Source organism: Neobacillus rhizosphaerae (genome assembly GCF_050477885.1).
GTDB lineage: Bacteria > Bacillota > Bacilli > Bacillales > Cytobacillaceae > Neobacillus > Neobacillus rhizosphaerae_A.
In genome coordinates this window covers 1-57,671 of sequence record NZ_JBCNAC010000011.1, presented here as the reverse complement: position 1 = coordinate 57,671, position 57,671 = coordinate 1, and the positions used below count along the sequence as shown (strand labels likewise).

Annotated in this window: 54 protein-coding genes, 1 riboswitch and 1 other annotated feature; of the genes, 19 read left to right on the top strand and 35 right to left on the bottom strand. The window is 39.2% G+C overall.

The features are described from left to right. Positions 1-9 precede the first annotated feature (9 nt). Positions 10-1,284 carry an NAD(P)/FAD-dependent oxidoreductase gene (locus ABES03_RS01455; protein WP_430114574.1) on the top strand — a complete coding sequence of 425 codons (1,275 nt, stop codon included), beginning with the start codon at positions 10-12 and terminating at the stop codon, positions 1,282-1,284. Between the two features lie 71 nt (positions 1,285-1,355). Here the strand turns inward: ABES03_RS01455 and ABES03_RS01450 are convergent, their stop codons facing one another. From ABES03_RS01450 to ABES03_RS01435, 4 genes are all read right to left on the bottom strand, one after another. Continuing rightward, entirely contained in the window at positions 1,356-2,471 is a 1,116-nt protein-coding gene (locus ABES03_RS01450) for a GerAB/ArcD/ProY family transporter (protein ID WP_430114523.1), read from the bottom strand. Beyond that, positions 2,472-3,677 (bottom strand): Ger(x)C family spore germination protein, encoded by a 1,206-nt coding sequence (locus tag ABES03_RS01445; RefSeq protein WP_430114521.1) that lies wholly within the window; start codon positions 3,675-3,677, stop codon positions 2,472-2,474. It lies immediately after the preceding gene. Between the two features lie 34 nt (positions 3,678-3,711). Then, entirely contained in the window at positions 3,712-5,265 is a 1,554-nt protein-coding gene (locus ABES03_RS01440) for a spore germination protein (protein WP_430114520.1), read from the bottom strand. A gap of 354 nt (positions 5,266-5,619) precedes the next feature. Continuing rightward, positions 5,620-5,805: a sporulation protein Cse60 gene (locus ABES03_RS01435; RefSeq protein WP_430114519.1), complete on the bottom strand. Its 186-nt coding sequence runs from the start codon at positions 5,803-5,805 to the stop codon at positions 5,620-5,622. 147 nt (positions 5,806-5,952) lie between these two features. Between ABES03_RS01435 and ABES03_RS01430 the strand changes: the two genes are divergently transcribed. From ABES03_RS01430 to ABES03_RS01420, 3 genes are read left to right on the top strand one after another with little or no spacing between them, the layout of a single operon-like run. Further along, positions 5,953-6,360 (top strand): hypothetical protein, encoded by a 408-nt coding sequence (locus ABES03_RS01430; protein ID WP_430114517.1) that lies wholly within the window; start codon positions 5,953-5,955, stop codon positions 6,358-6,360. Further along, positions 6,360-7,253, top strand: coding sequence for an FAD:protein FMN transferase (locus ABES03_RS01425; protein ID WP_430114515.1), 894 nt, complete (start codon positions 6,360-6,362; stop codon positions 7,251-7,253). The genes ABES03_RS01430 and ABES03_RS01425 overlap by 1 nt, the downstream gene beginning before the upstream one ends. Beyond that, positions 7,240-7,767 carry a ferric reductase-like transmembrane domain-containing protein gene (locus ABES03_RS01420; RefSeq protein ID WP_430114514.1) on the top strand — a complete coding sequence of 176 codons (528 nt, stop codon included), beginning with the start codon at positions 7,240-7,242 and terminating at the stop codon, positions 7,765-7,767. Before ABES03_RS01425 ends, ABES03_RS01420 begins: the two co-directional genes overlap by 14 nt. Positions 7,768-7,815: 48 nt before the next feature. Here ABES03_RS01420 and ABES03_RS01415 read toward each other — a convergent pair whose 3' ends face one another. From ABES03_RS01415 to ABES03_RS01380, 8 genes are all read right to left on the bottom strand, one after another. Beyond that, positions 7,816-8,121: a rhodanese-like domain-containing protein gene (locus ABES03_RS01415; protein WP_335529979.1), complete on the bottom strand. Its 306-nt coding sequence runs from the start codon at positions 8,119-8,121 to the stop codon at positions 7,816-7,818. 70 nt (positions 8,122-8,191) lie between these two features. Further along, on the bottom strand, positions 8,192-10,612 hold the full coding sequence (gene leuS / locus ABES03_RS01410; RefSeq protein ID WP_430114513.1) for a leucine--tRNA ligase: 2,421 nt from the start codon (positions 10,610-10,612) through the stop codon (positions 8,192-8,194). Positions 10,613-10,654: 42 nt separating this feature from the next. Then, positions 10,655-10,875 (bottom strand) — a binding site (T-box leader). 165 nt (positions 10,876-11,040) lie between these two features. Further along, the gene (locus tag ABES03_RS01405; protein ID WP_430114511.1) at positions 11,041-12,234 is read right to left on the bottom strand and encodes an MDR family MFS transporter; all 1,194 of its coding nucleotides are present in this window, start codon (positions 12,232-12,234) and stop codon (positions 11,041-11,043) included. A gap of 429 nt (positions 12,235-12,663) precedes the next feature. Next, the gene (locus tag ABES03_RS01400) at positions 12,664-14,112 is read right to left on the bottom strand and encodes an ammonia-forming cytochrome c nitrite reductase subunit c552 (RefSeq protein WP_430114509.1); all 1,449 of its coding nucleotides are present in this window, start codon (positions 14,110-14,112) and stop codon (positions 12,664-12,666) included. 2 nt (positions 14,113-14,114) lie between these two features. Next, positions 14,115-14,627 carry a NapC/NirT family cytochrome c gene (locus tag ABES03_RS01395; protein ID WP_430114508.1) on the bottom strand — a complete coding sequence of 171 codons (513 nt, stop codon included), beginning with the start codon at positions 14,625-14,627 and terminating at the stop codon, positions 14,115-14,117. 61 nt (positions 14,628-14,688) lie between these two features. After that, a complete protein-coding gene (locus ABES03_RS01390) occupies positions 14,689-15,510 on the bottom strand; it encodes a hypothetical protein (protein WP_430114506.1) in 822 nt (273 codons plus the stop codon). A 347-nt stretch (positions 15,511-15,857) separates the two neighbouring features. Further along, positions 15,858-16,037 carry a glycogen biosynthesis protein GlgD gene (locus tag ABES03_RS01385; RefSeq protein WP_430114504.1) on the bottom strand — a complete coding sequence of 60 codons (180 nt, stop codon included), beginning with the start codon at positions 16,035-16,037 and terminating at the stop codon, positions 15,858-15,860. Positions 16,038-16,052: 15 nt separating this feature from the next. Further along, positions 16,053-16,316, bottom strand: a complete 264-nt coding sequence (locus ABES03_RS01380) for a YtzC family protein (RefSeq protein ID WP_430114503.1) — start codon at positions 16,314-16,316, stop codon at positions 16,053-16,055. 211 nt (positions 16,317-16,527) lie between these two features. Here ABES03_RS01380 and ABES03_RS01375 point away from each other — a divergent pair, with 211 nt between their 5' ends. Both ABES03_RS01375 and ABES03_RS01370 read left to right on the top strand, forming a co-directional pair. Next, positions 16,528-17,487, top strand: a complete 960-nt coding sequence (locus tag ABES03_RS01375; RefSeq protein WP_430114501.1) for a TIGR01212 family radical SAM protein — start codon at positions 16,528-16,530, stop codon at positions 17,485-17,487. 3 nt (positions 17,488-17,490) lie between these two features. Next, a complete protein-coding gene (locus tag ABES03_RS01370; protein ID WP_430114499.1) occupies positions 17,491-18,063 on the top strand; it encodes a class I SAM-dependent methyltransferase in 573 nt (190 codons plus the stop codon). Positions 18,064-18,089: 26 nt separating this feature from the next. Here the strand turns inward: ABES03_RS01370 and ABES03_RS01365 are convergent, their stop codons facing one another. Together ABES03_RS01365 and ABES03_RS01360 are read right to left on the bottom strand one after the other, a co-directional pair. Further along, complete coding sequence (locus ABES03_RS01365) at positions 18,090-19,172, bottom strand: tetraprenyl-beta-curcumene synthase family protein (protein WP_430114497.1); 1,083 nt, start codon at positions 19,170-19,172, stop codon at positions 18,090-18,092. A 17-nt stretch (positions 19,173-19,189) separates the two neighbouring features. Continuing rightward, a complete protein-coding gene (locus tag ABES03_RS01360; RefSeq protein WP_430114495.1) occupies positions 19,190-19,993 on the bottom strand; it encodes a lysophospholipase in 804 nt (267 codons plus the stop codon). Positions 19,994-20,132: 139 nt separating this feature from the next. Here ABES03_RS01360 and ABES03_RS01355 point away from each other — a divergent pair, with 139 nt between their 5' ends. Further along, entirely contained in the window at positions 20,133-20,645 is a 513-nt protein-coding gene (locus ABES03_RS01355) for a gamma carbonic anhydrase (RefSeq protein ID WP_430114493.1), read from the top strand. 661 nt (positions 20,646-21,306) lie between these two features. Here ABES03_RS01355 and asnB read toward each other — a convergent pair. Both asnB and metK read right to left on the bottom strand, forming a co-directional pair. Next, positions 21,307-23,211: an asparagine synthase (glutamine-hydrolyzing) gene (gene asnB / locus ABES03_RS01350; protein WP_430114491.1), complete on the bottom strand. Its 1,905-nt coding sequence runs from the start codon at positions 23,209-23,211 to the stop codon at positions 21,307-21,309. 259 nt (positions 23,212-23,470) lie between these two features. Next, the gene (metK, locus tag ABES03_RS01345) at positions 23,471-24,673 is read right to left on the bottom strand and encodes a methionine adenosyltransferase (RefSeq protein ID WP_430114489.1); all 1,203 of its coding nucleotides are present in this window, start codon (positions 24,671-24,673) and stop codon (positions 23,471-23,473) included. Between the two features lie 276 nt (positions 24,674-24,949). After that, a riboswitch (SAM riboswitch) is annotated at positions 24,950-25,095 on the bottom strand. Between the two features lie 294 nt (positions 25,096-25,389). Here metK and pckA point away from each other — a divergent pair. Beyond that, positions 25,390-26,976 carry a phosphoenolpyruvate carboxykinase (ATP) gene (gene pckA / locus ABES03_RS01340; protein ID WP_430114486.1) on the top strand — a complete coding sequence of 529 codons (1,587 nt, stop codon included), beginning with the start codon at positions 25,390-25,392 and terminating at the stop codon, positions 26,974-26,976. Positions 26,977-26,991: 15 nt separating this feature from the next. On the opposite strand, the gene ABES03_RS01335 is transcribed toward pckA, so the two are convergent. The 4 genes from ABES03_RS01335 to ABES03_RS01320 form a co-directional block, all read right to left on the bottom strand. Next, positions 26,992-27,951 (bottom strand): hypothetical protein, encoded by a 960-nt coding sequence (locus ABES03_RS01335; RefSeq protein WP_430114484.1) that lies wholly within the window; start codon positions 27,949-27,951, stop codon positions 26,992-26,994. Continuing rightward, a complete protein-coding gene (locus ABES03_RS01330) occupies positions 27,932-28,456 on the bottom strand; it encodes an RNA polymerase sigma factor (RefSeq protein WP_430114482.1) in 525 nt (174 codons plus the stop codon). The genes ABES03_RS01335 and ABES03_RS01330 overlap by 20 nt, the downstream gene beginning before the upstream one ends. Before the next feature lie 111 nt (positions 28,457-28,567). Further along, complete coding sequence (locus tag ABES03_RS01325) at positions 28,568-28,810, bottom strand: DUF2584 domain-containing protein (protein ID WP_430114479.1); 243 nt, start codon at positions 28,808-28,810, stop codon at positions 28,568-28,570. Between the two features lie 37 nt (positions 28,811-28,847). Then, entirely contained in the window at positions 28,848-29,642 is a 795-nt protein-coding gene (locus ABES03_RS01320; RefSeq protein WP_430114477.1) for an alpha/beta hydrolase family protein, read from the bottom strand. Between the two features lie 126 nt (positions 29,643-29,768). On the opposite strand from ABES03_RS01320, the gene ABES03_RS01315 reads away from it, so the two are divergent. The 3 genes from ABES03_RS01315 to ABES03_RS01305 are packed head-to-tail and all read left to right on the top strand — an operon-like array spanning position 29,769 to position 32,370. Next, positions 29,769-30,785, top strand: coding sequence for an ABC transporter substrate-binding protein (locus tag ABES03_RS01315; RefSeq protein WP_430114474.1), 1,017 nt, complete (start codon positions 29,769-29,771; stop codon positions 30,783-30,785). A gap of 21 nt (positions 30,786-30,806) precedes the next feature. Beyond that, complete coding sequence (locus tag ABES03_RS01310; protein ID WP_430114472.1) at positions 30,807-31,583, top strand: ABC transporter ATP-binding protein; 777 nt, start codon at positions 30,807-30,809, stop codon at positions 31,581-31,583. Next, positions 31,564-32,370, top strand: coding sequence for an ABC transporter permease (locus ABES03_RS01305; RefSeq protein WP_430114470.1), 807 nt, complete (start codon positions 31,564-31,566; stop codon positions 32,368-32,370). The genes ABES03_RS01310 and ABES03_RS01305 overlap by 20 nt, the downstream gene beginning before the upstream one ends. A 21-nt stretch (positions 32,371-32,391) precedes the next feature. Here the strand turns inward: ABES03_RS01305 and ytkD are convergent, their stop codons facing one another. Together ytkD and ABES03_RS01295 are read right to left on the bottom strand one after the other, a co-directional pair. After that, on the bottom strand, positions 32,392-32,865 hold the full coding sequence (gene ytkD / locus ABES03_RS01300; RefSeq protein WP_430114467.1) for an RNA deprotection pyrophosphohydrolase: 474 nt from the start codon (positions 32,863-32,865) through the stop codon (positions 32,392-32,394). 91 nt (positions 32,866-32,956) lie between these two features. Further along, positions 32,957-33,283, bottom strand: a complete 327-nt coding sequence (locus ABES03_RS01295; protein WP_430114465.1) for a hydrolase — start codon at positions 33,281-33,283, stop codon at positions 32,957-32,959. Between the two features lie 210 nt (positions 33,284-33,493). Between ABES03_RS01295 and ABES03_RS01290 the strand changes: the two genes are divergently transcribed. Then, positions 33,494-33,751 (top strand): DUF6154 family protein, encoded by a 258-nt coding sequence (locus ABES03_RS01290; RefSeq protein ID WP_308082813.1) that lies wholly within the window; start codon positions 33,494-33,496, stop codon positions 33,749-33,751. Positions 33,752-33,880: 129 nt separating this feature from the next. Beyond that, positions 33,881-34,054: a YtzI protein gene (ytzI, locus tag ABES03_RS01285; RefSeq protein ID WP_430114463.1), complete on the top strand. Its 174-nt coding sequence runs from the start codon at positions 33,881-33,883 to the stop codon at positions 34,052-34,054. A gap of 31 nt (positions 34,055-34,085) precedes the next feature. On the opposite strand, the gene ABES03_RS01280 is transcribed toward ytzI, so the two are convergent. After that, positions 34,086-34,559: an S-ribosylhomocysteine lyase gene (locus ABES03_RS01280; protein WP_308082811.1), complete on the bottom strand. Its 474-nt coding sequence runs from the start codon at positions 34,557-34,559 to the stop codon at positions 34,086-34,088. A 144-nt stretch (positions 34,560-34,703) separates the two neighbouring features. On the opposite strand from ABES03_RS01280, the gene yidD reads away from it, so the two are divergent. Beyond that, the gene (yidD, locus tag ABES03_RS01275) at positions 34,704-34,928 is read left to right on the top strand and encodes a membrane protein insertion efficiency factor YidD (protein ID WP_430114572.1); all 225 of its coding nucleotides are present in this window, start codon (positions 34,704-34,706) and stop codon (positions 34,926-34,928) included. Here yidD and ABES03_RS01270 read toward each other — a convergent pair. Continuing rightward, the gene (locus tag ABES03_RS01270; RefSeq protein WP_430114461.1) at positions 34,925-35,497 is read right to left on the bottom strand and encodes a beta-class carbonic anhydrase; all 573 of its coding nucleotides are present in this window, start codon (positions 35,495-35,497) and stop codon (positions 34,925-34,927) included. The two genes, yidD and ABES03_RS01270, sit on opposite strands and share 4 nt — an antisense overlap. A 210-nt stretch (positions 35,498-35,707) precedes the next feature. On the opposite strand from ABES03_RS01270, the gene ABES03_RS01265 reads away from it, so the two are divergent. The 4 genes from ABES03_RS01265 to ABES03_RS01250 all read left to right on the top strand — a co-directional run bounded on the left by ABES03_RS01265 (position 35,708) and on the right by ABES03_RS01250 (position 39,444). Beyond that, complete coding sequence (locus ABES03_RS01265) at positions 35,708-36,652, top strand: metal ABC transporter solute-binding protein, Zn/Mn family (RefSeq protein ID WP_430114459.1); 945 nt, start codon at positions 35,708-35,710, stop codon at positions 36,650-36,652. Positions 36,653-36,770: 118 nt separating this feature from the next. Continuing rightward, entirely contained in the window at positions 36,771-38,132 is a 1,362-nt protein-coding gene (locus tag ABES03_RS01260) for a cytochrome ubiquinol oxidase subunit I (RefSeq protein WP_430114457.1), read from the top strand. Between the two features lie 15 nt (positions 38,133-38,147). Then, positions 38,148-39,197, top strand: coding sequence for a cytochrome d ubiquinol oxidase subunit II (locus ABES03_RS01255; protein ID WP_430114455.1), 1,050 nt, complete (start codon positions 38,148-38,150; stop codon positions 39,195-39,197). Positions 39,198-39,282: 85 nt separating this feature from the next. After that, a complete protein-coding gene (locus tag ABES03_RS01250; protein ID WP_430114453.1) occupies positions 39,283-39,444 on the top strand; it encodes a DUF1540 domain-containing protein in 162 nt (53 codons plus the stop codon). 48 nt (positions 39,445-39,492) lie between these two features. Here the strand turns inward: ABES03_RS01250 and menC are convergent, their stop codons facing one another. The 6 genes from menC to ABES03_RS01220 form a co-directional block, all read right to left on the bottom strand. Continuing rightward, on the bottom strand, positions 39,493-40,599 hold the full coding sequence (gene menC, locus ABES03_RS01245) for an o-succinylbenzoate synthase (RefSeq protein ID WP_430114570.1): 1,107 nt from the start codon (positions 40,597-40,599) through the stop codon (positions 39,493-39,495). Next, positions 40,599-42,095 (bottom strand): o-succinylbenzoate--CoA ligase, encoded by a 1,497-nt coding sequence (locus ABES03_RS01240; protein ID WP_430114451.1) that lies wholly within the window; start codon positions 42,093-42,095, stop codon positions 40,599-40,601. Before ABES03_RS01240 ends, menC begins: the two co-directional genes overlap by 1 nt. 263 nt (positions 42,096-42,358) lie before the next feature. Next, the gene (menB, locus tag ABES03_RS01235) at positions 42,359-43,177 is read right to left on the bottom strand and encodes a 1,4-dihydroxy-2-naphthoyl-CoA synthase (RefSeq protein ID WP_430114449.1); all 819 of its coding nucleotides are present in this window, start codon (positions 43,175-43,177) and stop codon (positions 42,359-42,361) included. A 17-nt stretch (positions 43,178-43,194) separates the two neighbouring features. Continuing rightward, the gene (menH, locus tag ABES03_RS01230; protein ID WP_430114446.1) at positions 43,195-44,001 is read right to left on the bottom strand and encodes a 2-succinyl-6-hydroxy-2,4-cyclohexadiene-1-carboxylate synthase; all 807 of its coding nucleotides are present in this window, start codon (positions 43,999-44,001) and stop codon (positions 43,195-43,197) included. Then, positions 44,001-45,749, bottom strand: coding sequence for a 2-succinyl-5-enolpyruvyl-6-hydroxy-3-cyclohexene-1-carboxylic-acid synthase (gene menD, locus ABES03_RS01225; protein WP_430114444.1), 1,749 nt, complete (start codon positions 45,747-45,749; stop codon positions 44,001-44,003). Before menD ends, menH begins: the two co-directional genes overlap by 1 nt. 1 nt (position 45,750) lies before the next feature. Then, complete coding sequence (locus ABES03_RS01220; RefSeq protein ID WP_430114442.1) at positions 45,751-47,151, bottom strand: isochorismate synthase; 1,401 nt, start codon at positions 47,149-47,151, stop codon at positions 45,751-45,753. Positions 47,152-47,503: 352 nt separating this feature from the next. On the opposite strand from ABES03_RS01220, the gene ABES03_RS01215 reads away from it, so the two are divergent. After that, a complete protein-coding gene (locus tag ABES03_RS01215; RefSeq protein ID WP_430114440.1) occupies positions 47,504-48,439 on the top strand; it encodes a 1,4-dihydroxy-2-naphthoate polyprenyltransferase in 936 nt (311 codons plus the stop codon). Positions 48,440-48,484: 45 nt separating this feature from the next. On the opposite strand, the gene ABES03_RS01210 is transcribed toward ABES03_RS01215, so the two are convergent. The 5 genes from ABES03_RS01210 to glgB all read right to left on the bottom strand — a co-directional run bounded on the left by ABES03_RS01210 (position 48,485) and on the right by glgB (position 56,453). Beyond that, on the bottom strand, positions 48,485-50,878 hold the full coding sequence (locus ABES03_RS01210; protein WP_430114438.1) for a glycogen/starch/alpha-glucan phosphorylase: 2,394 nt from the start codon (positions 50,876-50,878) through the stop codon (positions 48,485-48,487). After that, entirely contained in the window at positions 50,868-52,319 is a 1,452-nt protein-coding gene (gene glgA / locus ABES03_RS01205; protein ID WP_430114435.1) for a glycogen synthase GlgA, read from the bottom strand. Before glgA ends, ABES03_RS01210 begins: the two co-directional genes overlap by 11 nt. Further along, positions 52,316-53,347, bottom strand: coding sequence for a sugar phosphate nucleotidyltransferase (locus ABES03_RS01200; RefSeq protein ID WP_430114433.1), 1,032 nt, complete (start codon positions 53,345-53,347; stop codon positions 52,316-52,318). Before ABES03_RS01200 ends, glgA begins: the two co-directional genes overlap by 4 nt. Positions 53,348-53,416: 69 nt before the next feature. Further along, a complete protein-coding gene (locus ABES03_RS01195) occupies positions 53,417-54,562 on the bottom strand; it encodes a glucose-1-phosphate adenylyltransferase (RefSeq protein ID WP_430114430.1) in 1,146 nt (381 codons plus the stop codon). Then, on the bottom strand, positions 54,513-56,453 hold the full coding sequence (gene glgB / locus ABES03_RS01190; protein WP_430114428.1) for a 1,4-alpha-glucan branching protein GlgB: 1,941 nt from the start codon (positions 56,451-56,453) through the stop codon (positions 54,513-54,515). The genes ABES03_RS01195 and glgB overlap by 50 nt, the downstream gene beginning before the upstream one ends. Positions 56,454-57,671 lie beyond the last annotated feature (1,218 nt).

The following is a 57,671-nucleotide window of genomic DNA, read 5'->3' as shown; positions in this document are numbered from 1 at the left end:
GGTGTAATTATGGAATATGATGTGATTGTCATCGGCGGGGGCCCATCCGGTTTAATGGCTGCCATTGCCGCTGGTGAAAAAGGCGCGAAAGTACTTTTAATAGATAAAGGCGACAAGCTTGGGCGAAAGCTTGCTATTTCTGGAGGCGGACGCTGTAATGTTACGAATCGCCTGCCTGTTGAAGAAATCATTAAGCACTTACCCGGAAATGGCAAGTTTTTATACAGTGCTTTTTCCATCTTCAGTAATGAAGATATCATTAGATTTTTTGAAAAGCTAGGAATCGAATTAAAGGAAGAAGACCATGGGCGTATGTTCCCTGTTTCCGACAAAGCACAATCGGTCGTGGAGGCACTTTTACATCAATTGGAAAAGCTCAATGTAAAAGTGTTCAAAAATAGCCCTGTAAAGGATCTCGTTTATGAAGATGGTCAGGTATCCGCTGTCTTGTTAAAGGATGGCCAACATCTTTCAGCCAAATCCGTTGTGATTGCTGTTGGCGGAAAGTCTGTTCCCCATACAGGTTCCACAGGCGATGGGTATGCTTGGGCGGAAAAAGCGGGGCATACCATTACAGAACTGTTTCCTACTGAGGTACCTGTTACGTCCAACGAACCTTTTATCAAAAATAAATCGCTGCAGGGTTTATCTTTACGGGACATTGACTTAAGCGTCTTAAATCCAAAAGGGAAACCGCTCATCTCTCATCGAATGGACATGCTGTTCACTCACTTTGGCGTTAGCGGCCCCGCTGTATTACGTTGCAGTCAATTTGTAGTAAAAGCGATGAAGAAATGGAACTTAAAAGAGGTTACCATGAGTCTAGATGCTCTACCCGATAAAAAGGAAGAAGAGATTTTTCAAGAAATCACTAAACTAGTAAAAAGCGAACCTAAAAAGAGTATTAAAAATACACTAAAAGGGTTGCTTCCTGAACGGTATTTACTATTTCTCTTAGAACAAAATAGCATCGACCCATCCGAGCAGGGTGGTACCATTTCTAATGAAAAAATCAGAAGTTTTTCTAAAAGCTGTAAGCAATTTCTCATTAAGGTAAATGGAACTCTTCCACTTGAAAAAGCCTTTGTAACCGGTGGTGGGGTCTCAGTCAAGGAAATTGAACCGCAAACCATGGGGTCAAGGCTAATGAACGGCTTATATTTTTGCGGGGAAATTCTTGATATTCACGGGTATACAGGTGGCTATAATATAACTTCAGCCCTCGTAACCGGAAGACTCGCTGGGACTAACGCCGCCCTCTTCGCAAAAACTAGTTATCATTGAATATAAGAGCAAAAGAATCCTATTAAGTAACTTTTCATTGCTTACTAATAGGGTTCTTTTTTTGGGATTACTTATGTACCCAGATTTTCAGCACTAGCGCTTTTCAGTTTCTTTTTAAATAGAAGCCCTAGTAATAACAAAATTATAGGCACACCAACGCTGATAGACATCGCGAGCATGACCCAGTAGGTCTCAATATAACTGATGGCCCGGTGGTGATCAAGTACCACCCAATACCCAAAAGCACTTAGTACAAAGCTCACGGGAATAATGGTTCGATTGAACTTTTTTATACCAAATATTTGTTGAACGGAAATCGTTGCACAATAAAAGGTCATAATGATTTGAGTAATAGACGAAAGAGCAAAGAAGGCAATCATAATCATTTCATACCGATGGATAAACAACCCGATCTCTGCACTTCTTGCCATTTGCATACAGGAAATAATGTACTGCCCAGCTACTTCTGCCGATAAAACACCTGACTCAAGAATCGGCCACAAGACAACGAAGGCTCCCCCTAAGAGAATGCCATATGCTCCCGATTTACTCCATGTTTTATTTTCTTTTACTTTCGGTAAAATAATCGCGGCCATCATGGTGGCCATTGCCCAGTCTGTATTATTATGCCGGCTTGCCCAAACATCTGGAATCACCCCAGCATCAAAAATAGGTAACAGTTCCTTGATATCGAAATCAGACATAGACCCAATAATTATTAAATTATTGAGCAGTAAAATGGAAAAAACACCGATAAGGGCCATTCTTCCGATGACCTCAATTCCATGATATAGAGCAAAAACAGCAATCACCATGCCTGCTAAAATAAATAAGAACGTGGGGGCTTCAGGCAAGAAATAATCTTTAAGATGGTAAACAAATGTGGTAAATACCGCCCCAGCTGCACCTACAAAAAAGAAGAAGAGAAGTAAACTAATTATTTTCCCAAACCATTTACCTAATAGTACTTCACTTTGTTCAATTATATTGAGGCTTGGAGTTTTGCGTATTAGATATACCGTTACTAGCATCATTAAACAACCCTGGAGGGTAGAAAATAATGTAGAAATCCACATATCCCCACCTACCTCTCGGGCAATCGATCCTTGTGTTAAACCAATGGCTTTTGCATATACCATATTAATTATGAGTGCCATAAAAATTCCATTTGAAATCTGTACTTTCATTTAGTTCTTCACACTTCCTGGCTTTGTCTGTTTTTTTAATAAAACAGTATCATTTATTGTTGCTTTCGTATGAACCTCAACTGCTACTGTCGGAAAAATCGTTTCCCAACTGGGCCCAATTTTCCGCCATTCTACCGGATATTTATTGTTAAACACTTTTCCAAGTTCAAGGAAATCAGATTTAAATTCAATCTGGGCTTTTTTTACAATCTTCTCGAACTCTTTTTTCTTTTCTTTCTCTATCATTTTTTCTAGTGCTTTTACCTTGTCTCTTTCCTCTAACGCAAAGGGACAAGCTGCCTCCACTACACTTCCCTTGGTTTGGTAAGATATCTTAAATGACGGATTATTATTTTGATAAGAAGGAGTCACACTGAATTTCTGGTTCTTTAATTCCACTGTCATTTTTTTACTTTTATCATCGGGGCAAGACAGGATATGTACACCTGTATCAATTGGTTCAATAAAAGGAATCATCCCTCTCACTTCCACAGGCTTTAACGTTCCTACAAGCTTATCTTCCCGAAAGATACCCGCCCCTGCTAATTCAACCTGATTGTAGGAACCGGCCTGCCCCGCCTTTTTATTGGATACACCCCGTTTTACAAAATGGACTCTTGCCAATATCGGTTGAGTACTTTCATTTAGATAGGCAGACTGCAAATCAATCATTTGTGTCCGTGGCGCTTGCACTGAAATAGGGGTATACCTAAATAACTTATCTAACGCTTCTCCTGGAACCACTTCTAATCCCGTCATTGTGCTCACTACTTGGTTTGCCGGATTTGGTGTGACAACAACCCAAGTTCTCATCCTAAGTTCTGGATTTCGTGTAAAGAAATCAATAATGTCACTTATTCCTTCCTTTGCCAGGTCTTCATTAATAACAATAATGAGATTATGAGCCCAGAATACCCTTCGACTGGAAAATGTGGATAAGTTTCGTATGGCTTGAAAAATCGTTTCACCTTCTGCGGAAGCAGACCAAATAGGATCTCCTGTTTGCCCTGAAGGAGCCCCTGTGGAACCTCTTGCATCTGCTGGTCTTGCAATCTGAGTGGTTACTTTTATAGTTCCTTCTTTCTCTCCTTTATCTAGACCTACTGCCATAACTAGTGCTAGATCGCTTAATTCTCTTTTTCCTGTTTTACAACCGCTCAATAGTAATAAACAAGATAAAAAGAGAATGATATATTTAGGAAACACTTATCGTTCACTCCTTTTTCGATAGGTTTTTCCGTTAACCTTCATTATTGTTGTTTTCTTGTGGATTTTTAGGTTTTTGACTATCACTAGCACGTTGTCTTTGCTTTGCCAGGTGTGGCAGTCTTTCCATTGACCACCACGGAAACCTTATAATCATATCCTTCTGATCAGAAGGCTGAAAAGGAGTGGCCGGAGCTAGATATGACTCCCCAAAGGACCTTAAAGATAACGCGTGAATAGCGATAAGAGAAAAAACAACTGAAAATCCTAACAAACCTAATGTTCCTGAAGCAATTAATAAAGGAAATCTGACTAGCCTTATGGAAAAGGAGGCTGCATAATTCGGCATAACAAATGAAGCAATACCAGTAATTGCAACGATAATAACCATAAAGGGAGAAACCAAACCGGCTTGTACGGCTGCTTGTCCAATGACTAGAGAACCAACGATACTCACGGCCTGACCTACAGGTTTAGGCATCCTTAGCCCTGCCTCCCGCATCAGTTCAAAACTTATTTCCATGATGAGCGCCTCTATTAAGACAGGGAATGGAACTACTTCTCTCCCAGACGCAATCGTTAACGCTAAAGCTGTTGGAATCATTTCTTGATGAAAGCTTACCAACATAACGTAAATAGACGTTAGGACAAGACTGATAATGAAAGCAAAATAACGAATGAGACGAAAGAATGAACCAGCCATGTACCTAGAATAATAATCATCACTTGCCTGTAAAAATTGCCAAAAATAAGTTGGGACGATTAACACAAAAGGGGAATTATCAACAAAGATCGCTACTCTACCCTCTAAAATAGACGCTGCCACCTTATCAGGGCGTTCCGTGCTCTGCACGGTAGTGAACGGAGAAAGTGGCGCATCCTCTATTAATTCCGATATATAGCCCGAGTCGATAATTCCATCAATATCAATATTTTCCAATCTCTTCATGACCTCTTCAACCAAGCCCTTTTTTACAGTCCCTCGATGGTAGGCAATGTTAAGGGTGGTCTTAGATGACTTTCCAACTACAGTCGATTTAATAGAAAGAAGAGGATCCTTTATTCTCCTTCTAACGAGAGCAGTATTTGTGCGCAAGTTTTCAGTAAAGCCATCTCTAGGACCAATAACTACTTGCTCTGTCTGTGGTTCGCTGACAGCTCTGTCCGCCCAACCTCTAGTCGAAACAAGGATGGCTTGATCACATCTTTCAATAATAAATACGGAATCACCCGATAAAATGGCATCAATTACATCTGCTACCTTTGAAATTAATTTAACACTGTGTGCATGAAGAATATGCTTATTGATTTTATCCGGAAGATTCGTATAAAGAGTATTTATATCCATGTCTCTTAATAATCGCGGTGCCTGATAAATAAAGGAATCAATGACGGAGCCAATGATATTGGTGTTTACTAAACCGTCAATATAAAAACAAACAATGGCTATGTTCTTTTTCTGATGAAAAAAAAATTCCCGTACAATTAAATCTCCATTATCAGTGAGAATCTTTTGGATTAATAATTTATTTTCCTCGTAATTTGCTGTTAATTCTTTTTTCAGATGCTGATCTAGATTATTTTCCATTACTTTACCCTCTCCGTGTAATGAACATTTGAATCTACTCTCTTTATATCCAAACCACTTAGAAAATAACCCCTACTAAGGTATGAATGATGTTTAGGCCGTCGACAATAACATTGAGGTGTTTGCAATGGATTTTTATCATTTTTGGCTATACCAATATGTGATAAACACGATATGGTTTTTATGGATAATTGTTGGTGTCGTGATAGTATTAAACTTTTCGGGGCCAGTGATTATTTGGCTAGTGATGACAGGCAAGGGAAAATCCAAAAAGAAACAAAAAGAAAAACCTAGTCTTAAACAATAAACTTGTTTAAGCTAGGTTTTACATTTCATATAAAGAGAGTTTCATGGTCACGAGCGATAGATAATCATCGCTGAAAAGCAATAAATTTGTTCTTCCTCTTCCTCTTCTGTCATCGCAGCCACATTATATTTAATATCGAGCAGACTTTGCTCATCAATCCCTCGTAAGAAATGATTCATTTCCTTTTCTAAATCCTTTTCATGCTCCCGGTCAAATAACTTTACCTGAATCACAGTACTCTCCCTCTCCTTTTTTACTATCATTATTACCATTTATCTGAATTTTTAAAATTAAGGTCTTTAAAAATTTAAGTTTATATTAAGGTTTAACTTGTAAACTCCTAAATGTAAGACATTTGAAAGAGGAAAGGAGCACTACAATTGGATAAAAAACAAAAAATCTCATGGAGTGTTAGCTTTGGTAGTTTAGCTTTAGTGGCAGGCATGGTGTCCTATCTGGGATTATCAAATGGAGATCAAGCAAACAATTCACTAGCATTAAATCAGGGGCAACCTTCTAACAATAATTCCAATCAGCAGTCAGAAGATAATTTTAATTCTCAAACGCCTGAGGAATCAAATCAAGGGTTTACTCATTCTTTTCACAGGGATCGTTCATCGCAATTTAATCAAAATGATCAAGATACTACTAATAGTTTTGATGATAGCAATCAAAACAATGATGACCAATTCTTCGATAATAGTAATCAGCAAGATCAATTCTCAAATGGTGGCAGTCCTGAGATAGGCCATCATGGCGGATTTGATACTACAACTGGTGGAACCTGATGTACTCCTATCGATTCAACTCTATGAGTACGATTGTTCAAATTTCTATCAATCATGAACTGTTTGCAAATGATATGATGCCCATCTATAAACTATTTGAATTAATAGAGTCGACGTGCAGCCGGTTTCGTGAAGATAGTGAACTTTGTCAGCTAAATCAGCAGGTAGGAAAAGAAGTCACGATTTCTAGTGAAATGTTGTCCATTCTTACCGATGCCTTTCGTTTCTATGAGGAAACAAAAGGCATCTTTAATCCTTGTGTATTAACGTCACTAGAGGACAATGGTTATGCTAGATCGATTGAATATATTAAAGGGCAGGTAGTCGTACCAAACCTCTCAGCTGTTGTAACTACACCTCGATCACCATTTTCTCTTAACAAAGAGCAGCAAACAGTCACACTTCATGCCAAAATTGATTTAGGCGGGATTGCTAAAGGCTGGGTCATCGATCGTGCCGCTGAACTCTTGGAAAAAATGGGCTATGGTTTTATTAATGTGGGTGGAGACATTCGGATTTTTGGAGAATTACCACGACCATTAAACATAGGAATTGAAAGTCCTTTTGAAGAAAAACAAATGATTTCCTCTATTCAGGTGACCAGTGGTGCGATAGCAACCTCCACCTCTATGAAAAGAAAGTGGATTGTAAATGGCGAGTGGAAACACCACCTGATTGATACACGAACGGGTCAGCCATCAGAGAGTAAGATTTTATCTGCGACTATTTCCGCTCCAACCGCTGTAGAAGCTGATGTATGGGCAAAAACCGTCCTCCTTTTAGGAGAAGCGCAAGGTAAAGAGTGGATTAAAGATAAAGGCACGCAAGCAGTTTTAATAAATAAGAAAAGTGAAATTTGGAAGGGAGGAAACGAATCATATGGAAATGTTTGAGTGGTATATGATTAGAGCGACTGGAACGGTGTCTTATTTGCTACTTTACCTTTCTGTCATTCTCGGACTGTATTCTCAGGTTCAAAAAAAGAGAAAACAAAAAGTTACCGTTTCCTTGTTTTTACATGAAGCGCTTTCCAATTGGGCAATGATTCTTGTCTTAGGCCATGTTGGTTTTTTACTCATTGACTCATATATTTCCTTTCAATGGATTGAAGTATTAACACCTTTTAATACAGACTATAAGCCTCTGTCAATGGCAATGGGGACAGTGTCATTGTATTTTTTAATTATGACAATCGTCACCTCAAAAGCACGAAAAAAGATTGGCTATCAAAAATGGCGCAAATTACACGCCTTGAATCCGATACTCTACATTTTTGTGACACTGCATGGACTATTCATCGGTACAGATTTCCAAGGGGTTGTCCTTTTAGTCATTAATATACTTCCAGCTCTTATAATAGGTAGCTTGGCTTTTAAAGATAAGCAAACTTTTGAAGGAACTCATTGAGACAATAAAAAAGCCGATTCTCAAAAGGACGAATCGGTTTTTTGTTTATTACTTTGTTTCGCCTGTCCAGTTAAGCATACCGCCAACCATGTTACGCACTTTATATCCTTGTTCATGCAAATAATGGCAGACATTCCCACTACGGGCACTAGAGCGGCAAATCATAATATATTCTTTATCCTTATCAAAGTAATCAAGGTTTGCAGGAATATCGCCCATACGAATATGCTTTGCCCCTGGGATCATTCCTCCTGCTACTTCCTCATCTTCTCTTACATCAACAAGTTCAACCTTTTCCCCTGCTTCCAGCTTCTTCTGTAATTCTTCAGGTGTAATGATTTTAATTTCTTCCATGTCATTCATCCCCTTTTTTAGAGTTAAGAGGCTTACTCCGTTCGCTTTGGAGGCAGCCTCTTTATTAAATTTAGTTTGCTACAATATTTACAAGTTTACCCGGAACGGTAATCACCTTGCGAATGGTTTTTCCTTCGATTTGCTCTTTCACTCGATCATCATCCATCGCAATTCCTTCCAATGCTTCCTTACTTGCATCAGTTGGTACCATAAGTTTTGTTTTCACCTTACCATTTACCTGGATGACAATTTCTACTTCGTTATCTACTAGCTTAGCTTCATCATAGGCTGGCCATGCCTCATACGAAATGGTTCCTCCGCTATGACCAAGCTTTTCCCAAAGTTCTTCCGCGATATGTGGAGCAACCGGTGATAGCATTTTAACAAAGCCCTCCATATAATCCTTCGGAAGCACAGTTGCTTTGTAGGCTTCATTGATGAATACCATCATTTGTGAAATAGCAGTATTGAAACGTAAGCCCTCGTAATCCTCAGTTACTTTTTTAACGGTTTGATGATAAACCTTTTCTAAATTAGACGCTTCTTCATTTGGCTGGACTTTTGGATTTAATTCTCCGTTCTCTTCTACCATTAAACGCCAAATACGGTCAAGGAAACGACGTGAACCGTCTAAACCATTCGTTGACCACGCAATCGATGCATCAAGTGGTCCCATAAACATTTCATATAAGCGAAGTGTATCAGCACCATGGCTGCTTACAATATCATCAGGATTCACAACATTTCCTTTTGATTTACTCATTTTTTCATTGTTTTCGCCTAAGATCATGCCCTGGTTAAATAACTTTTGGAATGGTTCTTTTGTTGGAACCACACCGATGTCATACAAAAACTTATGCCAGAAGCGTGCATAAAGCAAATGAAGTACAGCATGCTCGGCCCCACCAATGTAGATATCAACAGGAAGCCAGTGGTTTAACTTCTCTTCTGAAGCTAGTGCCTGATCATTTTTAGGATCAATATATCGTAAGTAATACCAGCAACTGCCTGCCCATTGTGGCATTGTGTTTGTTTCGCGGCGACCTTTTTTACCTGTTTCAGGGTCAACCACATTTACCCAATCCTCAATATTGGCTAATGGGGATTCTCCTGTTCCAGATGGTTTGATATCTTTAGTCTTTGGTAATGTCAATGGAAGCTGATCTTCCGGAACTGCGGACATTGTGCCATCTTCCCAGTGGATAATTGGAATCGGCTCACCCCAATAACGCTGACGGCTGAACAACCAATCGCGTAAACGGAAGGTTACCTTCTTTGTTCCAATTCCTTTTTCTTCTAACCAAGCAATCATTTTAGAAATGGCTTCTTCTTTGTTTAAACCATTTAAGAACTCAGAATTGATATGTTCACCGTCACCAGTGTACGCTTCTTTCTCCACATCGCCGCCTGCTACTACTGGTTTAATTGTTAAATTGAACTCTTTCGCGAATTCAAAATCACGCTCGTCATGTGCAGGGACTGCCATAATCGCACCTGTTCCATAGCTTACTAAAACATAATCCGCGATCCAAATTGGCATTTTTTCACCATTCGCTGGGTTGATCGCATAGGCACCAGTGAAGACACCCGTTTTTTCCTTTGCAAGGTCGGTACGCTCAAGGTCACTCTTCGTTTTTACCTTATCTAAGTATGCCTCCACTGCCACACGCTGTTCTGCTGTTGTAATTTTATCTACAAAGGAATGCTCTGGAGCTAGAACTGCATAGGTTGCACCGAACAATGTATCTGGACGAGTGGTGAAAACAGTAAACGTTTCTTCGTGTCCATCAATTTGGAAGTTTACTTCAGCGCCTTCAGAACGTCCGATCCAGTTGCGTTGCATTTCTTTCAAGCTTTCTGGCCAATCAAGTTCTTCAAGGTCTTCTAATAAGCGGTCACCGTAAGCGGTGATTTTTAACATCCACTGCTTCATTGGGCGGCGTTCCACTGGATGACCTCCACGTTCACTCTTACCATCGATGACTTCTTCATTAGCCAATACGGTTCCAAGTGCAGGACACCAGTTTACGGCTACTTCATCAATATAGGCTAAGCCTTTTTCGTAAAGCTGTAAGAAAATCCATTGTGTCCATTTATAGTATTCAGGATCTGTAGTATTCACTTCGCGGTCCCAATCATAGGAGAAACCTAATGCTTTGATTTGTCGGCGGAAGGTATCGATATTTTTTGTCGTAAATTCGGCCGGATCGTTCCCTGTATCCAATGCGTATTGTTCTGCTGGCAAACCAAATGCATCCCATCCCATTGGGTGAAGTACATTATAGCCTTGCATCCGCTTTAAGCGTGAAAGAATATCAGTTGCTGTGTACCCTTCAGGGTGTCCAACGTGTAGGCCAGCACCTGATGGATATGGAAACATATCTAACGCGTAGAATTTGCGTTTATCATACTCTTCACTTGTTTTGAAAGTCTTTTCTTCTTCCCATTTCTTTTGCCATTTCTTTTCGATTTGTTGATGATCGAAACTCATTGTCAGTTCCTCCTAAAAAAAAATAAAAAATCCCCTCATCCCAAAAGGGACGAGAGGATTGTATGTATCTTCCCGCGGTACCACCCACATTAGTGCTCATGCACTCACTTCATTCATCCTTAACGCGGAATACGGCAAACATTACTGTTCCTTCATGTTTGCAACTCAAAGGCGAGTTCATGATGTACCCGGTTGACTTTCACCAGCCGTCAACTCTCTTCTTACGGGTATGGACCACTACTACTCCTAGTCACTGTCTTTTCAATATAAAGTATTACGGTTATTGTATTAAATTTATCATAAGTATGCAAGTAAACATAGCCTAATTTCAGAATTGACCAAACCCCAAAGCTTTAAACCTCAACAAAAACAAAAGACAAAGGAAAATTGGTCCTTTGTCTTACTGTCCGTGTGGAATGGACAAACACCTACATCTGTCCACGGATGGTGCCTGACACCATTTTCGTTTTTAGACTACGGTCATAGATTAAAGTGGTTAAGATTGCGATGATGAATAATCCTATAAGGACGATGAATAGGGCTGAGATATCGTAGATGTCTACGATTATCCCCCCAAGCAGAGGTCCAATCATCCTTCCGCCGGTTGCAGTGCTGTTGACGATTCCTTGATAGAAGCCTTCGCGTCCTTTTGGTGCAAGGTTAAAGGCAACAGTCGGTACAGCAGGCCAGATAAACATTTCTCCGATTGTTAAGATAATCATCGCAACTAAAAGTCCAGAAAAAGCATTTGCTTTTCCTGCAACAATAAACGAAACGATAAAAATACCAATCCCGATAAGCATTTGAAGCTTCAGTGAGGATGATAGGCGCTTCAATACCCCATTTAAGAGTGGCTGCCCTAAAACGATAATGGCACCATTTATTGTCCATAACAAGCTATATTGGCTTAACGAAATGTTGATTTCCTGTGTATAAGAAGAAATCGTTGTTGACCACTGAACATATGCAACCCAGCAAAGTAAATACCCTATGCACAGGATTAACAATGCTTGCAAATTATTTCTGTTTTTTACAACTGATCCATCTGTGTCACTTGTTATTGGCTTAGCAGATGCTGTTGAGATTCCTTTATAACCAAACACAGCAATGAGAAGAAAAATGATATACATGATGGTATTAGCAAGGAAGATGAGCTGGAAGGAATAATCTGCCACAATCCCTCCAAGGGCAGCTCCGACTGCTACACCAAGGTTTTGAGCCACATATATGGCATTAAAGGCTTTTCGACCACCTTCTACCCACACAGTTCCCGCCATCGCATACATCGCTGGAAAGACAACTCCAGAACCAAAGCCAATGATGGTTAAAAACACAATATATGCCGGCCAGCCATGCCAAAACGTCAGGCCGATCAGCGCAGCGAGCGTAATACCAATTCCTAAAATGATAGATTTATAGCCGCCTATTTTGTCAAATAGACTGCCGCCATAAAGGTTTCCGATGACACTGGCTGCCGAGTTCAGCATCAAGACAACACCAGCAACGGATAAGGATTTACCTAAATGATCGTGAATATAGATTGTATTTAAAGGCCATAAAAAAGAAGAGCCTGTTACATTCACTGCCATCCCGATGATTAAGAGCCATAAGGCACGTGGCATGAAAAACGCTCCTTTACAATTAGCTATTATTTCAATTCCCAAAGAAATATATTATTCCTTTTTCGGAGGAAGTGCAATTATTTTTCATTGCCAGCTCCGGGTAAATGTTCGTTATATTTCTAGTCAATTCACTGAATTTCGATAGATTCCGCCAAAGTTGAGATTTATTCCGCCAACTTTGAATGGAATTCCGCCAACTTTGCAGTTTATTCCGCCAACTTCGAATGGAATTCCGCCAACTTTGCAGTTTATTCCGCCGACCTATATATTAAAATTCTAAAATTGACACGCCACAATTAATTTGTCAAAATAAACGCAAGAAAGCACTGTTTCTCACGGAGAAACAGTGCTTTCTACAACGTTTCGAATGGCTCTTTCCAATTCTTATTCCTTCTTGGCGGGACGAATAAGATGATGAATGGAAGGAGTCTATTTTTTTACAGGCGGTACTACAGGTGCTTGAGCAGGGAAATAACTATTTACTGCCTTATCTTTTTTCTTCTCATTTACCTTTTCATCTAGGACGGCTTTTTTCACTTTTTCAATTTCCTTATCCAGTTCATCCATGTTAACGCCTTTTTTCACAAGTTCTTCAGTAGCTAAGCGAATGGCTTTATTGGACTGCTCAATAGAGATTCTTAATGAATCCATGGATCCTTGTGGATTATGGAAGCCTGCAGAGTTTTCTGCTGCAATAATATCCCAGAACCATTGTCCTTTGCGTACAAATTCCTGTGCTTGCTTAATTTTCTCTTGGCTCACACCAGAAGTAATCATTTTGTTTACATAATAGTGAGAAATAGTAGAAACATCTTGTGCTTCATGTACTGCACTGACATTTGCCTCTTGAATTTCAAGAACACGGTCTTTTAATTTGTCTAAATCACGGTCACCGTGGCACTGGCCGCAAGAGGTTTGCATCGTTTTAAGTGGAGACGTCCACCAGTGTGATGTAATCTTTCTTTTTCCATCGACGCGTTCATACGGCATGTGGCAATCTGCACAGGAAACATTAGCTTTGCCATGTGTACCGGATGAGTGAGTTTCATATTCAGGATGCTGTGCTTTTAACATAGGAGTACCAGAAATATTACTTACCCAGTCCTTCTCAAAACCGTTTTCTTTTGCAATGGTATTATAGTATTCATACATATCTTCCGGCTTAAAGCCTTTTGTCCAAGGGAAGGTTACTTCACTATTCTTTGAGGCAAAGTAGTACTCCACATGACATTGTCCACAAACATAACTGCGCATATCATTTTTCGTTGGTTTTGATACATCTACTCCCTTAGCTTCTAATGCTTTATAAAAGCTAGGACGTGTCACTCGCAAGTCCATCGTTTTTGGGTCATGGCAATCAGAGCAACCGATTGGTGAATGGCCCATTGCTTCACCCTTTGGCCAAATATCTTTGTTAAAGTTGGCCCCCCAGTAGCTATCTCCCATTTCCTCGATCATTTTTGGAACGGCCGTAGATTTACATGTATAACAAGAACCTACAGATTTATCAGTAATCCGTTTAACGTTGCGAATATCTTCTAATGCATACGTATGCCCACGCTCTTCGTTATACTCGGTTGCAAATCCATAACCATTAAATAGAATCGGCAGCAATGGCTCTTTATCCTCATCATACTTGCTACGTTTAACAGAGCCCCCGTATGTTGTATCTTCCATCTTTTCATTTTTCTTATAGCTGTTGTATTGAAGCGGAAATAAGTCTTTGAATGCTTCATTACTAATTTCATCGGCTGAGAGGCCAGTTGTCTTTTTACCTGCAGCGGATGCTGTTTTATCACTGGATTCATTGCCACAGCCAGTGATCAATAGTACAAATGCAAGCAGGAAAAGATATGCCCCATATCGGAACCTTCCCATTCTTAAAATCCTCCCTTATTTTCTAATAATTCTCCTGATTTAGGTGGCTTATTATAGTGGTCATCTTTAAAGCCTTTCCCATGTGGTACTGTTTTGTGACAGGAGACACAACTATCCTTCGCATCATGAGACACATTGGTAATGGTACTCTTATGACAGGAAACACAGTTATCATTGATGACTTTCATCGTACGGTCAGTTGCCTCAATGACATTCGGGATATCATCTGTACCTAGTGAGTTGTAATACACATGTGTCATCCCTGCTCGACCTTTAAAAAATAACTTTCCGACCTCACTCTTGTGTGGTAAATGGCAGTCATTACATTGAAGTTCTGCATGCGTGGAGTCCATGAATGAGGTGTATACATTCTTCATCGTATGACAGTTTTGGCAGAAACTAGGTGAATCCAGATATGCCATGGTCTTAACTGTTGTGAGTGATAAAAGGACACCAATTAGAAGTACGACTACAAATAAAAATTTTTTGTTGATTTTTAAAAGCTTTTTGAACATCTCTTCACCTCCCATAGAATTCTTTTTTTCTCTTTTTTATTTATTAAAGTACTAAGGTACCTTAATTCCCGGTAGATTGTTTTCTTTTTCTTTTCTTTAAAAGAATGGTTAGGGTCCCTGCTGAAAGGACACTTACTCCACTAAATGCGCCAATAGCAAGGTGTGTGGATTTCTTCGTCTCTTTCTTTTCATCTATGTTTACTGCATGATTCAGTTCTGTTGTTGGTTTCATTTCTATGCGGTCGTACCTCATTTTGAATTCTTTCTCGTCCCCTGCTGTCACATCTTGGTAAAGATAAGAAAAAATCTTATCTCCTGCAGCATGATTCTGATCCTTTTCTGGGGCTGGCGTAAGCTTTATATTCTTTGCTTTTTCGGGCGGGGTAAAGGAAATGTTGAGAAGTTCAATATCCGCAAAACTTTTAAAGTGATACGCTAATGACTTCTTTTCTTTTTTAACCATTAAATTATCCGTAAAAAATTCAATCACGAATTTATAGCGTTCCTTTGGACCGATTTCTTCACTTGTGGTCCAGGAAATGGTTCCTTTTTCACTGTCTAGCACATATTCAATCTCATACGACTTGCTTAAATCACTTGAGTAATCGGCCACATAGCCAATTTGAAAATTCTTCTCCTTTATTGGCAACGGAATTTCGATTTGACCTTTTTGGGGTTCTTCAGAGTTGTTTACCATAGTTCCTTGATAGCCGATTAATAGTGGGGCATGATCCTTTTTTTGATCATTTGGGTGATACGCATACTCAGGCATGATCTGTATTGACAGTTCTTCCATGCTTAAAACACCCTGATTTTCTGCAAAGCCATTCATTGGAAACATGAAGACAAAGAACATACTTAGGAATAATAGATACTTTTTCATTGTTTCTCCTTTCAGGATTAGTTGGTTGGTCAAAAATATGGATGAATTGTGAACATGTTCACATGGAATCTTAAAAAAATGGTTAGGTGACCAACTATTTGGTCTCCTAACAAAAAGTGGAGGTTTTGGAATGGAATCTTATAATCCATACCTTATTTAAACCATGTTAAATACTCTCATTCTGTGACCTAAATCACAAATCAAAACCCAGTTGTTTCTAATGTGTGAACGGGATTTTTCTTCTATTTTCATGATGATTTTGTTGAAAAATTTATACCATACGGGTTTAATGGTCATTTTTATATGAAAAGAAGAGGCAGACTTTTATGTCGGCCTCTTCTTATTTTTTAGGAGGATTGCTCTTTTTCTTGGTGGAATTTAGACTTCACTGGCTGGCCGCCAGTTTTTTCGTATTTCTTTTTTGATTGTTTAACCACATCGAAATCCTGACCAAGCTCTACGTCTTGATTATTTACTCCATTTCGAGTCTTTTGCTCAGGATTTTGTTGTTTTGAACGTTTTTTCAAGGTTTTTCCCCCCTCTTAATGACTTTCAAGGATCATTGAGTTTTGAAGTTGCTGCAGCTGCAATCTCATTCGATGGAGTTGTTCACGCTGTTGTGAATTTGCACTATGTGCCATTTTAGCAATTCCCTGATAGGTTTCTTCTAGCTGTTGTAATGCTTTTGTGTAATCATCGTCATTATAATGCTCTTGAAGGCTGCTTTGTTTATATTGATCTTCTGCATATCGAAGCGCATCCTCACACTGCTGCATTAGATTATCCATTGATTCACGAGTAGCCATGTAAAAGAACCCCCTTTATTTTGAAGCAAGCACACTGCTTCATTTCTTATTTTGTTCTTGTTTCTCTTTCCTATAACAGAACCAGTTTGATAAATGCTGCCAATTTTGCATGAAAGAATTTCAATTGGATATGCTCTTACGTTCATGATAGAATTTTTCTATCTTATTCAATTTATTGAGTGGAAATTTTTTAACAAGGAGGTTTACTGAATTGATTCAGACTAAACCTTTTCCCTATGCTGTTGATGATAAGCGATACCATACATGGAATTACCACCTGCGAAACCAATTCGGTCACAAGGTATTTAAAGTGGCACTAGACGGCGGCTTTGACTGCCCAAACCGTGATGGTACCGTTGCCCATGGCGGTTGTACTTTTTGTAGTGCTTCTGGATCTGGTGATTTCGCTGGAAACCGTGCCGATGATCTTGAGAAACAGTTCATTGAAATCAAAGAGAAAATGCACACTAAATGGAAAGATGGCAAGTATATGGCCTATTTCCAGGCTTACACTAACACTCACGCACCCGTTGCCGTTCTCCGTGAAAAATTTGAAAGAGTTCTCCAGCAGGAGGGTGTCGTTGGCTTGTCAATCGCTACTCGTCCAGACTGTCTCCCGGACGATGTCGTGGAGTATTTAGCTGAATTAAACCAAAGAACCTATTTATGGGTCGAGCTAGGCTTACAGACTGTCCATGAACGGACTGCTTTACTCATTAATCGGGCACATGATTTTCAGTGTTATATTGACGGAGTTAACAAGTTAAGGAAGCATGGAATCCGTATTTGCTCCCATATTATTAATGGACTACCGCTCGAGTCATATGACATGATGATGGAAACGGCACGAGAAGTAGCTAAGCTTGATGTTCAAGGGATTAAAATCCATTTGCTTCACCTTTTAAAAGGAACACCAATGGTTAAGCAGTACGAAAAAGGAATACTTGAGTTTCTTTCCAAAGAAGACTATATAAAATTAGTATGTGACCAATTGGAAATTTTACCGCCGGAAATGATTGTTCACCGAATTACAGGTGACGGCCCAATTGACTTAATGGTGGGTCCAATGTGGAGCGTGAATAAGTGGGAAGTTTTAAATAGCATTGATGCCGAGTTAAAAAAGAGAGACAGCTGGCAAGGGAAATTTTATCAAGGGCAGGCGGATGAATAAAATATGAAGATGGATCGTATTTTACCGTTTGCAAGAAACATACTTGAAAAAGCTGTAAAATCTGGAGATATCGTAGTAGATGCCACATTAGGTAATGGGCATGATACCGTTTTTTTAGCAGGTCTAGTTGGGGATAGTGGAAAAGTGTACGGGTTTGATGTACAGGAAGAGGCGATTGCTGCGAGTAAGGATCGCATACAACAGCATGGTCTTTCCGAACGAGTAGAGATTTTTCACGAAGGTCATGAGAATCTTTCCAGAGTCATCCCAACCAGCCATCATGGTAAGGTTACAGGAGCTATTTTTAACCTAGGTTATTTACCAGGAAGCGATAAATCCATTGTCACCCGTCCTGTAACAACTATTTCAGCGATTGAGCAATTATTAGAAATGATGACTCCAGAAGGTATCATCGTTCTTGTTATTTACCATGGACATTTGGAAGGAGCAGTAGAACGGGATTCCTTGCTTCATTACTGTCAGCAACTAGATCAAAAAAAGGCACATGTCCTTCAATACCAATTCATTAATCAGCAAAATAACCCGCCATTTATTGTGGCTATTGAAAAACGCTAAAGAGGCTGACTCAAAAGTCGCCTCTTTTATTTTGTCATTAATCTTAGGACAAAGGATGGTACTGATTTTTGAATCGACCGGTAGGCAAGTCCATTAAAATAAAAGAAATAACTAATCCACCCACCAGATTTAATCATTCCTCTTGCCAGCTTACGTACATTTTTTTGCTTTCGTACTTTCGCATCTGATAAATAAATCCCTAGCAGCCCCCGATTGATTAGCTGATGGAACTTTTTATGAGGGAGAAACTCTGTGTGTCGGTCTGCTTCCACAACAAAATGGTTTAGGCGATTAAATAAGGTTTCTTGATTTTCATAGTACGAACAAAAATTCAAGTCCCCTCCCGCAATATCCTCTTCTTGATCAATAAAATAATCCAACAAGATATGTAAGCCTTGAATATAAGGGAAATACCCTTTACGAATGTTCTCAGCATCGCTGGTCTTAAAATCGTCGCGCATAGCATAGGAGACCAAACAAAAGATCCCCAATGTAGAGCCAGAACATGCCGAAAATTCATACCATTCCATTTCAGGCAGTTGCTGTTGGTATTGATGAAACCATTTTTCTAAGCGTGGAACTCGTTCATCATGAACCACATGTTTATTTATTTGTAAATCGCAATAATACTGGCATAGTTCAAGAAGATAGTCTTTAATCTTGTCATAGTGTTTTAATTCCCTTAATACTGAACGGCAGGTTTCAGATAGATCATGCAAATACCGGTCGTCGTCTTGGTCTTCGCGGAATCGGTAATAATTTTTCTCTTCCGCGTGTAAAACCAAGGCGTCTGACATGGATTCATGCAGAGCAGTAAAGTCGACAGGATCAAGTGATGTACTTCGGTCACAAAGATTATCTAAATAATCACTAATCGTTTGATAAGCCACAATGAATTTTATTGCTTTTCTATATTCTCCTTTTGCAGTTAGAGCAAGAATGGATCCTCCTTCACAATGGAAGGTTTTATGCTCAATACTTGCTAGGGCCTGTGCCCTTAATTCAGGATTTGGGATTTTCTCCGCTCGGCTTTTCCAATAGGCCAATTCTTGATGGACTGCTGGAAGTACTTTGCGATAAACCCTGGACATGAGGGTGATTGGCATCATGGAAAACATCCACCTTTCTATACGATATAGCCAATAGCTTTTAGTTGACTGTTTACAAAATCCTTTGCATATTCAAATACTTCTTCACGCTCTGGTTCATTAAAAATTTCATGATAGCATTTTGGCCATTCCTTAAATCTTTTTTCTGATAGAGGGGCGTGATTAAACCATTCCTTTACGGTTGCCTTATTGACAATCAAGTCATCCCCCCCCTGCATCACCAGCATCGGAATATCCTGTGTTTGATCCATAGTGATGAACGCCTGCTTCATGGCAGCAGCTAACTCTCTATACCATCTGACAGAGACTTTTGTAACGTATAGGGTATCATTGGAATCCGCTTCACGAACATCTTCATTCCTAGTCGCCATTTGAACCGTTAAGCCTGAATTCATTCGTAAAGATGGGAATACCACATTCAAACCATAAGATAGAATGTCTAAAACTTTAGATGGGGATTTAACCAGGCCCAAACATGGAGATGATAAAATGACACCAGCAATGTTTAACTTTTCTTCCTGTAATAAACGGATAGAAATTAATCCTCCCATACTATGTCCTAGTAAAAAAACAGGAAGATTGTAACGGTATGCTGCTTGAATCCAATCCTTTACCTCGTAAATGTATTCATCGAAGGAATCGATATGGCCACGGCGTGCTCTTGTTGTCATCCCCTGACCTGGAAGATCCGCCATAATTACATGAAAGCCCGATGAACGCCACATTTCAATCAGCCAGCCATACCGGCCGTGATGTTCCATTGCACCATGAACCATCACAATGACTGCTTTTGCCTCCCCTTCCGCTTCCCACTTCCACATATGTTTTCCCCCTAGAAAAATGTAATTGCTATTTGTTGAAAAGTTCATTTTACTATAGTCATAAAAAAAGATGAATTTTTTGAATTTCTTGTAATGCATTCGCTACAATAGAGATATCATCGATAAAGGAGCGAACAGAATGATTTACCCTTATAAAGATAAATATCCATTAATTGCTGAAACCGCATTTATTGCCGATTATGTAACGATTACTGGTGATGTTGAAATTGGCGAGCAGTCCAGTGTTTGGTTTAATTCAGTGATTAGAGGGGATGTTGCCCCAACTAAAATTGGCAATAAGGTGAATATCCAAGATAATTCTATCTTACACCAAAGCCCTAATAACCCGCTAATTTTAGAGGATGAAGTAACCATCGGTCATCAGGTCATCCTTCACAGCTGTATCATTAGAAAACGAGCATTAATTGGCATGGGCTCTATTATCCTGGACCAAGCTGAAATTGGTGAAGGTGCGTTTATAGGTGCAGGGAGCCTTGTTCCACAAGGTAAAAAAATTCCACCTAATACCTTAGCATTTGGCAGACCAGCAAAAGTTATTAGAGAATTAACAGAAGAAGATATAAAAGATATGACAAGAATCTATACAGAATATGCAGAAAAGGCCCAATATTATAAGTCACTTCAGTCATGATTTTTTATACTCAATAATTGTTTAGTGCTATGGCACTGGGCCTATTTTGGTCACGTAGTCTATTCTACGTGACCGTTTTCTTTTTCTTTCATGTATTTTGGTCACGTAGAGTGTTTCTATGTGACCGTTCTCTCCTTCTAGAACCCACATGGGTCACGTAGACCGCTTCTACGTTACCGTTCTTCCTTTCCTGAGCTACTTTGGGTAACGTAGACCACTTCTACGTTACCGTGCTTCCTTTCCTGAGCCTACTTGGGGCACGTAGACTGCTTCTACGTTACCGTTCTCTCCTTCTAGATCCCACTTGCGGAACGTAAACCGCTTCTACGTGACCGTGCTTCCTTTCCTGAGCCTACTTGGGTCACGTAGACTGCTTCTACGTTACCGTGCTTCCTTTCCTGAGCCTACTTGGGGCACGTAGACTGCTTCTACGTGACCGTTCTCTCTTTCTCAAGCCCTTAGGGGCACGTAGACCACTCCTACGTGACCGTTCTCCCTTTCCTGAGCCTACTTGGGTCACGTAGAACACTTCTACGTTACCGTTCTTCACTTCCATAGCCTACTTGGGTCACGTAGACCACTTCTACGTGACCGTTCTCATATTAACAAGTCAAAATTAAAAAAGAAGCTGACTCCTTATTCAAGAGTCAGCCCCTAAAAATTAATGCTTTAGTGATTCTAATACTTTTTTCTGTGCAAAATCACGTTGAAAGGAATAAACATCTTCCACATACACTTGATGCCACACCATAAACATAAGAACCGTCCAAATCTTACGGCTGTTGTCCGCCTTACCTTGACAGTGTTCTTCAAGCAATCGTAATACATACGTTTTATTAATTAAATGATCCGTATTACTTTCACGGATTATTTTTTTCGCCCAATCGTTCATCTCATTTTTAAGCCAATGACGAATTGGAACAGGGAATCCTAGCTTCTTACGGTTAAGAACATGCTCTGGAACAACGCCTTCAGCAGCTTTGCGCAAGATATACTTCGTTGTACCATTAGCCGTTTTCAAGCTTGTCGGAATCTTAGAAGCCACTTCAAAAACGGCCTTATCTAAGAAAGGAACACGAAGCTCTAACGAATGAGCCATAGTCATTTTATCCGCTTTTAGAAGAATATCGCCGCGCATCCACGTATGGATATCAATATATTGCATACGATCCACTGGATCATAGCCTCTCGATTCCGCATAAAGAGGATTAGTAATGTCTGTATACTTTAGCCCTTCATGGTAAACATTCAATAAATCACGTTTTTCTTCTTCTGTGAACATCTTGGCATTTCCGATGTAACGCTCCTCCATAGGAGTTACACCACGCTCAATGAAGCTCTTTCCTTTTGTTCCCTCTGGCATCATATTGGCAATTCCTTTGAGAAGGACTTTCCCTACTCGAGGAATTTTATTAAAAATCTCTAAATCTTGTGGCTCACGGTAGATGTTATAGCCGCCAAATAATTCATCAGCGCCCTCACCTGAGAGAACAACAGTTACGTGTTTTCTAGCTTCGCGTGCGACAAAGTAAAGTGGTACACAGGCCGGATCGGCTAGGGGGTCATCCATATGCCACATAATCTTAGGAATTTCATTCATATATTCTTCAGGTGTAATCACATAGCTGATGTTTTCCACACCCAGTTTCTCCGCTGTTTCTTTCGCTACATCAATTTCACTGAAGCCATTGTGTTCAAAACCAACAGAGAAGGTTTTGATGGCAGGATGAAACTCTTTCGCAATAGAAGCAATAATAGAAGAATCGATACCACCAGATAGGAAGGAACCTACAGGTACATCACTGCGCATATGCTTTTCGACTGAATCGAATAAAATATCACGAATTTCTTTTGTAAAATCACTTTCAGATTTTTGAACAGGACTAAAATGTGCCTTCCAATAGCGCTTGATTTCCATTGGTGAGCCCATTTTTTTGGTGAAATAATGACCAGGCTCAAGCTTTTTAATCCCTTCTGATAAGGTATTTGGTTCTGGAACAAATTGATACGTTAGGTAATGCTGCAGAGAATCATAGTCTAAAACATCATTTTCAAGTGCAAGCAAGATACTTTTCTTTTCTGAAGCAAAGAAGGTTTTCTCACCGTCTTCTAAATAGAAGAATGGTTTGATACCAAACGGATCACGGGCGCCAAATAATCTTTGCTCTTGTTTATCCCAAATGACAAAAGCAAACATTCCACGAAGCTTTTCAACTGCTTTCTCTTTTAAATGACTGTATAAGGCAATAATAACCTCAGTATCAGAGCTCGTTGCAAACGAAAGGCCTTCTTTCACCAATTCCTCACGAAGCTCGACATAGTTATACACTTCACCATTAAAAATAATCCAGTAACGTTCGTTTTCATATGTTAATGGCTGATGTCCACTCTCAATATCAATAATGCTTAAGCGGCGAAATCCAAATTGAATATGTTCATCATAATAAAAACCATCATCATCTGGTCCGCGATGGGTAATGATATCGTTCATATTTTTAAATTGTTGTTTTTGTTCATCACTATAGTTTTGTGTTTTGTCGTGTACACAACCGATAAAACCACACATTATGTACCTCACCTACTCCAATCTAAATTAAACATTCTCTAAAAAACATCTCTATAATACTACCACTTTTTTATTAAAATAACACTGTGAACTTATAGGTAATTTTCATACCATCATTTTTCACTTCTTTGGACCTACTTAAACATTTTATTCCAATTTTCAATTACGTACCAACCATTTAGACGAAAAAAGAAAAAGAGAGTTACATTTAAAATGCAACTCCCTTCTATTAGGGTATTCGCTTGAGAGCGAATGATTTTTAGCGATTTGCTGCTTGTTCTTTTAATACATCTGCTTTGTCTGTACGCTCCCAAGGAAGATCCACATCTGTACGGCCAAAATGTCCGTAAGCAGCTGTCTGCTTGTAGATAGGACGGCGAAGGTTCAACATGTTAATGATACCAGCTGGGCGTAGATCAAAGTTTTGTTCTACTAATTCAACTAATACATCTTCACTTACTTTGCCTGTGCCAAACGTATCAACAGAAATGGAAACCGGTCTTGCTACACCGATTGCGTAAGCAAGTTGTACTTCACACTTCTCAGCAAGTCCCGCAGCAACGATATTCTTTGCTACATAACGTGCTGCATAAGCCGCAGAACGGTCCACCTTTGTAGGATCCTTACCAGAGAATGCGCCACCGCCGTGACGTGCATATCCACCATAAGTATCAACAATGATTTTACGGCCTGTTAAGCCTGCATCCCCTTGTGGTCCGCCGATAACGAAACGGCCTGTTGGGTTAATGAAGTATTTTGTATTTTCATCGATTAATTCTTGTGGAACAACCGGATTGATCACATACTCTTTCAGATTACGTTGAATCTGTTCTAATGTAACTTCAGGGTGGTGTTGAGTAGAAATAACGATTGTATCAATACGAACAGGTTTGTCGTTCTCATCATATTCAACTGTTACTTGTGTCTTTCCATCTGGACGTAGGTAAGGAAGGATCTCTTCTTTACGAACTTCTGTTAAACGGCGTGCAAGCTTGTGCGCAAGTGAAATTGGAAGCGGCATAAGTTCCTTTGTTTCATTACATGCGAAACCAAACATTAAACCTTGGTCACCTGCACCAATTGCTTCAATTTGCTCATCTGACATTTGGCCTTCACGAGCTTCAAGTGCTTGGTCAACACCCATCGCGATGTCAGGAGACTGTTCATCGATAGAAGTTAAAACTGCACATGTTTCGGAGTCAAATCCGTATTTTGCACGATTGTAACCAATGCTTTTAATTGTTTCACGAACGATTTTTGGAATGTCCACGTAAGTTGAAGTAGTAATCTCGCCAGCAACCAAAACTAAACCAGTTGTAACTGAAGTTTCAGCAGCAACACGTGCATTAGCATCTTTTGCTAAAATAGCATCTAAAATGGAATCAGAAATTTGGTCACAGATCTTATCGGGATGACCTTCAGTTACTGATTCAGAAGTGAACAAACGACGTTTTGTTGACATCTGAATTCCTCCTATATAGTGAGATAAGTGAGGTTATCTGTGTGGGTATGTAATGACCTTGCCGTTTAACCTCGGGTTGATACGGAACTCATTCCCTTAGTAGTATGAAATAAATACAGGGTTTTTATTAATAAAACAACATTCTGCTCATAACCCCATAGAAAATTCTAACGATGGAATAAAAAAAAGCGATTATATAGCACGAAATGTTTTGCAAATAAAAAACCTTTCCATCTCTGAGGAAAGGTTGATAGCAAAAGTTTTGCGTGCCTTTCACTCTTATCGTTCAAGGCTAGGCCTTGCTTCAGGTTTAGCACCTTTGCCCGAAAAATCCTGATAGAATAAATCCTACTATCTCTTTTTCTCGTTTGCAGGTTGCTGGGTTTCATAGGGCCTGTCCCTCCACCAGCTCGGGATAAGAGAGTATCCGTTCAAGGGTAAATCATAACCTACTCTGTCGAACAATGTCAATGCATTTTTCAATAATTTTTTATAAAAAAATCAAGCGAAAACCCTCACAAAAAACTCTTCATTTTGCTATCTTCAAATAGTGGAAGTAGAACTTACTTATTAGCATGACTTTTTGCTTATTCTTTAATTGTTTTATTAGGTATAACCCATTTTTTCTGAAATAGTATAGATTATTCATTTTAATGTGTTATACTATTTATTAAATTATCACCATTAAAAACATGGATAAAGGAAGGTTGCAGTAGATGAATTCTGTTCATATTCCCAATGACTTAAAACAACTGTTAACGGAAAGTAATGTCCAGGTGCAATTATCAGTTCCCCAGTTAGTAGAAAAGATCTTATGCCGTAATGAAGGTTCTTTAACTTCGACTGGCGCTGTAAGCGTTTCAACTGGTAAATATACAGGCCGCTCACCTCAAGATAAATTCATTGTCATGGAAGAGTCCACAAAGGATAAGATTGCTTGGGGTTCGTTGAATCAACCAATATCTGAAGAAGTATTTACGAAACTTTATCAAAAAGTCCTAAATTATTTAAAACAAAAAGAAGAGATCTTTGTATTTAAAGGATTTGCAGGGGCAGATAAAAAATCCCGCTTACCTATCCAAGTAGTGAATGAATTTGCCTGGCACAATCTCTTTGTTCATCAGCTATTTATTCGTCCATCAGAAGATGAGCTGCTATCACATGACCCAGGATTTACAGTGATTTCTGCACCTAATTTTAAGGCAGACCCTGCAGTAGATGGAACCAATTCAGAAACCTTTATCATCATCTCATTCGAACGCCGCATTGTTCTTATCGGTGGGACGGAATATGCAGGTGAAATGAAAAAGTCCATTTTTTCCGTGATGAATTATTTATTACCGGAAAACAATATTTTCTCCATGCACTGTTCTGCGAATGTAGGAATTGAGGGAGATGTCGCTCTATTCTTCGGTCTATCCGGAACAGGGAAAACTACTTTATCCGCTGATCCAAATCGCCGTTTGATCGGTGATGATGAGCACGGCTGGTCCTCTAACGGTGTCTTTAATATCGAGGGAGGGTGCTATGCGAAATGCATCAATCTTTCTAGGGAAAAAGAACCGCAAATATTTGATGCCATTCGTTTTGGAACCGTTCTTGAAAATGTAACGCTTAACCTAGAATCGAGGGTTCCTGATTATGATGACGGAACATTAACAGAGAATACTAGGGCAGCATATCCAATCGATGCCATTGATAATATTGCCAAGCCAAGTATTGCTGGACACCCTAATACCATTGTCTTCTTAACTGCAGACGCCTTTGGGGTATTACCTCCTATCTCAAAATTAACAAAAGAACAGGCTATGTATCACTTTTTAAGTGGCTATACGTCTAAGCTTGCTGGCACAGAACGTGGTGTAACCTCTCCTGAGGCAACGTTCTCAACCTGCTTTGGTGCACCATTTTTACCGCTCCCTGCTACTCGTTATGCCGACATGTTGGGTGAAAAAATCCTTGAGCATAATGCCAACGTATTTCTTGTGAATACAGGTTGGACTGGCGGCGAATATGGTGTCGGAAGCCGAATGAAGCTCTCCTACACAAGAGCCATGATTCAAGCCGCGCTTGAGGGTGAATTAAACCATGTTGAGACAACAAAAGATGGAATTTTCGGCTTAAACATTCCACTTCATATTGCAGGTGTTCCTGATGAAGTGTTGCAGCCAAGTAAAACGTGGGCAGACCCACAAGCATATGAAAAGAAAGCAAAAGAACTAGCAGCAAAGTTCCGTGAAAACTTCAAAAAATTCACGGCTGTTTCAGAAGAGATTGAACTTAAAGGCGGACCTATCGCATAATACAGAAAGCCCATATCAATTTGATATGGGCTTTCTTACTTCTACAGCCTCTGAATGTTTTAGGACGCTAAATCGGTATTGGCCGCTCTTTTTAACTTGGAAATCACCAGTATACAAAGAAATCTTTCTACCATCAGTTGTTGTGTAGTCTGTTTTGTCTTTAAATATAAAGGTAGTTACTTCAGCATTATCTAATTGAAATAACTCTAGTTCGATTTCAGGTGGAAGATTGTCACCTTCTACTTCAATTACAGCATCCTCATAAAAACCAGCGTAAAGATCTTCTTGGGATATCATTAAGGTAGAATTCCCTATTTTAATATAAGGTTCTTTCACATAAATGGAGAATGTACCTACCTTTTTATTTCCAGCAGTAAAGGTTAGGTTGTATACGCCAGAATACGTAAATGGCTCAAAACTTGTCATGGCATGGCCATCAGACCCATACATACCACCAGATATTAGGGTTGTCGCTAGATGTTCTTTTACACCTGTTTTCACATGGACAGCATCCACTTCAAGTGGCTTATTGGCAAAATCCTTCTCGTAATCTCCCCATAAATATATCATGATTTTTGACACAGAGCGCTTATCTTTCGCGATCCATTCCGTTGGTGCCAACAAACTGACTTTATTAGGAATGCCGTAATTACTGTCTACATAATGCGCACCGTTCTCATCCATCAGCGCAAAGTAATCCCCCTGTTCTACACGCTTACTCGTTTCCCCTTTCGAACCTGTTCGAATAGCATCGTTTTCCTTACTACTTGAAAAATAAAGAATTGGGGCAATTAGGACTAGGATAAACACCGCAGCCAACGCTGCAAATCTTTGAAAATATATAGGGTTGCGCTGTTTACGACTGCCGGCCTCACCAAGAATTTTTAACATTTCTGTTCTCTGACTCGTGGTTAACTCATGTTTAGGGAAATCCGTCATCACTTTAAGTAGCTCTTTATCCGATAATTGACTCAAACTGCTCCCCCTCCTTAAGTCGCTCATTTAGTTTTTTAACAGCTCGATAAAAAGTCACATTCACTTTATTTTCTGACCACCCTAGAACCTGCCCCGCTTCCTGAGAAGACAACTCACTAATTCCCCTAAGTAGAATGACATCCCGATAGTTGGGTTTTAAAGCATTAATTGCCTCATATAAATGGGTATATTCCATTTTTTTAACTATTTTCTCTTCTGTCCCTTGTTCCTGGAGTTTGGGTGATTCGACATCTATCAATTGTTTCAATCTGTTCCAAACCGATTTCTTTCGGTAAAAATCAATAGCCGTATTGCGCGCTATTGAGATCAGCCATGTTTTAGGACTGCTTTCATTTTTAAAACGGTTTAACGCTCTTATCGCCCTTAAAAATGTCTCTTGGACAATGTCTTCTACATCGGTGGTACCTGTATAATAAACAAGATAATTTGTGACATCCTTTTCGTAGTCAATGAACCATTTCTCTATTTGATGGATCCGTTCCAACCAAATTCCCCCTTTCTCTGTCTACCATTGTTGTTAACTACTAATAAGACGTAGCTTTCAATTTTTTCTTACACTTTTTTCAAAAAAAAAAGCAGGTATCTTTTTACCCGCTTAATTCGTAGAGTTTAACGAAACTAATTGATATGTAATAGTGGTATTGCCCTTCTGCCACTCCACTTTTTTTATTAAAGCTGTCCCGCTTGAATCGCTGTCCATCGTTTTCCTCACATCAATGGGAATATCAATTGGATAAAGTCTGTAGCCTTCTTTTTCCATTACGAAAACATTTTCCTCGATTCTTTTCTCTCTACCTTTTGTTACAATCATCGTATTTAACTCAAGGGGCATCCCCATAGCAATCCGCTCCTCTGCTTGTATTAATTATATTTTATCATCTTTTGCCTTGCCTTTTCATCCACTTTGTGGCATCTTCCACGACTTTTCTATTTACTACCGGTGGAAAATAGTGTGTAAACTCATCAAAATACCAACATTCGACAGGTTTGTTTAAGCCCCTAAGCCGCCTCTCTAATCGATAGGAGTGCTCGACGGAGACGTTGTGATCGTTCACACCGTGAATGATTAGTACTGGGGCTTTCATCTGCTCTAACTTAAATAGAGGGGTCCTCACATCATATCGATCCGGGTATTTATCGGGTGTTCCACCGATAACCCTTTTCATCATTTTACGTAAATCCAACCGCTCCATATAGGTGAGAGACATATCACTAACACCACCCCAGGTGACAACAGATGCTGCATCAGGAAAATGAATTCCTGTCATAAGGGCCATGACCCCGCCACGTGAAAATCCAAAAATATGGATTTGCCGAACCCTTGGTAATGACTTTAATAGTATAAAAGCAGCATAGGCATCTTCCCTATCTTCACCTGCGAAATCCTCATTTCCTTCTCCACCTTGGTTTCCGCGATAATACGGGGCAAAAACAATAAAGCCCTCTGCAGCAAATTGCGCAATACGTGCAGGCCTAACTTTCCCTACATTTTTAATTCCTCCACGCAGATAAAGAAGCCCCTCATGCACTCCATCTTCAATCGGTTCAGCTAGCATCCCCTTGACTCTTAATCCACCTGATAAGTAGGTGATAAGTTTTAATTTCACATTAGGATTTGGAGATGGAAAGCGGGTCACCTCAAGTATTTTTCCATTGTTGTAGTTGTTCATCATCATTCTTCCCTTACACACTTAAAAATTATTTGTTCCTAGGCATTCACACATTTTTCTCAACTTCATACGATATCTTAGGCAATTAGCCCAGATTCTTTTATGGAAATAAGGAGGTTCTTTTATATGAAAAAATGGTTAAGATTCAGTTTCTCCTTTGTTCTTATCGGTATACTTATGTTTTCATTAGCGGCTTGTAATAATGATTCCACGAATGAACCAAAGAAATTAGAAAAGGTGCGTATTGCTGAGGTGACCCGGTCCATTTTCTATGCTCCTCAATATGTGGCCTTAGCAAAAGGATTTTTCAAAGAGGAAGGGCTAGACGTGACACTTGCAACGACCGCTGGCGGTGACAAGACGATGACAGCTTTGCTCTCTGGAGGGGCAGATGTTGCACTTGTCGGCTCGGAAACATCCATTTATGTCTACGCTCAAGGGGCCAATGATCCCGTGATCAATTTTGCACAGCTCACCCAGACAGACGGCACTTTCCTTGTTTCAAGAGACAAAATCGACAATTTCTCATGGGATTTACTAAAAGGAAAAACCTTTTTAGGTCAGAGGAAAGGCGGTATGCCTCAAATGGTAGGTGAATTCGTTCTTAAAAAACATGGAATTGACCCCCATAAGGATTTGAATCTCATTCAAAACATTGATTTTGCCAATATCGCAAATGCTTTTGCATCTGGTACTGGAGAATTCGTTCAATTATTTGAACCAACGGCCAGCATTTTTGAAAAAGAAGGGAAAGGTCATATTGTCGCTTCCTTCGGAAAAGAATCCGGCCATGTACCTTATACAACGTTTATGACCAAAGAAAGCTACCTGAAAGAACATAAGAGTACCGTTGAAAAATTCACTAGGGCTATTTACAAAGCACAGCAATGGGTAGAATCCCACAGTGCCGAAGAAATTGCCAAGGCTGTGGAGCCCTATTTCCCTGATACTGATTTTGAGATTATGAAAACAGTCGTAGAGCGCTATAAGAGTCAAGGCTCCTTTGCCACTGATCCTATCTTAGACGTAGAAGAGTGGAACAATCTTCAAAACATCATGAAAGAAGCTGGCGAGCTTCCAAAAGAGGTGGATCATAAAACTCTGGTTAATACGGAAATTGCTTCAAAAGTAATCAAAAAATAATTAGATAGGGAGGCCGTCCACATGAGTTTCTTAACCGTTCAAGATGTCCAGCACATTTATTTTACTAAAGCCACTGCTACCACGGCCCTCTCCGATATTTCACTAACAGTCGAGGAAGGAGAATTTATCTCTCTCCTCGGCCCTAGTGGCTGTGGAAAAACCACCTTACTATCGATTATATCCAGCTTACTTAAACCGACACAAGGAACGATATTGTTAGAAGGTCAACCCATTTCAACCGCTAAAAATGAAATTGGCTACATGCTTCAGCAGGATTATTTGTTTCCTTGGAAAACAATTGAGGAAAATATTTTGATTGGGCTGAAATTATCCAATCAGTTAAATGATCAATCGAGAGCAAATGCCCTAGACTTACTCGCGCAAATTGGCTTAAGTGGAGTGGAGAAACAACTCCCTAAGCAATTATCAGGCGGTATGCGTCAACGGGTTGCCCTTGTACGAACACTAGCGACACAACCAAAGCTGCTTATGCTTGATGAACCTTTTTCTGCACTCGATTATCAAACAAAGCTTAAACTGGAGGACCTGGTTTCACGAACTTTAGCAACCTTTGGTAAAACAGCCATTCTTGTTACCCATGATATTGGTGAAGCCATTGCGATGAGTGATCGTGTGTATTTGCTCTCACCAAGTCCTGGAAGGATTTACAAGACGTTTGAAATGCCTGAGGAGTTAAGAAAGCTGTCCCCTTTTGAAGCTAGGAATCATGAATTGTATTCAGATATCTTTCAAATGATATGGAAGGAGTTGGAGTCTCTTGAACCAGAACAAGAATAATGTAAAACTCCTCCATAAAAAGTACATTCATTCTTTAAAAATAGAGCAAAGATGGATTCGGTTTTATCAAGCCGTCATATTTATCGTCTTTTTCTCTAGTTGGGAACTATCCAGTCAAAAGCAATGGATTGATCCATTGATCTTTAGTTCCCCATCTAAAATATGGAAGCTATTTTTAGATAAAATCCAAGATGGTTCATTACTATCCAATTTAGGCGTTACCTTAACGGAGACCATTTGTGGATTTATTCTTGGAACCTTATTAGGTAGCGTACTCGCTGCAGTCCTCTGGTGGTCACCTAGGATTCAAAAGATCCTCGATCCCTATTTGGTCATTTTAAATGCTATGCCAAAAGTAGCACTGGGACCGATTTTAATTGTGGCCTTGACTCCTGGATACCCATCCATCATTGCCATGGGTGCGATTATCTCTATCATCATTACTACTATTGTGGTGTATACGTCCTTTAAGGAGGTAGACCCTAACTACTTAAAAGTATTACAAACATTTGGGGCTACACGTCTTCAGTGCTTTAAGGAAGCCATTTTACCAGCAAGCTTTCCGACGATGATTTCCACTTTAAAAGTAAACGTCGGTTTATCCTGGGTAGGTGTTATTGTTGGTGAATTTCTTGTTTCTTCCCGTGGACTGGGATACATGATTATCTATGGTTTCCAAGTATTTAATTTTACACTTGTATTCTTGTCACTCTTAGTTATAGCTTTAGTTGCCACGATTATGTATCAGCTGGTTGAATTGCTTGAAAAGAAACTAATCAAAGAGTAGTGGATTGCGAAGAAGCTTCCACTATTCTTTTGATTTTTGCCTTATATGATGGATACATTCTTCAATGACTTGATCTTTCATAATAAAACTAAATTGATTTTCCAATCTCAATTCCAATAAATCACCCTCGAGCATGACAGGCCCATTTGTTTCATGATAGTTGTTTGTCCTATCCATTTCGATTACTTGTCCACAAAAAACCGCTTTAACAAATGAACTATGTTGATCGCTCACTTTGTACTCTGCAACAAATTGGAGTTGTCCCAGAATGGCACCTGTTTCTTCAAAGGTCTCTCTTCTCGCTGCTTCTTCAAGGGTTTCAAAGGGTTCTACTTTTCCCCCAGGAAATTCAAGGCCTCTTTTCTTATGATTCGTTAAAAGCCACTTGTCATCTTGCTGGCAGATAACCAGTACATGTTTGGCCTCTTCCTTAAAGGCCTTTTGTTTGAAATCAAGTTCTACTTTATTTCTATTCGCATCGAAAAACTGTATCATTAAAAAACCGCCCTATTTTTTCAATATACTTTTATTATAAGCGAAAAAAGAGACTGACTCAAAAACTAAGGAGTCAGCCTCTTACTCGCCATTATTCTTGTTTGGGTAAGATATTCATACTGTCAATATGGGTTTTTGCCTCTTCATCACCTAATTTATGGAGCATCCCATATACTTTCTGAATCGTATTATCGTAAGCATCGTTTTCCCGGTCGTAATGATATTGGACATATGGAACATGGGCTCTAAAAAAGTTTTGCCACTCGGTGGAATAATTTTGATCAAACAATTCACGCAGTTGGGTTATTTCTTCATCGTCTGCCTGTATTTTGTAACTCCATGTCGAGCTAGTAGCACTTTGTGAAATTTCACCTGTCCCAACATCTATATAATACGTTTTCTTTTGCTCACTCATCATTTCATCCCCTTTTACCTATAGTAGTCCACAAATGAGAAAAATTTATTCTTTTTCAAATTTCGACTATTTTTTAGAAATGAATACGCTATAATGAGCATACAATCAAGAAAACAGATTTTTCAGTAAATTTTTTCCAAGGGTTTATTTTATCTTAATATGGGAATTCAATAAGTTAGGAATGTAAATGATTATTCTAAGGAGGTGTTGCAATTGAAATTGGTGGATGAGTTATATGAAATGTACCGAAACAAGTTAACAGGTGACGAAGAGGATATTGATATGCTCACATTTGCCTTTTTAGAAGAAATGACGCATGAAGACCTTCTTGCCTTAATTCAAGAAATGGATAAACAAGAACTATATGATTTAATGGGTCTTTATTTGATTGAAAGTCTTAAAGGGAAATTTGCACAGGAAGAATACGGTCAACTCCGCACAAATACTTATTATCCTAGAAATATTCATTGATTGTACATACCATTAAAATCAGTTTAAGGAGGCGAGCTAATCAGTCTCCTTTTTGTTTTGCTCTCTAATCAACAAAGACTTATTCATGGTACAATAAAAGAAGAAAAAGGAGTCAAGGAGGCCAAAGCTTTGTATACGGTATTTGTCGTTTGTATTGTCATTGTCATTGTTGTTTTACTTTTGGCTGTAGTAACTACTTCCAAAGCCTATTCCTATAAGCATACAATCGATTCTCTAGAAGAAAATGTTCATATTGACCAAATGAACAAACAAGAGAGTAATCAGGAAAATAAGCCACAATAAAGAGGTTGACCAGAGTCAACCTCTTTATTTTTTATGCAAATACTTGTTTTAAATCCTCTTTACTTTGTTCAAGCCAAAAACGCATTAAGCGTTTGGCGCCTTCTAAATCATGCAGTTTTGCTTGACCGCATTGTCTTTCATTTGCAGCAGGGATATCAATAATTTCAACTGCGTCCTTCATAGTATCCTCAAGAAGATCGATAATCTCCTCTACCGTTGGTTCACCACTTACCACTAGATAATAACCTGTTTGGCAGCCCATTGGGGAGATGTCAATAATATCAAAGTGATCATATTTCTCTGAATGCTTACGAATATTAAACGCAAGCAAGTGTTCCAATGTATGAATCGCATCTGGTTTCATAGCTTGCTTATTTGGCTGGCAAAAACGAATATCATATTTATTAACAATCCCGTCACTACCTACCTTATGAACACCACAGTGTCTTACATAAGGGGCTTTAACAGCATTATGATCTAAATCAAAGCTTTCAACTGAAGGCATAAAGAATCACTCCTTTTATAATCTACCTACTACTATACCGCAAAAACCAAGTTTTTTCATCTACTTAGTACAGTTAAGCATTTAGACGTACATTATAAAATATGGTATGTTTACATTAATCGTAATTAGGGAGTGAAACCCGTGTTGAAAAAAGTTTTTATTTCATTCATTCGTTTTTACCAAATTGTTATCTCACCCATCAAACCACCAACTTGCCGCTTCTACCCTACATGTTCCCATTACGGTTTAGAGGCTATTCAACGGTTTGGTGCCTTCAAGGGAGGATGGCTTACCATCAAACGAATTTTAAAATGTCATCCCTTTCATCCAGGCGGCTTAGATCCTGTTCCTGATAAAGAGAAACATTAATTTTTATAACCATCAACAACTAAATCTAGTTTTCCAGTTTTAGGGTCAATGATTAAACCATGAACTGGCACTTCCTTCGGCATTAAAGGATGGTTTTTAACTATCCCTACACTGTGTACTACGCTCTCAGTCACATTATCAAAGCCATGCAGCCACTGTTCAATATTGATCCCAGAGTATGTAAGTGTATTAAATGTTTCTTCTGAGATCCCTCGCTCTTTCATACTCTCAATTACAGGCTCTGCCTTTAGGCCACTCATTCCACAATCGTGGTGAGCGATGATTAGAACCTCTTTTGCCTTCAATTGATAAAGTGCAATTAGGATACTTCTCATAACACTTCCAAAGGGATGTGAGACAATGGCACCTGCGTCCTTAATAATTTTTGCATCCCCATTACCTAAATTTAAAGCCTTTGGCAATAACTCTAATAAACGAGTATCCATACAAGTGAGGATCACCATTTTTTTATTGGGAAATTTGGTTGTTTCATATTTCTCATATTCGTGCTTTTCCACAAATTGGTGATTGAACTCTAAAATTTCATTTAACAATGTTGATTTTTCCATTTCTTAATCCCACCCTTCTATATAAGCATACATAATATTCCTTAGTTAAAACAAATATTATACTTGCATTTATGGCTTTTTTTTTGTAAGATACTAGAGGAAATCGGAATCGTTCCGTATTATACACTTTTATTTCATTTTTTTATTCTAAAATTTTTTTGACAAATAAATCGTAATAAATCCGATTTAAATATAGGATGAGGAGTTTTTATGAAAAAAATTATTCTATTACTTTCTCTGTTGTTGCCATTAACACTTGTTTTATCGGCATGTTCAGACGGTACCCAACAGTCACAATCAAAAAAAGACAAATTAACGATTTATACAACGGTTTTCCCCTTGCAATATTTTACAGAACGGATTGGTGGGAACTTGGTCGATGTAAAGACCATTTATCCACCTGGCGCCGATGAACATACTTTTGAGCCATCCCAAAAGGATATGATGAATTTGGCTGATTCAGACTTATTATTCTATATTGGGCTTGGACTTGAAGGCTTTGTAGAAAAGGCAAAAGGTACATTAAAAAATGAAAATGTAAAGTTGGTGTCTGTTGCGGATCAACTTCAACTGCCAAAGGAAGATAGCACTCTTCACGAAGAAGAGGATGACGACCATGAGCACCGTGGTGATGTAAATCCACATGTTTGGCTCGATCCTATTTATTCAAAGGAAATGGCAGCCGTTATTCGTGATAGATTAACTAAAGAAATGCCGAAAAATAAAGACCTTTTTGAAGCCAATTATCAGAAGCTGGCAACGGAACTAGATGACCTTAATGCTCAATATCAGCAGACGATTTCAACCGCAAAGCATAAAAAAATAATTGTTACTCATGCTGCATTTGGTTATTGGGAAAAACGGTATGGCATCGAACAAATTAGTATTTCAGGTCTTTCAACAACGAATGAACCTACACAAAAAGAACTTGAAAAAATAATTTCAATTGCTGATCACGACGGCTTACACTATATTCTTTTCGAACAAAACGTCCAATCGAAACTAGGAAAAGTCGTTCAAAAGGAAATTGGTGCAAGGGCCTTACCCATTCACAACCTTGGCATATTATCAAAAAATGACATTAAAAACAAGGAAACATACTTTACATTAATGGCTAAAAATCTAGAATCATTAAAAACTGCACTAAATAACTAATATTCTATCTCCCGAGTCCTTCGGGAGGTTTTTTTTATATGAATAGAAATATTTACATATTCCTCCTTAACATGTAAACAATACATTCATACGTGTTTAACTAGAGAGGGAGATTCACATGGATGATTTATTAATCGCAAGGAGTCTATTTGGAACAACGATGGGCTTCCATATTATCTTTGCTACCATTGGGGTTGGATTACCCTTTATGATATTGACTGCAGAGCTCATTTATCAAAAGACCAAGGATATTGAGTATGTGGTCATGGCTAAAAGATGGACAAAGGCATTTGCCGTTCTTCTCGGAGTAGGCATTCCTACCGGTACCATCGCCGGAGTACAGTTGTCCCTGCTTTGGCCCGGCTTCATGGAAGTGATTGGAAAGGTAATGGCCTTACCCTTTCAAATTGAGATTTATGCTTTCTTCATAGAGGCCTTATTTATGTCGATATATGTCTATGCCGCAGAACGTATTGCCCCATGGATGAGAATTACGAGTTTACTCCTCGTTGCTATCGGAGCAATGGGGTCAGCTGTATTGATTACCAATGTCCATGCCTTTGAAGGGACACCAGCTGGTTTTAATATCGTTAATGGAAAGATTGTAGATGTGGATCCATGGGCAGCTTTCTTTAATCCAAGCTTTTTCGTAACCGCCGGTCATGTAGCACTATCTGCTTATACAACAGGGGCCTTCATTGTAGCAACGGTTTCAGCTTACAAAATGATAAAAGCAGATCGTCCTTCAAGAATTTATCAATTCCATCAAAAAGCCTTGTTACTGAGTCTTATTGTTGGCGGTCTTTTTTCCTTATTGACTGCTCTTAATGGGCATGAATCTGCCCAACTTCTTCATGAATACCAACCAGAGAAGCTGGCGGCTGCTGAAGGATTATTTGAAACTCAGTCCCATGCACCACTTGCGATTGGTGGATTTACAGATCGAGAAACAGAGACCATAAAAGGTGCGATTGAAATACCATGGGCATTAAGTTTTTTAGCTGGAAATAGTTTTGATACTGTTGTTAAAGGGTTACACGATTTCCCTAAAGAACACTGGCCGCCGCTGTTTGTCCATACCCTGTTTAATGGAATGGTTGGTATCGGTTCCCTACTCATTCTCATTTCCTTTATTGGGCTTGCCTGGAAACGAGTGTTGAAAAAAGATCACTTTCCGAAATGGTTAATGTGGCTCTATGTACTTTCTGGTCCTTTGGCGGTTTTAGGAATTGAATTCGGGTGGGTCTTTGCTTGTACAGGAAGGCAGCCATGGACCATTTATCATGTGCTGTCGACGAAGGATTCCGTCACTACGGCAACCAATTTGGGGATATTATTCATCCTATTTGCGATTGTCTATGCGATTTTAGCCTTTTCTGTTCTATTTGTCCTTCGATATTATTTCAAGAAAAATACCGTTATTGATGACCTAAACCGTGCGGATCAAAAAGGAGTACCACTGTTTAGTTCAAATTCATAAGAAGGTGGAACAATCATGTTGGATGTCTATCTTGCCATAACAGTATTATGGGGATTTGTTTTTATTTATGCTGTTATGGCCACAATGGATTTTGGCGCAGGATTTTGGTCGATGTTCTACATTAACCGTAGAAAAACAACAGCTACTAGCATTGCTAACCGCTACCTATCCCCGACATGGGAGGTAACCAATACGTTTATTGTGGCACTTGTTGTTGCCGTTTACAGTCTTTTTCCTAGAGGTGCCTATACGCTGGGTACGATTTTATTAGTACCAGGGAGTCTTATCTTATTACTGTTGTCAATCCGAAGTGCGTTTTTGGTCTTTTCTAACATAGCAGAGGAATACAAAAAGCCGCTTACATACATTTCTGGAATTTCTGGTATTGTCATCCCAGGATTATTAATTAGTGTACTTCCCATTACCCATGGGAACTATGTGAATTTCTCTGAGAACCGGCAAACCTTAGATTTAGCTGGATTGTTTACAAGCCCTAATGAATATGCCTTTTTCGGATTTGCCCTAACAAGTACTCTATTCCTTTCCTCCCTCCTTTTAGCGGACTATTCCAAAGCCTCTGAGGAATTCGAGGCTTACCGTGTCTATCGGAGAGATGCATTAATTATTGGGCCCATTTCTTTAATAATGGCATTTCTTATTATGTTTACTTTAAAAAATGAGGCAGCATGGATTTATGGAAAAATGATGCACGACCTTTCACTACTTTACCTATCACTTGGTTGCTTTTTAGTAGGTGGAATTGGCTTATTGCTGCCATCTCATAAGACAAAGACACCCGGCTGGCCTCGTCTATCTGTTATTGCCATAACCGCACAATATTTAGTAGCCAGTTATGTATATGGCAAGGCGCATTTACCTTATATCGTCTATCCTGAAGTGACGATTCATTCTGCTTTTACCGACCCTAATTCTTTTCGGGCTATTTTTATTACCTATATTGTTGGTTTTGCCATTTTGTTTCCTGGCTTTATTTACTTTTGGAGCTTATTTATGAATGATAAACGCTATTTAAGACAAAGCAAAACGAGCATTCCTAAAAAGTAATATCCCAATTCTGGCAGGCATGTTTTCCATGAAATCATCAAATGCTATTCCTGTATCTTAAAATCCAATAAGGAGTGATACAACAATGGCTAAAGATGTGTTATGTGAAGTAAATAACTGTTCGTTTTGGGCGAAGGGAAATAAATGTAGTGCGGATCAAATTTATGTAGTCAGCCATACTGGTGATACAGCTGATAATAATAGGGAAACGGATTGTAAAACATTTGAACCAAGCGGATTATCATAATCGAGGATAAAGGAAGAACCAGCCGACACCTAGGCTGGTTCTTTCGTATTAGAATTGAAAAGTCTTTTTGGTTAAAAGAATCTCATTAAGTCTCTTCTCATTTACATTAAAACCAATACCTGGTTGATTCGGTACTGTAATAAATCCATTTTCCACGACAACTTCCGGAGTGATGATGTCTTCCTCCCAAAAACGGTTCGATGCACTGATATCTCCTGGTATGGTGAATCCAGGAAGGGAAGCAAGCGCAATATTGTGAGCACGAGATACACCAAATTCAATCATCCCGCCACACCAAACAGGGATATCTCTTTCAAAACAATAGTCATGGATTCTTTTGGCCTCATACAGTCCTCCCACTCGTCCCACTTTGATGTTGATCACCTTACAACTGCCGAACTCGATTGCCTTTCTTGCATCATCAAAACTGACAATGCTTTCATCCAAACAAATAGGAGTCTTCAGTTCTTTTTGAAGCAAGGAGTGTTCTAGAATATCATCTTGTGCAAGCGGCTGCTCAATCATCAGTAGATTAAAATCGTCTAGGGCTTTTAAGCGGTCGATATCTTCTAATGTATACGCAGAATTGGCATCCGCCATAATCGGGATGTCTGGGTAAAAGCGACGAATTTCTGAAAGATAGGAATAATCCTGGCTGGGATGAATCTTAACTTTAATACGCTGATATCCTTCATCAAGATATTGTTCAATCTGATGTAATGCTTTTGAAGTTGAATCTGTTGCTACTACCACACCTGAGGTAACCTGTGAGCGGGTTCCGCCAAGGATGTTTGATAAAGAGTAGGAGTGAATTTTCGCATATAAGTCCCATAAGGCCATTTCTAATGATGCCTTTGCCATATGGTTTCTTCTAATAGAACGAAAGAGGGTGTGAATATCCTCAGGGTGAGTAATTGGATGCTTTTGCAATATCGGGATGAAAAAATCCGTTAACATATGTAAGCTGGTTGAAACTGTTTCTTCTGTGTACCATGGGGATGAAAAAGCCACACCTTCCCCATACCCTGATATCCCCTCTTTATTTGTTACCTTTACAATGATTCCCTCTCGAGTGTCAACGGTACTTAAATGAGTTAAAAAAGGAGATTTTAAGGGCATCTGAATGACAAAAAGTTCAACTGATGCAATCCTCATCATATGTCCTTTCCTTCTTTTAGCCATTCTCTGAGATTTCTTCGCAGTAATTTTTTTGCAGCATTTCTTGGGAGACTTTCAGTAAAATAAAATGCTTTTGGAACCTTATATTTTGCTAGGTGCTGTAAACAAAACTGTCTGAGCACATCCGCCTCTACTTTTCTGCCTTCCCTACATACGATAAATGCAACGGGTACCTGTCCCCATTTCATATCCTCTACACCAGTTACACCAGCTTCGGCCACATCCGAATGGGCGAGCAAGACAGATTCAATTTCAGCTGGATAAATATTTTCTCCCCCTGAAATAATTAAATCAGAACGTCGGTCGATTACAAATAAAAACCCTTCCTCATCAAGATAGCCAATATCTCCGGTATAGAACCAACCATTGCGAACCTTCTCTTCTGTGGCATCCGGTCTATTTAAATAGCCAGGAGTAACATTGGGTCCTTTTACGACAATTTCACCAGCTTCATTTACCTCTGCCATATGTTCATCTTCCAGCCTGATTTGAAGCTGTGCAGGGAACAAAGGCTTACCTGCCGAACCAAGCTTAGTTAAGCTATATTCTGGAGAAAGTGTCACTATTTGTGAGGAGGATTCCGTCATTCCATATGTTTGGAATACAGGTATATCCTTTTCCAAACATGCTTTCAATAAAGGTAACGGTGCAGGTCCTCCGCCCAGTAGCATACAGCGAAAAAGAGGAGGTAGACGCCTCTCCTGCAGTGTATCAACAATCCTGGTTAGCATGGTTCCTACGACAGACATGATGGTGACTTTTTTAGTGGTCAAATCTTCAATCGTTCTTTCCACATCAAAGCTTTCATGTAATACAATAGGCATGCCATAGATGACACTCCGCATCAAAATGGAGAATCCGCTGATATGAAACAGTGGAACCGCACATAACCAGCAATCACTATCCATAAATCCTAAATTTAATGCGGATCCCACCGAACTCCACCAGTGGTTCCCATAGGTTTGTATAACTCCTTTTGGATGACCTGTTGTTCCTGACGTATACATGATCGTACAGGTATCTGATAAGTTGATTTCCTCCTGTATTACTGGAGTTTTTGCTTCCACGTTAAACAAGCCACTTTTTGTCATTGTAGCTAGAGATGGAAGTTCGATTCTTATGGCTTGTTCTATATCTGAAAACGAATCTTCAACAAGGAGAAAGGCTACTTTAGAATCATTCAATTGCCATACTAATTCTGCTGGTGTTAAACGGTTATTCAAAATAACTGCTTTTACCCCTAGCAATTGAAGGGAAAACAAGATCACAATGGTGTCTAGATGATTTTTTAATAAAACTGCTAGGTAAGCATCTTTTTGAACGCCTAGTGCCTGAAGCTGCCCTGCAGTCTTAAAGGAACGTTCATAGAGTTCTTTAAAGGTTAAGGTCTGCTCGTTAAAATAAACTGCCGTCCGATCCGGCGTTAAAAAAACTCGTTTCTTTATGAAGTTAGGAATAGTCTCGTATTGCATTAAATCATCGCCTTCTTTTTTTCTATTAGCTTTGTTAAACAGGTCTGTTGATTTGCGCTCCAGACGCTTCGCTTTCCGTGGGTGTTTCGGCGAGCCTCCTCGGCGCTAGCGCCTGCGGGGTCTCCCCTGAACCATACTCCCACAGGAGTCTTCGCGTCTTCCGCTCCAATCAACAGAGTATAAAAATCAACAATGTCCTTTAACACAGCCTCTATATTAAAAACAGCCTGATGGGGAACCATCAAGCTGTAAGCAATTTTTGATCAAGGAAAACGTGGGAATTGGCCAAAATCAGGTTTACGTTTTTCCTTGAAGGAATCACGGCCTTCTTTTGCTTCATCCGTTGTATAGTAAAGTAATGTAGCGTCACCAGCGAATTGCTGTAGACCAGCTAAGCCGTCAGTATCAGCGTTCATTGCTGCCTTCAAGAAACGAAGGGCAGTTGGGCTTTTCTCAAGAATTTCATTACACCATTGAATTGTTTCTTCTTCGACTTTCTCAAGAGGAACTACTGTATTTACAAGTCCCATATCAAGTGCTTCTTGTGCATTGTATTGACGGCATAAGTACCAAATTTCACGAGCCTTCTTATGTCCGATAATTCTTGCAAGATAGCCTGAACCATAACCAGCATCAAAGCTACCCACTTTAGGGCCAGTTTGTCCAAATCTAGCATTATCAGCAGCAATCGTTAAATCACATACCACATGAAGAACATGTCCTCCACCAATTGCATAACCCTTAACCATTGCAATGACTGGCTTAGGAATCACTCGAATTAAGCGTTGAAGATCAAGAACATTTAATCGTGGAATTTGGTCTTCTCCCACATATCCGCCATGTCCACGAACCGATTGGTCTCCACCAGAACAGAATGCCTTATCACCAGCACCTGTTAATACAATAACTCCCACACTTGAATCATCACGTGCAACCGCAAATGCATCGATTAATTCCGATACGGTTTTCGGTGTAAACGCATTATGTACGTGCGGGCGGTTAATTGTAATTTTTGCAATTCCGTTATATGTTTCATATAAAATCTCATCATATTTACGTCCTGCAATCCATTCTACTGTCAAAATGATATCCTCCTTTATTATGTATTAAGAAAGTCACTTACTATTGTACCAAACTTTTCTTTTTCTTCCACATGAATTGCATGTCCACTGTTTTCAAAAATCGTCCAAGTTCCGTTTTTCAACTCCTTGAGCATTTTTTCCGCTAGTAAACAAAACTTATTATCTTTTTTACCAGTAAGCAGTAGGACATCCATTTCTAGTTCATTCAACCTTCCCCACCAGGAAGGCTGTGCCCCAGTGCCCATGCCTAACAAGCTATTGGCAAGCCCGATTGGCGAATTGTTTAAACGTTGACTTCTTAAGGTTTCATTGATTGACTTTGGCAAACTCTTCATGGTCGAAAACAAGGGAATCTCCTCCCAGTAATCGACAAATTCTTGAATTCCACGTTCTTTAATAAACTTTGCAAGTTCAGCATCTTTCATTCGGCGAAGTTTTCTTTCAGTTTCTGTTAAAAGGCCTGGAGAGGCACTTTCTAAAACCAACTTACGAACTTTTTCAGGAAAGAGTATGGCAAAGGTAAGGGCAAGTCTGCCACCCATTGAATAACCCAGTACATCTACTTGGTGCACCCCAAGATGATCGAGGATCTTGTTTAAATCATGAGCAGCAGATTCTATACGATATCGCTCTATTCCTTCAGGGGACTCCGTTTTCCCATGACCGATAATATCAACAAGGATTACCTTAGAACGCTTACACCACGCTTCAACAAAAGGAGTCCAGGTTGTTCCATCGCCTGTAAATCCATGTAAACAAACAAGAGGAAACCCATTCCCATTTACCTCGACATGATAATTAAGCCCTTCAATCACTACATCCATTAATGAGCTCCTTTGACAAATTCTGATATTTCCTGGGAAACAGAACGCCAAATTTCGCGGTGCTCGTCACGATTTTTTTCTCTGTTCGTTGCCACCTCATAAACATTAATACCGGACTGGTCAACTGACTTTTTCATTTCTAATTCGAACTGATCCCAATTTTGGATTTTTGAAAAGTTTCCATTAAACATGCGAACGGCGTGCTCAAATTCTATATTTAACGGTGTACCAAACAATAGTTCAAAATTCTTAGGATGTTCTGACTGTGGAAGGAAGGAAAAAATCCCGCCCCCATTATTATTCACTAAGATAATATGGATATCAATATCGTAAAGCTTTGCTGCGATAAGGCCATTTAAATCATGGAAAAAGGTTAAATCGCCTAGCACTAGATATAATGAATCAGAATACAAGGCTGCTCCTAGTGCTGTTGACACAGTACCATCAATTCCGTTAGCACCTCTGTTAGCCATGATCTTAATGGATTTACCATTATTAAGAAAGAAACTATCTAAGTCGCGAATCGGCATGCTATTTCCAACAAATAGAGTTGCACCTTCAGGCAATAAATCTGCTAATTGGTAAAACAGACGCCCCTCACTTAATTCTGTGATATCTCGTATTTGACTCATATTCGATTTCGTCAACTCGTTTACCTTACGCCATTCTTCTAAGAATGCAGAAGAAATTTTGCTTTCATTAAAGTGAAGCAGCTTGTTACAAAATAAAGTCTCATTACAAAATACCATTTCAGTAGATAACGATGCTGGGTCACGCCAGCCTCCCCCACCATCGATTACATATTGCTCCGCTGTATGATTTTCTTTTAAGAAAATCGTTAATGCCTTCGAGATCGGCATGGGCCCGAATCGAATCACCACTTCCGGCTTCAGATAGGCTTTGGCATCCTCATTTCGTAAAAATGTATCATACGTTTCAATTATATTTTCATGACTATGTTCCCCGCTTCTTAATTGAGATAACGGGTCCGCCAAAATTGGATAGTTTAATGAGGTGGATAGTTTGGTAACAGCATCAGCAAAATTTGTGTCTTCCAGATTCCCACATACAATGATGCCTCTTTCTTTTTCCTTTAAATTTACTGCTATTTCTTTTAAATACTCATCATCTATAGTTAATTCCCCATTTTGAACCTTAACATATCCTTTTGGCCGTTCTGTTAATTGGAACAGATTTTCATCCATTTTAGGGATAAGTGGCTCCCTAAATGGAAAATTCAAATGGACTGGTCCAGATGGTGCCCCTTTTGCAATAGAGGTGGCGCGAGCACAGATTGTCCGGGCGTAACGGATCATTTCGACACTATTCTCTGGTAAAGCCATTTCCGCAAACCACTTAACATGTTTTCCATATAAATGAATTTGGTCAATTGCCTGTGGAGCACCTACTTCTCTTAACTCATGTGGCCTGTCTGCTGTCAGCACAATTAATGGCACTCTTGAGTAGCGTGCCTCAACAATGGCTGGAAAATAATTAGCTGCAGCAGTGCCAGAGGTACAAAGAATGGCTACAGGTCTATTTGTTGCTTTTGCTATTCCTAAGGCAAAAAAAGCCGCTGAGCGCTCATCCACATGGATATGAACCTTCAAATCAGGGTGTTCTGCCATCACCATCGCCATGGGGGTAGACCTTGAGCCCGGGCTTACGACAACATCTGTGATCCCTGAAGAAAATAGCTCTGCAACAAAGGCAGCGATATATGCGGTTAATGCTTCTTGATGATTCATATTATTGTCCTCCAAGAGCTCGAAGCATGGGTCTAAACTTCAAACTCGTCTCCAAATATTCACTTTCTGCATTCGAGTCTGCAACCACACCACATCCAGCAAACAACGAAGCCTCCTTGCCCTGAATTAGACCAGAACGAATTGAAACTGCAAATTCACCATTCTGCCTATAATCTACCCAACCTAAGGGAGCTGCATAAAAACCACGGTCTAAATCCTCCACCTGTCTAATTTTTTCAACTGCAGCCTCTTTTGGTAACCCTCCGAGTGCAGGAGTAGGATGAAGCCGTTCAACTAAGAGCAATAAGGAAGCTGCATGATTACATTTTCCAATTACTGGTGTGTACAAGTGTTGAATATCTCTAATCTTCATTAACTGCGGTTTAGCCGGGAGAATGATTTCTTCACATGATTCTTCCAGGGCTTCCTTAATCATTTCCACTACATAACCATGCTCGATTAAGTTCTTCTGATCGTTTAATAACGTCTCACCTAAAGTTTGGTCTTCCTCTTCGGTCTTACCCCTTGAAATAGAGCCAGCAAGACATGTAGAGTACACTTCAGTCCCCTGTTTTTTAACAAGCCTCTCTGGTGAAGCACCGATAAAGCAATCCCCATTCGACTCAAAAGCAAAAATAAAGCTTTCGTGCTGCTGGGTGTACAATTTATTCAGTACATCCTCTGCCTCTACTAAGTCGTTAAAAACAAGTCTCAATTCACGTGCAAGGACAACCTTTTTTAAAGGACCATTTGTTAACTCATTCACAACTCCATCAACAGTGGTTTTCCATTTTTCAGGTAGTATCTCTCTTTTTTCAACTAATGCACTTGGTAGTGGTTTATATTTTCGTTCTAAGGAATGGAATAGTTGATTTCTTTCTTCAACAATCTTGCTGAATAAAGACAAGTCATCATGTGGTGTACAAACTGTGTTGATAGTTAAAAAGGCCTTTCCATGAACAATACTTAATAAGTATTTAGGAATATGAAATAAGGAATCCGCAAATTTAGACCAGAGTTCTGTTTTTTCTTTATAAGGATCAAATGAAAAACCACCAAACATGACAGGACCAGTACCGATCTCATTAAAGTCGTTGTAAATAAGGCTATCCTTTAAGAAGTTTTTCCACTCCTTCTCAACAAGAAAAAAGCGGTCAGTAGCCTGATCCGACTGAATTTGTTTAGCGATCCCAAGTCCAATAAGAATGACCTCATTTGTAGGATCCTTCCAGAAAAAACGTTCTCCTTGGTAGCGGTCTTTTCCTGCATTAAAAAATTGTAGTGGGTGAATCATGTCCATTTGATGAACTTCACTAATTAAAATGGGCCGACCGAGTTCTTTCGCACGATTAACAGCCGAAAGACCCCTTTCAATTATTTCCGTTTCTTGAATGGTAACCAAACAAATCCCTCCAAAACAGCCGAAATGACTGTTATCCATTCATTTTAAGCTTTATATTAGATACTATTCCCATTGTAAAGAAGTCAATATTACTTGTCACTACTAAAACTGCCTTCATTCCTTATTATATATCAAATTGTCACCTTTTGGGTGAAAACGGATTTATCATTACTTTGATTGTCCCACCAACCAACTAATAATAATCGAACAGGTATTATCTTCTAGTTTTGATAGCAAAAATTAATTGACACTATTACAGGAATTCCATACACTTAGTTTTGGGCATAAGCCCATACAACACTACTAATTGTACTTCATATAGAGAATAAATTTAGAAAAGGGAGAGAATAATATGCAGCCAAATATACAGCAGAATTCGAAGCCTGCCGTTGAAACAAATCGTGGCTTTCAAGTTTGGTGGCAAATGACCCGACCACATACATTAACTGCTGCTTTCGTACCGGTTATACTAGGTACTGCACTTGCATTAAAATCAGGCAAAATTCACTTCGGTTTATTTTTGGCCATGCTAATCGCTAGTTTATTAATTCAAGCAGCCACTAATATGTTTAATGAGTACTTTGATTTTAAACGCGGCCTTGATAATGAACATTCAGTCGGAATTGGCGGCTCCATTGTTCGTGATGGAATTAAGCCTAATACAGTTATGAAAATTGCTTTAAGCTTGTATGGAATAGCCCTTTTATTAGGAGTATATATTTGTTTGAACAGCAGCTGGTGGCTGGCAGCAGTTGGTCTTGTTTGTATGGCAGTTGGCTATCTATATAGTGGTGGTCCATTACCGATAGCTTACACACCATTTGGTGAATTATTTTCAGGCTTTTTCATGGGAATGTTAATCATTCTGATTACTTTCTTTATCCAAACAGGGACTGTTACCAAGACAAGTATCCTTATTTCCATTCCAATATTAGTGTTGGTTGGCGCGATTAATTTTTCAAATAACATTCGTGACCTTGATGGTGATAAAGAAAATGGCCGTAAAACATTAGCCATTCTAATTGGGAAAAAGAAAGCCATCCGCTTATTAGCTGTCATGTTTATCTTTTCTTACATTTGGATTCTTGGGCTTATTATTAGCAATGAGGCACCCATTTGGACAGCCGTTGTTATACTAAGTGCACCAAAAGCAATCAAAGCAATCAAAGGTTTTATCGAAGGTACGCTGCCAATTCAAATGGCACCAGCAATGAAGGCAACTGCCCAAACCAATACAATTTTCGGATTTTTATTAGCAGTTGGGATTTTCATCGGACATTATATTTAAATAAAACAAAGAAAGCTTCTGCCAATTTAGCAGAAGCTTTTTTTGTTAAATTGATTTAATCCCCCATATACCATCCGCGTACTCTTGAATGGTTCGGTCACTTGAAAAATAACCTGCATGAGCAATGTTCGTTAAACTCATTCTTTGCCATCTTAAAGAATCATTAAACGCTTCCCCAACAGAACGTTGAATATCAGCATAGGAAGCAAAATCCTTCAAGACAAAATATTGATCGTTTTCCTCAAGTAGTGAATCAAAAATAGGCTCAAATTCGTTGTAGACTCCAGGGAAAAATCCGTTTACCAGTTGATCGACTGCCTGGCGAATTCTAACATCATGGTGATAATAGTCAACGGATTGGTATCCTCCATGTTGATAATAATGGAGAACTTCTTCTGCACTAAGACCAAAAGTAAAAATATTTGAGTCGCCCACTAATTCCTTTATTTCAATATTTGCACCATCTAATGTCCCTACCGTTAATGCGCCATTGATCATGAATTTCATATTTCCCGTACCTGACGCTTCTTTGCTTGCCGTCGAGATTTGTTCACTTACATCGGCAGCAGGAAAGACTTTTTCAGCTAAAGAAACACGATAATTCTCCAAGAAAATGACTTTCAGGCGGTCATTCACTTTTGGGTCATTATTTATTTTTTCAGCCACCGTATTAATTAATTTGATAATTTTCTTTGCATAATAATAGCCCGGAGATGCTTTTGCTCCAAAAATAAACACTCTTGGTACAAGTGAGAAGCTAGAATCCTCTCTAATTCTGTTATAAAGGTGCATAATATGTACCACATTTAACAATTGACGCTTGTAGGCATGTAGTCGTTTCACTTGGACATCGAAAATTGCCTGAGTATCTACAGCCACTCCCGTCCTATCAAGAATAATATCTGCCAGTACCCGCTTATTTTCCTTTTTTATTTTAAGGAGCTTCTCTAAAAATGCGGTATCATGTTGAAAATTAAGTAAGCTAGAGAGCTCTGTACCTGAATAAGTCCAGGTTTCCCCAATCGACTCAGTGATAAGGGACGATAATTTCGGGTTGGCTTTGAGCAGCCAACGACGGTGTGCAATTCCGTTTGTTTTGTTATTAAACTTTTCAGGATATAGCTGATAGAACTGATTCATTTCCCGCTGCTTTAATATCTCCGTATGCAGCTTCGCTACACCATTGACACTAAAGCTTCCGACAATCGCTAAATGTGCCATTTTTACAAAATCATCTGCAAGGATTGCAAGTCCCCTTATTCGCTCCCAATCACCTGGCGTTTGAGTCCATAACTCCCGGCAGAACCGTTCATTAATTTCTTCAATTATCATATAAATCCTAGGAAGTAAGGGCTGAAAAATATGGATTGGCCATTTTTCCAAAGCTTCTGATAAGGTTGTATGATTGGTATATGAGATTGTATTTTGTGTAATGTCCCATGCCTGTTCCCAGTCGAATCCTTCCTCATCAATGAGGATCCTCATTAACTCAGGAATAGCAAGTACTGGGTGAGTATCGTTGATATGAATACAAATATGTTCATGGAGTTGATTTAAGCTAGTATGTTGTTTTCTGTAGCTTCTAATAATGGATTGGATACTTGCTGAAACGAGAAAATATTGCTGTTTTAATCTTAAAATTTTCCCGTCATCATGCGTATCGTCCGGATATAAAAACTCAGAAATCGATTCGGTTTCTCGCTTATATTTTAAGATATCCTTATGAAAAGGAAATTGCGATGGTTCCGCATTCCAAAGTCTTAAAGTATTAATGGTATTTGATTTATATCCTATGACTGGCATATCATGAGGCACAGCTGTAACGGTTTCCGCATTTAGATGATGAAAGACAAGACGTCCGTTTTCCATTTTGGCTTCCACCTTACCCCAAAATGGAATTTTTACCGCATAGTCTACTTTCCTAATTTCCCAAACATTGCCGCTCCTCAGCCATTGCTCAGGTAACTCCACTTGATAGCCATCCACAATTTTTTGTTCAAATAAACCATGTTTATACCGTATTCCATGACCATGCCCCGGAAGATTAAGAGATGCAAGGGAGTCTAAAAAGCAGGCGGCTAATCTTCCTAAGCCGCCGTTTCCCAGACCCGCATCCGCTTCTAATTCTTCTAATTCTCCCAGATCAATCCCCAGTTCTTGGAGACCTTCTTGGACAGTTTCTTCGATTCCTAAATTGATTAAATTTTGCCTTAGTAACTTTCCTAATAGATATTCAATGGAAAGATAATATACCTGCTTACCTTGGGCAGCATGGTACCGTTCGTTTGTAGCAATCCAGTCATTACTAACATATTCGCGGATCAAGTTCCCTAGTGTTTGGTAGTGGTCTCTACTAGAGCTTTCAGAGAAACTCTTCCCACATAGCATCTCAAGCCTCTTTAAAAAGGTCTTCTTAAACTCAGTGGTACTAGAAAACATGGGTTTCACTCCTTGAGATGAGCTCCGCATAGAGCTGGTTATATCGGAATGCGGACTGTGCCCAGCTATTATCCATTTTCATTGCTTGCGTGACAATGGTTTCCCACACTTCACGGTCATGATAAAAGCTAATCGCTCTTTGAATAGTATAAAGCATGTCATGAGCGTTAAAGTTTTTAAAGGAGAATCCATTTCCTTCACCAGTAAATTCATTCCAGGCATTGACTGTATCGTTTAGGCCTCCCGTTTCACGAACAATTGGTACCGCACCATATTTCATAGCAATCAACTGGCCGAGTCCGCATGGTTCGAACAAGGATGGCATTAAAAAGATGTCAGCGGCAGCATACAACTTATGGGCAAGCTCTTCATTAAAACCAGTATGAACCTTTAATTTTTCAGGATAAATACGGGCAGCATGCCTTAAGTGTTCTTCGTATTCGTAATCACCCGTTCCAAGAATGATGATTTGAATATCCTCTTGTAGAAGATCGCGCAGGACACATTTCACTAAATCAAGTCCCTTTTGCTTCGTTAGTCTTGAGATCATTACGAGTAAAGGAGTTCTTGAGCTTTGTGGCAGGTCAAACCGTTTTTGAATCTCGCTCTTATTGATTGATTTTTTTTGGTGATTATTCGCTGTATAGGTTTGGTAAATCAATTCATCCTCCGCTGGATTGTAAAAGTCCTCGTCTATTCCATTTAGAATACCAAGGAGATCTTCATTTCTCTCCCTCAGAAGTCCATCCAGTTTTTCACCAAAGACTGGCGTTTGAATCTCCTCTTTATAGGTCGGGCTTACGGTGGTGATTTTATCCGCTGCAACCAATGCACCCTTCATAAAGTTAACATTGCCAAAAAACTCTAAGGTGTTTGGACGAAAGACTTGATAGTCGAGTCCAAGTAAATCACCGAGCACCTCTTTAGGAAATATACCCTGAAATTGAAGATTATGAATCGTAAACATCGTCTTAATTAGACCGTACCCTTTTCTCTTGTAATATTCCGTTCTTAATAGAAAAGGAATCATCGCCGTATGCCAATCATGACAATGCATAACATCAGGAAAAAAATTCAGCTGAGCGATTGTTTCAAGTACGGCCCGATTAAAATAGGCAAATCTCTCGCCATCATCATAATAGCCATAGAGATTTTCTCGCTTAAAATAGTATTCATTATCTACAAAATAGTAGGTAACCCCCTGATGAGTAAGCTCTTCAATGCCACAATATTGATTTCTCCAACCAACAGGAACAGTAAATTCTTTTATCTTTTTCATTTCCATTTTATACTCTTCAGAAATGGTTCCATATTTAGGTAAAATTACCCTAACATCTGTTCCTAGGTTTTTTAGTTCTTTAGGAAGTGAACCAGCAACATCTGCTAGACCTCCAGATTTTGCAAAAGGACCACATTCCGAAACAGCAAATAATACTTTCACGAGTTCATCAACGCTCCTTGTTTCGTTCCTTTTCGAATCACATATGGGGAACGAGCAGTTCCGACTAAGTGGGTTCCTGCCTCTACTCTCACATCTTTATCTAGAATAACTGAATCTAGATAACAATTCTCTTCTATATGGCATTTCTGCATGATAATACAGTTCTTAATCACTGCACCTTTACCAATTTTAACTCCACGGGAAACGATACTATTTTCAACATGACCATTAATTAAACAGCCATTTGCAATCATTGCGTTTTTCACTTCAGAACCTTTTACATATTTGGTCGGAGGTTCGTCCTTTACCTTTGTAATAATCGGCTGTTCTTTGATAAAGAGTTTTTTCCATACATCAGGCTGCAACAAGTTCATGCTAGTAGAAAAGTAGTTTTCAATGGTATCAATCATTACCGCATGACCCTCATAATTATAGCGGCAAATCGTGTAGTCATTATGTAGATCATTTACTACATCCTTCATGCACGTATATCCTGTTTCATTTCTTGTTTCAATTAGCTTTATTAATAAAGAAGTTTTAATTAAATACATCTCCATTGGACGGCCATCTTTATGATGGATTTCAGTGATATCACATCCATTTTCGCTATGCCAATTAAGAACAGAATGAAAGGTCATGTTAAAAACGGTATAACAATTAGAAATAATTGCATATTCCTGTGTACTTCGATAAAAGAAGTCCAGATTCGCGGCAAAATGCTCAAATGATCCGATTTTATTACCGTCGTTATCAACAATTGGAGACGGGAAAAAGAAAAGTCCATCCCGCTTTCGATTTAGATCCCAGTTTTTTCCTGAACCAAGATGATCCATAAGCGAGCGATATTGCATTTTTGGAAAAATAGCTACACTTCGTATCCCTGAATTCACCATATTTGATAACACAAAATCTATAATCCGATATCTACCCGCAAAAGGTAGTGCTGCCAGTGACCGGTGAGTTAATAAATCTTCCAAATCCTCATGGTAAGTAGTGGCATCAATGACACCTAAAAGCTTTCTTTTCACTCCGAACCCCTCCAATTAATAAAATAGGAAACGCCTTTTCAGGGGCCTACTTTAGCCCCTAAATATTAATTAAAAAGCAGGATACAGTCCGCTTAACATTTCGTTCGTAACTAAAACAATCTCCCCATCAAAAGAACGAATTACTGTTCCGTCTGGTATTTGAACGTCGCACGGAACAATTGCTTTTTCAATCAAGCAATTATTTCCGATTGTGGCATCTGGCATGATGACAGATTCCTTAATAATAGAGCCGCTTCCCACCGTTACCCCTTGGAATAATACAGATTGATCGATTTCACCTTCAATCGTACATCCCTCATTGATTAATGATTCCTTAACCACTGCATTTGGTGAGATATATTGTGGAGGTTGGTTCGGATTGACAGAGTATATTCTCCAATCATGATCAAATAAATCTAGGTCACAATCCTCTCCTAACAAATCCATGTTTGCTTCCCAAAGGCTTTGCACCGTTCCAACGTCCTTCCAATATCCTTTAAATGGATAAGCAAACATTTTCTTATTTTCCTCTAAAAGCATCGGAATCACATCTTTACCAAAATCATGGCTTGATTCAGGATTTCGGTCGTCCATTTCTAAAAATTCCTTTAGAACATTCCAGCTGAAAATATAAATGCCCATGGAAGCAAGATTGTTCTTTGGATTCGCCGGTTTTTCCTCAAACTCTACTATTCTCATATCCTCGGTTGTATTCATGATGCCAAATCGACTCGCTTCGACCCACGGTACCTCGATTAAGGAAATCGTTACATCTGCCCTTTTTTGAATATGATAGTCAAGCATACTTTCATAGTTCATTTTGTAGATATGGTCACCAGATAGGATTAATACATATTCCGGCTGATATTGCTTCAGATAATTTAAGTTTTGATAGATGGCACTTGCAGTACCTGTATACCACTTAACTTCAGAAGATTCACTGTATGGAGGTAAAACGGTAACTCCTCCATCTTTACGATCTAGGTCCCATGCACTGCCAATTCCAATATAAGAATTTAACAGCAAGGGTTGGTATTGAGTAAGAACACCGACCGTATCTATACCAGAATTTGCACAGTTGCTTAGCGTAAAATCTATAATACGGTATTTTCCACCAAATGGTACCGCTGGCTTTGCCAAATCCTTTGTTAGGGAATTAAGTCTGCTACCTTTCCCTCCTGCTAATAGCATGGCTACGCACTTTTTCTTTGCCATTTCCTTTTCGCTCCTTTCGTTTTTTAACCGGTCTAATTATTTGAAAACCGAATGGGGGAATGCTGATGTCTATTGAGTATGTTTGACCATGGAATGGTTCTTCTAATGCAACAATGGTCTTTTTGTTAACCATTCCCTTTCCACCGTATTCTTTTTGATCACTAGTGAAAATTTCTCGATACTCTCCTGGTAGAGGAACACCGACTTTATATACTGGGTAACTGACGCCAGTGAAGTTGCAAATAATGATTAAATGATCCTCTTCTTTTTTACCTTTTCGAATAAAGGAGAAGATTGATTGATGACTGTTATCCACGTCAATCCATTGAAACCCTTCCTGTAAATGATCCAGTTCATAAAGGGCTTTTGAGCGCTTATACACCTTAGTTAGCACTTTCACATAGTCATTTAGGCTTCGGTGCATGTCATAGTCCATTAAGTGCCAATCAAGTTGTTCTTTATCCTTCCATTCGGCAAACTGCCCAAATTCAAATCCCATAAATAAAAGTTTTTTTCCTGGGTGTGCAAACATATAGCCGAGCAGAAGCCTTAATTGAGCAAATTTTTCCCAGTATTCGCCTGGCATCTTATCTAGCAACGATTTCTTCCCATGTACCACTTCATCATGTGAAAAGGGGAGCATAAAGTTTTCTGAAAACGCATATAAAAGTGAAAAAGTAACTTTTGAATGGGCCTGCTGCCTTAAATATGGAGGGGTTTCCATATATTCCAACATGTCATTCATCCAACCCATATTCCATTTGTAATCAAAGCCAAGACCGCCATAATGGACGGGTGCTGTAACTTGTGGAAAATCAGTTGAATCCTCACCAATCATTAAAAAATGTGGATCGTATTCATGAATTTCTTGATTTAATTTCTTTAAAAAATTTATTCCAAATGGATTCTCACTCTTACCGTTTGATGCATTCGGCCAATAAATGATATTTGCCACCGCATCCATTCGGAAACCATCAATATGGAAATATTCCATCCAATACCGAGCATTTGAAATGAGGAAACTTTGAACTTCTCCCTTATCAAGGTCAAAGTTTGCTGTACCCCATACAAGATTTTCTCTATCGCATTCATGCTTATAGGAATAGATATGAGTACCATCAAAGCGATAAAGTCCATGAGCATCTTTACAAAAATGTCCTGGTACCCAATCAAGAATGACACCAATACCATTCTGATGACATTGGTCTACAAACTGTCGAAAGTCATCTGGTGTTCCATACCTTGAAGTGACTGAGAAATAACCTGTACCTTGATAACCCCATGAATCGTCGAGCGGGTGCTCGACAATTGGCAACAGCTCTATATGAGTAAAACCATGCTCAATTACGTACGGTATTAGCTCTGATGCTAGTTCTTGATAAGTTAAGTATTCATTGTTGGTTTTCTTCCTCCAGGAACCCATATGAACCTCATAAATGATGGCTGGTTCAGATAGGAAGTTCTTTTTTCCTCTACGATTCATCCAATGATTATCTTGCCACTTATAGTTATTTAGTGAATAAACGATCGAAGCCGTCATTGGTCTTATTTCAGAATAAAACGCGAATGGATCTGCCTTTAGCAATCTTTCTCCCGTTTGTGAGAAAATTTCATACTTATAAAGACTTCCTGTCATGTCCTGCTTCAAGATTAGAATCCATACGCCTTCATTGTTAACCCTTTGTAATTCATACCCTTCACCATTCCAGTTGTTAAAATCCCCTGCAAGTCTTACCTGACGGGCATTAGGGGCCCATACGCAAAAGCGTGTGTATACTTGATCGGAATTCTTGAAGATATGAGCGCCAAAAAGCTGATGACTTTGAAAGAAGTTTCCTTCATGAAATAAGTGCAGCTGATAATCAGTAGGAAATAACGTGTTCACTGTCATGGCTATCCTCATCCCCATTGAAAATATGTATTTCAAAGACCAATTATAATTCCAAATGGTTGATATGCCTCCAAAAACTTTTTTATCTTTTCTGACAATTACTGTTGTAAACTGCTATAAAGAGGCATTTTCCAACAATATTCAACACCAAACGACAAATAAAACATCGTGAATCGACAGGAATCTTTAAAGTTTTTCTGATTTTTTTTATAAAAATCCTTTAAAAAAATTATTTGATTTATAACACGTTAAAGTAGTAAATTTTTAAGAAATGCAGTATTTTGTAAGCGTTATCAATTTTGGTTCCGGGTGAAAATCCTCTAAATTGTTATTTCCCTATAATATTTTCACGGTTGATGAGGTTTGTGATTCTTAAAATGGAGTAAAGGGACCTTTTAGCTAGTGTATGAGGAAATAGTCACAGAAATGGAGAGATGAATTTTTAAAGCTGCTTTGGTCACATATGAGGGGAATGGCCTAGGGTGCTCGATTAGTCTTGAATGTAGCATTTGGTTACGTACATGCCGTCTATGTTACCCATATGGTTGTTTTATGTTGTGTTCGGTCACGTAGGGGTCGTCTACGTTACCCATAGGATTGTTTTACGTTGTGTTCGGTCACGTAGGAGCCGTCTATGTTACCCATACGATTGTTTTACGTTGTGTTCGGTCACGTAGGAACCGTCTATGTTACCCATAGGATTGTTTTATGTTGTGTTCGGTCACGTAGGAGCCTTCTAAGTTACCCATATAGTTGTTTTAAGTTGTGTCCGGTCACGTAGGAACCGTCTACGTTACCCATATGGTTGTTTTACGTTGTGTTCGGTCACGTAGGGGTCGTCTACGTTACCCATATGGATTTTTTACGTTGTGTTTGGTCACGTAGGAGCTGTCTACGTTACCCATACGATTGTTTTACGTTGTGTTCGGTCACGTAGGAACCGTCTACGTTACCCATATAGTTGTTTTAAGTTGTGTCCGGTCACGTAGGAACCGTCTACGTTACCCATATGGTTGTTTTACGTTGTGTTCGGTCACGTAGGGGTCGTCTACGTTACCCATATGGATTTTTTACGTTGTGTTTGGTCTCGTAGGAACCGTCTACGTTACCCATGTGGTTGTTTTACGTTGTGTTTGGTCACGTAGGAGCTGTCTACGTTACCCATAGGATTGTTTTATGTTGTGTTCGGTCACGTAGGAGCCGTCTACGTTACCCATA

Excerpts from the sequence above, each read along its gene's own strand:
- ABES03_RS01420 (WP_430114514.1), top strand. The coding sequence starts at position 7,240 with ATGGAAATGTTTGAGTGGTATATGATTAGAGCGACTGGAACGGTGTCT.
- ABES03_RS01370 (WP_430114499.1), top strand. The coding sequence starts at position 17,491 with ATGAAGATGGATCGTATTTTACCGTTTGCAAGAAACATACTTGAAAAA.
- ABES03_RS01315 (WP_430114474.1), top strand. The coding sequence starts at position 29,769 with ATGAAAAAATGGTTAAGATTCAGTTTCTCCTTTGTTCTTATCGGTATA.
- ABES03_RS01395 (WP_430114508.1), bottom strand. The coding sequence starts at position 14,627 with ATGTTCAAAAAGCTTTTAAAAATCAACAAAAAATTTTTATTTGTAGTC.
- ABES03_RS01455 (WP_430114574.1), top strand. The coding sequence starts at position 10 with ATGGAATATGATGTGATTGTCATCGGCGGGGGCCCATCCGGTTTAATG.
- menD (WP_430114444.1), bottom strand. The coding sequence starts at position 45,749 with ATGAATCATCAAGAAGCATTAACCGCATATATCGCTGCCTTTGTTGCA.
- ABES03_RS01400 (WP_430114509.1), bottom strand. The coding sequence starts at position 14,112 with ATGGGAAGGTTCCGATATGGGGCATATCTTTTCCTGCTTGCATTTGTA.
- ABES03_RS01240 (WP_430114451.1), bottom strand. The coding sequence starts at position 42,095 with ATGCAATACGAGACTATTCCTAACTTCATAAAGAAACGAGTTTTTTTA.
- ABES03_RS01380 (WP_430114503.1), bottom strand. The coding sequence starts at position 16,316 with ATGGCTACTCGTGAATCAATGGATAATCTAATGCAGCAGTGTGAGGAT.
- ABES03_RS01195 (WP_430114430.1), bottom strand. The coding sequence starts at position 54,562 with ATGGCAAAGAAAAAGTGCGTAGCCATGCTATTAGCAGGAGGGAAAGGT.
- ABES03_RS01255 (WP_430114455.1), top strand. The coding sequence starts at position 38,148 with ATGTTGGATGTCTATCTTGCCATAACAGTATTATGGGGATTTGTTTTT.
- ABES03_RS01280 (WP_308082811.1), bottom strand. The coding sequence starts at position 34,559 with ATGCCTTCAGTTGAAAGCTTTGATTTAGATCATAATGCTGTTAAAGCC.
- ABES03_RS01295 (WP_430114465.1), bottom strand. The coding sequence starts at position 33,283 with ATGATGAGTGAGCAAAAGAAAACGTATTATATAGATGTTGGGACAGGT.
- ABES03_RS01360 (WP_430114495.1), bottom strand. The coding sequence starts at position 19,993 with ATGTGGAAGTGGGAAGCGGAAGGGGAGGCAAAAGCAGTCATTGTGATG.
- ABES03_RS01260 (WP_430114457.1), top strand. The coding sequence starts at position 36,771 with ATGGATGATTTATTAATCGCAAGGAGTCTATTTGGAACAACGATGGGC.
- ABES03_RS01325 (WP_430114479.1), bottom strand. The coding sequence starts at position 28,810 with ATGGGGATGCCCCTTGAGTTAAATACGATGATTGTAACAAAAGGTAGA.
- ABES03_RS01320 (WP_430114477.1), bottom strand. The coding sequence starts at position 29,642 with ATGAACAACTACAACAATGGAAAAATACTTGAGGTGACCCGCTTTCCA.
- ABES03_RS01355 (WP_430114493.1), top strand. The coding sequence starts at position 20,133 with ATGATTTACCCTTATAAAGATAAATATCCATTAATTGCTGAAACCGCA.
- ABES03_RS01390 (WP_430114506.1), bottom strand. The coding sequence starts at position 15,510 with ATGAAAAAGTATCTATTATTCCTAAGTATGTTCTTTGTCTTCATGTTT.
- asnB (WP_430114491.1), bottom strand. The coding sequence starts at position 23,211 with ATGTGTGGTTTTATCGGTTGTGTACACGACAAAACACAAAACTATAGT.
- metK (WP_430114489.1), bottom strand. The coding sequence starts at position 24,673 with ATGTCAACAAAACGTCGTTTGTTCACTTCTGAATCAGTAACTGAAGGT.
- ABES03_RS01250 (WP_430114453.1), top strand. The coding sequence starts at position 39,283 with ATGGCTAAAGATGTGTTATGTGAAGTAAATAACTGTTCGTTTTGGGCG.
- leuS (WP_430114513.1), bottom strand. The coding sequence starts at position 10,612 with ATGAGTTTCGATCATCAACAAATCGAAAAGAAATGGCAAAAGAAATGG.
- menH (WP_430114446.1), bottom strand. The coding sequence starts at position 44,001 with ATGGATGTAGTGATTGAAGGGCTTAATTATCATGTCGAGGTAAATGGG.
- ABES03_RS01270 (WP_430114461.1), bottom strand. The coding sequence starts at position 35,497 with ATGGAAAAATCAACATTGTTAAATGAAATTTTAGAGTTCAATCACCAA.
- ABES03_RS01425 (WP_430114515.1), top strand. The coding sequence starts at position 6,360 with ATGTACTCCTATCGATTCAACTCTATGAGTACGATTGTTCAAATTTCT.
- ABES03_RS01365 (WP_430114497.1), bottom strand. The coding sequence starts at position 19,172 with ATGATGCCAATCACCCTCATGTCCAGGGTTTATCGCAAAGTACTTCCA.
- ABES03_RS01215 (WP_430114440.1), top strand. The coding sequence starts at position 47,504 with ATGCAGCCAAATATACAGCAGAATTCGAAGCCTGCCGTTGAAACAAAT.
- ABES03_RS01310 (WP_430114472.1), top strand. The coding sequence starts at position 30,807 with ATGAGTTTCTTAACCGTTCAAGATGTCCAGCACATTTATTTTACTAAA.
- ABES03_RS01405 (WP_430114511.1), bottom strand. The coding sequence starts at position 12,234 with ATGCCACGTGCCTTATGGCTCTTAATCATCGGGATGGCAGTGAATGTA.
- pckA (WP_430114486.1), top strand. The coding sequence starts at position 25,390 with ATGAATTCTGTTCATATTCCCAATGACTTAAAACAACTGTTAACGGAA.
- ABES03_RS01415 (WP_335529979.1), bottom strand. The coding sequence starts at position 8,121 with ATGGAAGAAATTAAAATCATTACACCTGAAGAATTACAGAAGAAGCTG.
- ABES03_RS01265 (WP_430114459.1), top strand. The coding sequence starts at position 35,708 with ATGAAAAAAATTATTCTATTACTTTCTCTGTTGTTGCCATTAACACTT.
- ABES03_RS01450 (WP_430114523.1), bottom strand. The coding sequence starts at position 2,471 with ATGAAAGTACAGATTTCAAATGGAATTTTTATGGCACTCATAATTAAT.
- menC (WP_430114570.1), bottom strand. The coding sequence starts at position 40,599 with ATGAGGATTGCATCAGTTGAACTTTTTGTCATTCAGATGCCCTTAAAA.
- ytkD (WP_430114467.1), bottom strand. The coding sequence starts at position 32,865 with ATGATACAGTTTTTCGATGCGAATAGAAATAAAGTAGAACTTGATTTC.
- glgB (WP_430114428.1), bottom strand. The coding sequence starts at position 56,453 with ATGACAGTGAACACGTTATTTCCTACTGATTATCAGCTGCACTTATTT.
- ABES03_RS01210 (WP_430114438.1), bottom strand. The coding sequence starts at position 50,878 with ATGTTTTCTAGTACCACTGAGTTTAAGAAGACCTTTTTAAAGAGGCTT.
- ABES03_RS01440 (WP_430114520.1), bottom strand. The coding sequence starts at position 5,265 with ATGGAAAATAATCTAGATCAGCATCTGAAAAAAGAATTAACAGCAAAT.